Annotated in this window: 50 protein-coding genes, 1 tRNA gene and 2 rRNA genes (2 of these 53 only partly in view); 35 read left to right on the forward strand and 18 right to left on the reverse strand. The window is 63.1% G+C overall.

Annotated elements, in window-relative coordinates; translation table 11 throughout:
* The 3 genes from ACT5M9_RS12080 to ACT5M9_RS12090 form a co-directional block, all read left to right on the forward strand.
* Positions 1 to 2022, forward strand: a 23S ribosomal RNA gene (locus ACT5M9_RS12080) (it extends 867 nt beyond the left edge of the window).
* 122 nt (positions 2023 to 2144) lie between these two features.
* Positions 2145 to 2259 (forward strand): 5S ribosomal RNA (gene rrf, locus ACT5M9_RS12085).
* 47 nt (positions 2260 to 2306) lie between these two features.
* Positions 2307 to 2382, forward strand: a tRNA-Thr gene (locus ACT5M9_RS12090).
* A gap of 41 nt (positions 2383 to 2423) precedes the next feature.
* Here the strand turns inward: ACT5M9_RS12090 and ACT5M9_RS12095 are convergent.
* Positions 2424 to 2675: a hypothetical protein gene (locus ACT5M9_RS12095; protein ID WP_438548224.1), complete on the reverse strand. Its 252-nt coding sequence runs from the start codon at positions 2673 to 2675 to the stop codon at positions 2424 to 2426.
* Positions 2676 to 2768: 93 nt separating this feature from the next.
* Here ACT5M9_RS12095 and ACT5M9_RS12100 point away from each other — a divergent pair, with 93 nt between their 5' ends.
* From ACT5M9_RS12100 to hemB, 10 genes are all read left to right on the forward strand, one after another.
* Positions 2769 to 4034, forward strand: a complete 1266-nt coding sequence (locus ACT5M9_RS12100) for a cytosine deaminase (RefSeq protein WP_457983034.1) — start codon at positions 2769 to 2771, stop codon at positions 4032 to 4034.
* 93 nt (positions 4035 to 4127) lie between these two features.
* Positions 4128 to 4505 (forward strand): fluoride efflux transporter CrcB, encoded by a 378-nt coding sequence (gene crcB / locus ACT5M9_RS12105; protein ID WP_457983033.1) that lies wholly within the window; start codon positions 4128 to 4130, stop codon positions 4503 to 4505.
* A gap of 161 nt (positions 4506 to 4666) precedes the next feature.
* Positions 4667 to 5419 (forward strand): bifunctional demethylmenaquinone methyltransferase/2-methoxy-6-polyprenyl-1,4-benzoquinol methylase UbiE, encoded by a 753-nt coding sequence (ubiE, locus tag ACT5M9_RS12110; protein ID WP_438548221.1) that lies wholly within the window; start codon positions 4667 to 4669, stop codon positions 5417 to 5419.
* An 8-nt stretch (positions 5420 to 5427) separates the two neighbouring features.
* A complete protein-coding gene (locus ACT5M9_RS12115; RefSeq protein ID WP_457983031.1) occupies positions 5428 to 6039 on the forward strand; it encodes a ubiquinone biosynthesis accessory factor UbiJ in 612 nt (203 codons plus the stop codon).
* Complete coding sequence (gene ubiB / locus ACT5M9_RS12120) at positions 6036 to 7676, forward strand: ubiquinone biosynthesis regulatory protein kinase UbiB (RefSeq protein WP_457983029.1); 1641 nt, start codon at positions 6036 to 6038, stop codon at positions 7674 to 7676. The genes ACT5M9_RS12115 and ubiB overlap by 4 nt, the downstream gene beginning before the upstream one ends.
* Before the next feature lie 52 nt (positions 7677 to 7728).
* Positions 7729 to 7977, forward strand: coding sequence for a Sec-independent protein translocase subunit TatA (gene tatA, locus ACT5M9_RS12125; protein ID WP_349920502.1), 249 nt, complete (start codon positions 7729 to 7731; stop codon positions 7975 to 7977).
* A gap of 3 nt (positions 7978 to 7980) precedes the next feature.
* Complete coding sequence (gene tatB, locus ACT5M9_RS12130; protein ID WP_457983026.1) at positions 7981 to 8439, forward strand: Sec-independent protein translocase protein TatB; 459 nt, start codon at positions 7981 to 7983, stop codon at positions 8437 to 8439.
* Positions 8436 to 9191, forward strand: a complete 756-nt coding sequence (gene tatC / locus ACT5M9_RS12135) for a twin-arginine translocase subunit TatC (protein ID WP_438548217.1) — start codon at positions 8436 to 8438, stop codon at positions 9189 to 9191. The genes tatB and tatC overlap by 4 nt, the downstream gene beginning before the upstream one ends.
* Before the next feature lie 174 nt (positions 9192 to 9365).
* Positions 9366 to 10151, forward strand: a complete 786-nt coding sequence (locus ACT5M9_RS12140; RefSeq protein ID WP_457983024.1) for a TatD family hydrolase — start codon at positions 9366 to 9368, stop codon at positions 10149 to 10151.
* A 3-nt stretch (positions 10152 to 10154) separates the two neighbouring features.
* On the forward strand, positions 10155 to 11177 hold the full coding sequence (hemB, locus tag ACT5M9_RS12145; RefSeq protein ID WP_457983023.1) for a porphobilinogen synthase: 1023 nt from the start codon (positions 10155 to 10157) through the stop codon (positions 11175 to 11177).
* Between the two features lie 52 nt (positions 11178 to 11229).
* Here hemB and ACT5M9_RS12150 read toward each other — a convergent pair whose 3' ends face one another.
* Together ACT5M9_RS12150 and ACT5M9_RS12155 are read right to left on the reverse strand one after the other, a co-directional pair.
* Complete coding sequence (locus ACT5M9_RS12150; RefSeq protein ID WP_457983021.1) at positions 11230 to 13266, reverse strand: protein-disulfide reductase DsbD family protein; 2037 nt, start codon at positions 13264 to 13266, stop codon at positions 11230 to 11232.
* A 65-nt stretch (positions 13267 to 13331) separates the two neighbouring features.
* Positions 13332 to 14372 carry a TlpA family protein disulfide reductase gene (locus ACT5M9_RS12155; protein WP_457983020.1) on the reverse strand — a complete coding sequence of 347 codons (1041 nt, stop codon included), beginning with the start codon at positions 14370 to 14372 and terminating at the stop codon, positions 13332 to 13334.
* Between the two features lie 133 nt (positions 14373 to 14505).
* Between ACT5M9_RS12155 and pdxR the strand changes: the two genes are divergently transcribed.
* The 4 genes from pdxR to ACT5M9_RS12175 all read left to right on the forward strand — a co-directional run bounded on the left by pdxR (position 14506) and on the right by ACT5M9_RS12175 (position 21727).
* Positions 14506 to 15960 (forward strand): MocR-like pyridoxine biosynthesis transcription factor PdxR, encoded by a 1455-nt coding sequence (gene pdxR / locus ACT5M9_RS12160; RefSeq protein WP_457983019.1) that lies wholly within the window; start codon positions 14506 to 14508, stop codon positions 15958 to 15960.
* 143 nt (positions 15961 to 16103) lie between these two features.
* On the forward strand, positions 16104 to 18146 hold the full coding sequence (gene prlC, locus ACT5M9_RS12165) for an oligopeptidase A (RefSeq protein WP_457983018.1): 2043 nt from the start codon (positions 16104 to 16106) through the stop codon (positions 18144 to 18146).
* A 206-nt stretch (positions 18147 to 18352) separates the two neighbouring features.
* Positions 18353 to 20917 carry a putative bifunctional diguanylate cyclase/phosphodiesterase gene (locus ACT5M9_RS12170; protein WP_457983017.1) on the forward strand — a complete coding sequence of 855 codons (2565 nt, stop codon included), beginning with the start codon at positions 18353 to 18355 and terminating at the stop codon, positions 20915 to 20917.
* A 51-nt stretch (positions 20918 to 20968) separates the two neighbouring features.
* Positions 20969 to 21727 carry a class I SAM-dependent methyltransferase gene (locus ACT5M9_RS12175; protein WP_457983016.1) on the forward strand — a complete coding sequence of 253 codons (759 nt, stop codon included), beginning with the start codon at positions 20969 to 20971 and terminating at the stop codon, positions 21725 to 21727.
* A 72-nt stretch (positions 21728 to 21799) separates the two neighbouring features.
* Here the strand turns inward: ACT5M9_RS12175 and ACT5M9_RS12180 are convergent, their stop codons facing one another.
* The 4 genes from ACT5M9_RS12180 to rhlB form a co-directional block, all read right to left on the reverse strand.
* The gene (locus tag ACT5M9_RS12180) at positions 21800 to 22042 is read right to left on the reverse strand and encodes a Rho-binding antiterminator (protein WP_457983014.1); all 243 of its coding nucleotides are present in this window, start codon (positions 22040 to 22042) and stop codon (positions 21800 to 21802) included.
* Positions 22043 to 22072: 30 nt separating this feature from the next.
* Entirely contained in the window at positions 22073 to 23062 is a 990-nt protein-coding gene (locus tag ACT5M9_RS12185; protein WP_457983013.1) for a DUF4382 domain-containing protein, read from the reverse strand.
* Between the two features lie 201 nt (positions 23063 to 23263).
* On the reverse strand, positions 23264 to 24754 hold the full coding sequence (gene gppA / locus ACT5M9_RS12190; protein WP_457983012.1) for a guanosine-5'-triphosphate,3'-diphosphate diphosphatase: 1491 nt from the start codon (positions 24752 to 24754) through the stop codon (positions 23264 to 23266).
* A gap of 14 nt (positions 24755 to 24768) precedes the next feature.
* Positions 24769 to 26055, reverse strand: a complete 1287-nt coding sequence (rhlB, locus tag ACT5M9_RS12195; protein WP_438548206.1) for an ATP-dependent RNA helicase RhlB — start codon at positions 26053 to 26055, stop codon at positions 24769 to 24771.
* A 113-nt stretch (positions 26056 to 26168) separates the two neighbouring features.
* On the opposite strand from rhlB, the gene trxA reads away from it, so the two are divergent.
* The 5 genes from trxA (at position 26169) to fre (ending at position 31505) form a co-directional block, all read left to right on the forward strand.
* Positions 26169 to 26495 (forward strand): thioredoxin TrxA, encoded by a 327-nt coding sequence (gene trxA / locus ACT5M9_RS12200; RefSeq protein ID WP_025328829.1) that lies wholly within the window; start codon positions 26169 to 26171, stop codon positions 26493 to 26495.
* Positions 26496 to 26699: 204 nt separating this feature from the next.
* Positions 26700 to 27965 carry a transcription termination factor Rho gene (rho, locus tag ACT5M9_RS12205; RefSeq protein ID WP_042079206.1) on the forward strand — a complete coding sequence of 422 codons (1266 nt, stop codon included), beginning with the start codon at positions 26700 to 26702 and terminating at the stop codon, positions 27963 to 27965.
* A 122-nt stretch (positions 27966 to 28087) separates the two neighbouring features.
* On the forward strand, positions 28088 to 29089 hold the full coding sequence (locus ACT5M9_RS12210; RefSeq protein ID WP_457983010.1) for a hypothetical protein: 1002 nt from the start codon (positions 28088 to 28090) through the stop codon (positions 29087 to 29089).
* Between the two features lie 30 nt (positions 29090 to 29119).
* Positions 29120 to 30589, forward strand: coding sequence for a 4-hydroxy-3-polyprenylbenzoate decarboxylase (gene ubiD, locus ACT5M9_RS12215; RefSeq protein WP_457983009.1), 1470 nt, complete (start codon positions 29120 to 29122; stop codon positions 30587 to 30589).
* A 217-nt stretch (positions 30590 to 30806) separates the two neighbouring features.
* Positions 30807 to 31505, forward strand: a complete 699-nt coding sequence (gene fre, locus ACT5M9_RS12220; RefSeq protein WP_438548203.1) for an NAD(P)H-flavin reductase — start codon at positions 30807 to 30809, stop codon at positions 31503 to 31505.
* Positions 31506 to 31693: 188 nt separating this feature from the next.
* On the opposite strand, the gene ubiK is transcribed toward fre, so the two are convergent.
* Positions 31694 to 31951 carry a ubiquinone biosynthesis accessory factor UbiK gene (gene ubiK / locus ACT5M9_RS12225; RefSeq protein ID WP_368198397.1) on the reverse strand — a complete coding sequence of 86 codons (258 nt, stop codon included), beginning with the start codon at positions 31949 to 31951 and terminating at the stop codon, positions 31694 to 31696.
* A gap of 302 nt (positions 31952 to 32253) precedes the next feature.
* On the opposite strand from ubiK, the gene ACT5M9_RS12230 reads away from it, so the two are divergent.
* Positions 32254 to 34704, forward strand: a complete 2451-nt coding sequence (locus tag ACT5M9_RS12230; RefSeq protein ID WP_457983008.1) for a VolA/Pla-1 family phospholipase — start codon at positions 32254 to 32256, stop codon at positions 34702 to 34704.
* Between the two features lie 83 nt (positions 34705 to 34787).
* On the opposite strand, the gene glpG is transcribed toward ACT5M9_RS12230, so the two are convergent.
* The gene (gene glpG / locus ACT5M9_RS12235) at positions 34788 to 35621 is read right to left on the reverse strand and encodes a rhomboid family intramembrane serine protease GlpG (RefSeq protein ID WP_438548226.1); all 834 of its coding nucleotides are present in this window, start codon (positions 35619 to 35621) and stop codon (positions 34788 to 34790) included.
* A 29-nt stretch (positions 35622 to 35650) separates the two neighbouring features.
* Entirely contained in the window at positions 35651 to 35974 is a 324-nt protein-coding gene (glpE, locus tag ACT5M9_RS12240) for a thiosulfate sulfurtransferase GlpE (protein WP_005330007.1), read from the reverse strand.
* Positions 35975 to 36126: 152 nt separating this feature from the next.
* On the opposite strand from glpE, the gene ACT5M9_RS12245 reads away from it, so the two are divergent.
* Positions 36127 to 36723: a LysE family translocator gene (locus tag ACT5M9_RS12245; RefSeq protein WP_457983007.1), complete on the forward strand. Its 597-nt coding sequence runs from the start codon at positions 36127 to 36129 to the stop codon at positions 36721 to 36723.
* Here the strand turns inward: ACT5M9_RS12245 and ACT5M9_RS12250 are convergent.
* The 6 genes from ACT5M9_RS12250 to ACT5M9_RS12275 form a co-directional block, all read right to left on the reverse strand.
* A complete protein-coding gene (locus ACT5M9_RS12250; RefSeq protein WP_457983005.1) occupies positions 36689 to 37540 on the reverse strand; it encodes an AraC family transcriptional regulator in 852 nt (283 codons plus the stop codon). The genes ACT5M9_RS12245 and ACT5M9_RS12250 overlap by 35 nt on opposite strands.
* Positions 37541 to 37573: 33 nt before the next feature.
* On the reverse strand, positions 37574 to 38275 hold the full coding sequence (locus ACT5M9_RS12255) for an ABC transporter ATP-binding protein (RefSeq protein ID WP_457983003.1): 702 nt from the start codon (positions 38273 to 38275) through the stop codon (positions 37574 to 37576).
* A gap of 13 nt (positions 38276 to 38288) precedes the next feature.
* Entirely contained in the window at positions 38289 to 39062 is a 774-nt protein-coding gene (gene livG, locus ACT5M9_RS12260) for a high-affinity branched-chain amino acid ABC transporter ATP-binding protein LivG (protein WP_457983002.1), read from the reverse strand.
* The gene (locus ACT5M9_RS12265; RefSeq protein ID WP_438548225.1) at positions 39059 to 40327 is read right to left on the reverse strand and encodes a high-affinity branched-chain amino acid ABC transporter permease LivM; all 1269 of its coding nucleotides are present in this window, start codon (positions 40325 to 40327) and stop codon (positions 39059 to 39061) included. Before ACT5M9_RS12265 ends, livG begins: the two co-directional genes overlap by 4 nt.
* The gene (gene livH, locus ACT5M9_RS12270) at positions 40327 to 41253 is read right to left on the reverse strand and encodes a high-affinity branched-chain amino acid ABC transporter permease LivH (RefSeq protein ID WP_438548197.1); all 927 of its coding nucleotides are present in this window, start codon (positions 41251 to 41253) and stop codon (positions 40327 to 40329) included. Before livH ends, ACT5M9_RS12265 begins: the two co-directional genes overlap by 1 nt.
* Before the next feature lie 66 nt (positions 41254 to 41319).
* Positions 41320 to 42441 carry a branched-chain amino acid ABC transporter substrate-binding protein gene (locus ACT5M9_RS12275; RefSeq protein WP_457983000.1) on the reverse strand — a complete coding sequence of 374 codons (1122 nt, stop codon included), beginning with the start codon at positions 42439 to 42441 and terminating at the stop codon, positions 41320 to 41322.
* A 435-nt stretch (positions 42442 to 42876) separates the two neighbouring features.
* Here ACT5M9_RS12275 and ACT5M9_RS12280 point away from each other — a divergent pair, with 435 nt between their 5' ends.
* The gene (locus tag ACT5M9_RS12280) at positions 42877 to 43881 is read left to right on the forward strand and encodes a substrate-binding domain-containing protein (protein ID WP_457982999.1); all 1005 of its coding nucleotides are present in this window, start codon (positions 42877 to 42879) and stop codon (positions 43879 to 43881) included.
* Positions 43882 to 43971: 90 nt separating this feature from the next.
* Here the strand turns inward: ACT5M9_RS12280 and norR are convergent, their stop codons facing one another.
* Positions 43972 to 45501, reverse strand: a complete 1530-nt coding sequence (gene norR / locus ACT5M9_RS12285; RefSeq protein WP_457982997.1) for a nitric oxide reductase transcriptional regulator NorR — start codon at positions 45499 to 45501, stop codon at positions 43972 to 43974.
* A 170-nt stretch (positions 45502 to 45671) separates the two neighbouring features.
* Between norR and norV the strand changes: the two genes are divergently transcribed.
* The 6 genes from norV to tnaA all read left to right on the forward strand — a co-directional run bounded on the left by norV (position 45672) and on the right by tnaA (position 52015).
* Positions 45672 to 47165: an anaerobic nitric oxide reductase flavorubredoxin gene (norV, locus tag ACT5M9_RS12290; RefSeq protein ID WP_457982996.1), complete on the forward strand. Its 1494-nt coding sequence runs from the start codon at positions 45672 to 45674 to the stop codon at positions 47163 to 47165.
* On the forward strand, positions 47162 to 48325 hold the full coding sequence (norW, locus tag ACT5M9_RS12295) for an NADH:flavorubredoxin reductase NorW (protein WP_457982994.1): 1164 nt from the start codon (positions 47162 to 47164) through the stop codon (positions 48323 to 48325). The genes norV and norW overlap by 4 nt, the downstream gene beginning before the upstream one ends.
* A gap of 47 nt (positions 48326 to 48372) precedes the next feature.
* Complete coding sequence (locus ACT5M9_RS12300) at positions 48373 to 48714, forward strand: TehB family protein (RefSeq protein WP_457982992.1); 342 nt, start codon at positions 48373 to 48375, stop codon at positions 48712 to 48714.
* Between the two features lie 146 nt (positions 48715 to 48860).
* Positions 48861 to 50078 carry a 4Fe-4S binding protein gene (locus ACT5M9_RS12305; RefSeq protein WP_457982990.1) on the forward strand — a complete coding sequence of 406 codons (1218 nt, stop codon included), beginning with the start codon at positions 48861 to 48863 and terminating at the stop codon, positions 50076 to 50078.
* 195 nt (positions 50079 to 50273) lie between these two features.
* A complete protein-coding gene (tnaC, locus tag ACT5M9_RS12310) occupies positions 50274 to 50345 on the forward strand; it encodes a tryptophanase leader peptide (protein WP_520395676.1) in 72 nt (23 codons plus the stop codon).
* Positions 50346 to 50548: 203 nt separating this feature from the next.
* Entirely contained in the window at positions 50549 to 52015 is a 1467-nt protein-coding gene (gene tnaA / locus ACT5M9_RS12315) for a tryptophanase (protein WP_438548189.1), read from the forward strand.
* A 105-nt stretch (positions 52016 to 52120) separates the two neighbouring features.
* Here the strand turns inward: tnaA and ACT5M9_RS12320 are convergent, their stop codons facing one another.
* Complete coding sequence (locus ACT5M9_RS12320; RefSeq protein ID WP_457982987.1) at positions 52121 to 52501, reverse strand: TonB-dependent receptor; 381 nt, start codon at positions 52499 to 52501, stop codon at positions 52121 to 52123.
* Positions 52502 to 52904: 403 nt separating this feature from the next.
* Here ACT5M9_RS12320 and ACT5M9_RS12325 point away from each other — a divergent pair, with 403 nt between their 5' ends.
* The 4 genes from ACT5M9_RS12325 to ACT5M9_RS12340 all read left to right on the forward strand — a co-directional run.
* A complete protein-coding gene (locus tag ACT5M9_RS12325; protein ID WP_457982985.1) occupies positions 52905 to 54122 on the forward strand; it encodes an aromatic amino acid transporter in 1218 nt (405 codons plus the stop codon).
* 230 nt (positions 54123 to 54352) lie between these two features.
* Positions 54353 to 54919 (forward strand): hypothetical protein, encoded by a 567-nt coding sequence (locus ACT5M9_RS12330; RefSeq protein ID WP_457982984.1) that lies wholly within the window; start codon positions 54353 to 54355, stop codon positions 54917 to 54919.
* Positions 54920 to 55141: 222 nt separating this feature from the next.
* Positions 55142 to 55522 (forward strand): hypothetical protein, encoded by a 381-nt coding sequence (locus ACT5M9_RS12335; protein ID WP_457982983.1) that lies wholly within the window; start codon positions 55142 to 55144, stop codon positions 55520 to 55522.
* 29 nt (positions 55523 to 55551) lie between these two features.
* Positions 55552 to 56168: the 5' portion of an ArsR/SmtB family transcription factor gene (locus tag ACT5M9_RS12340; RefSeq protein WP_457982981.1), read on the forward strand. 64 nt of this gene lie beyond the right edge of the window; only the first 617 of its 681 coding nucleotides appear in the window; its start codon is at positions 55552 to 55554; its stop codon lies beyond the right edge, outside the window.

A 56168-nucleotide genomic window follows, 5' to 3' on the forward strand; every position in this document is an offset into this window, starting at 1 on the left:
GGGGGTCATCCCGACTTACCAACCCCATGCAAACTCCGAATACCAGTAAGTAATATCCGGGAGACACACGGCGGGTGCTAACGTCCGTCGTGAAGAGGGAAACAACCCAGACCGCCGGCTAAGGTCCCAAAGTTCTGGTTAAGTGGGAAACGATGTGGGAAGGCTCAGACAGCTAGGATGTTGGCTTAGAAGCAGCCATCATTTAAAGAAAGCGTAATAGCTCACTAGTCGAGTCGGCCTGCGCGGAAGATGTAACGGGGCTCAAACCAGGCACCGAAGCCGCGGATTCACGCTAAGCGTGAGTGGTAGGGGAGCGTTCTGTAAGTCTGCGAAGGTGTGTCGAGAGGCATGCTGGAGATATCAGAAGTGCGAATGCTGACGTAAGTAACGATAAAGGGGGTGAAAAGCCTCCTCGCCGGAAGACCAAGGGTTCCTGTCCAACGTTAATCGGGGCAGGGTGAGTCGACCCCTAAGGCGAGGCCGAAAGGCGTAGTCGATGGGAAGCAGGTTAATATTCCTGCACGACTTGTAATTGCGATGGGGGGACGGAGAAGGCTAGGTGGGCCAGGCGACGGTTGTCCTGGTGAAAGTGCGTAGGTGGTGTTTCTAGGCAAATCCGGAGACACAACACTGAGACACGAGACGAACGCACTACGGTGCGGAAGCCATTGATGCCCTGCTTCCAGGAAAAGCCTCTAAGCTTCAGATTACAAGTCATCGTACCCCAAACCGACACAGGTGGTCGGGTAGAGAATACCAAGGCGCTTGAGAGAACTCGGGTGAAGGAACTAGGCAAAATAGAACCGTAACTTCGGGAGAAGGTTCGCTCTTGATGGTGAAGTCCCTTGCGGATGGAGCTGTCGGGAGTCGCAGTGACCAGATGGCTGGGACTGTTTATCAAAAACACAGCACTCTGCAAACACGAAAGTGGACGTATAGGGTGTGACACCTGCCCGGTGCCGGAAGGTTAATTGATGGGGTTAGCGCAAGCGAAGCTCTTGATCGAAGCCCCGGTAAACGGCGGCCGTAACTATAACGGTCCTAAGGTAGCGAAATTCCTTGTCGGGTAAGTTCCGACCTGCACGAATGGTGTAACCATGGCCATGCTGTCTCCACCCGAGACTCAGTGAAATCGAATTCGCCGTGAAGATGCGGTGTACCCGCGGCTAGACGGAAAGACCCCGTGAACCTTTACTACAGCTTGGCACTGAACATTGAACCTACATGTGTAGGATAGGTGGGAGGCTTTGAAGCGATGACGCCAGTTGTCGTGGAGCCGTCCTTGAAATACCACCCTTGTATGTTTGATGTTCTAACGCAGGGCCCTGAATCGGGCTCGCGGACAGTGCCTGGTGGGTAGTTTGACTGGGGCGGTCTCCTCCCAAAGAGTAACGGAGGAGCACGAAGGTTGGCTAATCCTGGTCGGACATCAGGAGGTTAGTGCAATGGCATAAGCCAGCTTAACTGCGAGACGGACAGGTCGAGCAGGTACGAAAGTAGGTCATAGTGATCCGGTGGTTCTGAATGGAAGGGCCATCGCTCAACGGATAAAAGGTACTCCGGGGATAACAGGCTGATACCGCCCAAGAGTTCATATCGACGGCGGTGTTTGGCACCTCGATGTCGGCTCATCACATCCTGGGGCTGAAGTCGGTCCCAAGGGTATGGCTGTTCGCCATTTAAAGTGGTACGCGAGCTGGGTTCAGAACGTCGTGAGACAGTTCGGTCCCTATCTGCCGTGGGCGTTGGATGATTGAAGGGAGTTGCTCCTAGTACGAGAGGACCGGAGTGAACGAACCTCTGGTGTTCGGGTTGTCACGCCAGTGGCACTGCCCGGTAGCTAAGTTCGGAATCGATAACCGCTGAAAGCATCTAAGCGGGAAGCGAGCCCTGAGATGAGTCATCCCTGACCCCTTGAGGGTCCTAAAGGGCCGTTGGAGACCACAACGTTGATAGGTGGGGTGTGTAAGCGCGGCGACGTGTTGAGCTAACCCATACTAATTACCCGTGAGGCTTAACCATACAACACCCAAGAAGTGTTCTGAGACTTGTAACAAACCCCAAGAACTACTCAAAAATTCAGTGATAACGACAAGCCACGAGCAACATCGTTATTCACGTCAGCTTTCTGGATTAAGAATTTGCCTGGCGGCCATAGCGCCGTGGAACCACCTGATCCCATGCCGAACTCAGAAGTGAAACGCGGTAGCGCCGATGGTAGTGTGGCATTCGCCATGCGAGAGTAGGACACTGCCAGGCACCCATTTCAAGATTGCGCTATGAGCGTGGTCTTTACCGGTTAGTGTGCTGATATGGCTCAGTCGGTAGAGCGCATCCTTGGTAAGGATGAGGTCCCCAGTTCGATTCTGGGTATCAGCACCATTAAACAGAAAGCCTCCCAATCGGGAGGCTTTTTTGCATTCTCAATTCACCGATATCTTTCTGGCGTCGAGGTAGAAGCGGGCCTGCCCAGACTGCTCTATCTGGATGGCTGCTACCAGCTTCTCCTCGCGTTTGTATTCCCAGCTCCTTTCGATCGATGTCAGAGGAGGCTTGACGATGCCCAGCGTCTGCAAGTATTCGTGAAACAGGCTGGCACTCCCTATTTCGGTCAATCCTGCTTTCATCCCCATTACTCCTTTATTGTGGTCCTTTATCAATGGTAGCGTTTTCATATGTATTCAATGTGAACGCTTTTCTATTAAATTGATCCAAGCTAAGTTACGGGCTGAAAAAGGCGCAATTTTCCTAAAATAGGGAATAAAAACATGTTGATAAAGAATGTGAGTCTGGTCGGTCAGGCGGGTTTCTGGCAGATCCTCTGCCAGGACGGCTATATCCGGGCCATCGAACCCATGGGAACAGCTCTCTCCTCGGCCTCCGAGCTGGACGGAGAGGGGGGCCTCGCCATCGCGCCCTTTATCGAGCCTCACATTCACCTGGATACCACCCAGACGGCGGGGGAGCCGAGCTGGAACCTGTCCGGCACCCTGTTCGAGGGGATAGAGCGCTGGGCTGAGCGCAAGGCGCTGCTGACCCACGAGGATGTCAAACGCCGCGCCATCCAGACCCTGAAATGGCAGATGGCCAACGGCATCCAGTTCGTGCGCACCCATGTGGACGTCTCCGATCCCAAGTTGATCGCGTTGAGGGCCATGCTGGAGGTGCGGGAGGAGATGAAGGAGTGGGTGGAGCTGCAGATCGTCGCCTTCCCGCAGGAGGGGATCCTCTCCTACCCCAACGGCAAGGCACTGCTGGAAGAGGCGCTTAGGCTGGGGGCCGACGTGATCGGCGCCATCCCCCACTTCGAGTTCACCCGGGAATATGGGGTCGAAAGCTTGCACCATATCTTCGCGTTGGCAGAGCAATATGATGTGCTGGTCGATGTGCACTGCGACGAGATCGACGACGAGCAGTCCCGCTTCATCGAGACTCTGGCAACGCTGGCTTACGAGCGCGGCATGGGGTCCAGGGTCACCGCCAGCCACACCACCGCCATGCACTCCTACAACGGAGCCTATGCCTCCCGGCTGTTCCGTCTGCTGCGCATGGCCGACATCAACTTCGTGGCCAACCCCCTGGTGAATATCCACTTGCAGGGGCGTTTCGATACTTACCCCAAGCGCCGTGGCATCACCCGGGTGAAGGAGATGCTGGAGGCGGGCATCAACGTCTGCTTCGGCCATGACGATGTGTTCGATCCCTGGTATCCCATGGGCACGGGCAACATGTTGCAGGTGCTGCACATGGGGCTGCATGTGTGCCAGATCATGGGTTATGAGCAGATCAACGACAGCCTAAAGCTGATCGGCGAACACAGCGCCCGCACCCTGAATGTGCAGGAGAGGTACGGTATCGCCGTGGGCAAGCCAGCCAACCTGGTGATACTGCCGGCGGAGAACGGCTTCGATGCGGTACGCCGCCAGGTGCCGGTACGCTACTCCATCCGCCACGGCAAGGTTATTGCACAGACCCAGCCAGCCCGTGCCTCGCTGCATCTGGCTGCCACCGAGCCGGTGGACTTTCGCCGTTAATCCTTGACGGGTTGATCTGGGCGCTGTCATCCCGGGCGGTGCTTTTGCATAATCCCTGGATGCTTGCATGCCTGACTAACGGAGCCCCTTTATATGCAAACCTGGTTATTTGTGGCCGTCGGCGGTGCCATCGGTGCCTGCCTGCGCTTCGGCATGACGGAGCTGTTCACCCTACTGCTCGGCCGCAGCTTTCCCTACGGCACCCTGGCGGTGAACGTGATTGGCTCCTTCATCATGGGGCTGGCCTTCGCGCTCATCAGCCATGGCCATGTGCTGGAGCACCCGATGAAACCGCTGCTGATGGTGGGGATCCTGGGGGCTTTGACGACCTTCTCCTCCTTCGCCCTGGATACAGTGCTGCTGACCCAGCAGGGGGCCTATCTCAAGGCTCTGCTCAACACGGCACTCAACGTCTTCCTCTGCCTCGCCATGGTGGTGCTGGGGATGCAGCTGGTCGCTAGCCGGGTATGAGGGGCAGGCCCCCTGCCGGGGTCATGCCCTCAAGGCCAATGTGCCTCTCTGCACCCGACCGGCCGCTTCTCCGGACGGGCAGTAAAGAGGTTCTGAGGTGTCCGGACGCTGGCGGCTCTGGTAAACTGGCGGCCATTCTTTGCTCTATGGGTGTTTGAGGGATGTCGGAACAGACGAATACTACGCATTTTGGCTATAAAACCGTGGCGACGACCGAGAAAGAAACTCTGGTTGCCGGTGTCTTCCATTCGGTGGCGGCCAAGTATGATCTGATGAACGACCTGATGTCGTTCGGCATCCACCGCCTCTGGAAGCGCTTTACCATCGACTGTTCCGGTGTTCGCAAGGGACAGAAAGTGCTGGATCTGGCCGGCGGTACCGGGGATCTGACTGCCAAGTTCTCCCGCATCGTCGGCGAGACCGGTCAGGTGGTGCTGGCGGACATCAACGACTCCATGCTCAAGGTGGGTCGCGACAAGCTGCGCAACCTGGGGGTGGCGAACAACGTCTCCTACGTCCAGGCCAACGCCGAGGCGCTGCCCTTCCCGGACAACCACTTCGACGTCATCACCATCGGCTTCGGCCTGCGCAACGTCACCGACAAGGACAAGGCGCTGGCCTCCATGTACCGGGTGCTGAAACCGGGTGGACGCCTGCTGGTGCTGGAGTTCTCCAAGCCGGAGAGCGAGGTGATCGCCAAGCTGTATGACCTCTACTCCTTCAAGCTGTTGCCCAAGATGGGCGAGATAGTGGCGAACGACGGTGAGAGCTACAAGTACCTGGCCGAATCCATCCGTATGCATCCGGATCAGCAGACCCTGAAGGGGATGATGGAGAACGCCGGCTTCGATCAGGTGGACTTCTACAACCTGACTCAGGGCGTGGTCGCCCTGCACCGTGGATACAAGTTTTAAGGTTGCCTATGCCGATGGATGCCATGGTCACCGCGGTGATCGAAACCAGCCTCAACCAGTTGTTGGCCCTCGACAAGCAGAGCCCGGATCGGCTGCGCAAGCTGGCGGGCAAGGTGCTCAAGCTGGAGTTGCGTGAGCTCAAGCCGCTCTGGTTCGTCTTCTCCGAGCGCCGCCTCGACGTGCTGGCCCGGTTCGAGGGCGATGCCGATGCGGTGCTGAGCCTGTCGCTGACCGCCCTAGGTCTGCTCAAAGACCCCTCCTCCCTGACCCGCTACATCCGCGAAGAGAAGCTGGATCTGAGCGGCGACCCCCAGCTGGTGCAGGCGTTCAGCGCCCTCTTGGGCGAGCTGGACATCGACTGGGAGGAGGAACTGTCTCGCTATACCGGCGACGTGCTGGCCCACACCCTGTGTGGCGGTGCCCGTCAGGCGCGTCGTCTGGTGGGGCGCGAGCTGTGCCGCACCCAGCGCCAGCTGGCGGAGTATCTGACCGAGGAGGCTCGCCTCGCTCCCGGCCCCCTCGAGGTCGCCAGCTTCGGCGATGACGTCGAGCTGCTGGCTCAGCACATGAAGGCCGTCGAGCTGCGACTCGCCCGCCTCGAACAGCGGGTGAGCGGATGACCCCGAAGGAGTTCAAACGCCTCTATTGCATCGTCAGCATCTTGCTGGAGCAGGGTATCGATGAGCTGGTGCCCGCCCGCTATCAGCCCTGGCCCGGTCGTCTGCTACGTCGCAGCCTGTTTTGGCTCAAGAACAAGCAGTCTGATCTGAACCGCGGTGCCCGCATCCGCCTCGCCTTCGAGGCGCTCGGCCCCATCTTCATCAAGTTCGGTCAGATGCTGTCGACCCGGCGCGATCTGCTGCCACCGGACATCGCCGAGGAGCTGGCCCTGTTGCAGGACAGGGTGCCCCCCTTCTGCGGCCAGGCCGCCCGTCGCCAGATAGAGGCGAGCCTGGGTTGCCCCATCGAGACCCTGTTCGACGACTTCGACGAGACGCCGCTGGCGTCCGCCTCCATCGCCCAGGTGCACACCGCGAGACTGAAAGAGAACGGCCGCGAGATCGTCATCAAGGTGATCCGCCCGGACATAGAGCCCATCATCGAGGCGGATCTGCGCCTGATGCAGGCGGTGGCCAAACTGGCCGCGCGCTTCGTGCCCCAGAGTGCCCGACTGCGGCCGGTGGAGGTGGTGGAGGAGTATCGCAAGACCATACTGGACGAGCTGAACCTGATGCGGGAGGCGGCCAACGCCATCCAGCTGCGCCGCAATTTCACCGGCTCCGATGCCCTCTATGTGCCCGAGGTGTTCACCGAACACTGCCGCGAGCAGGTGCTGGTGATGGAGCGCATCTACGGCATCCCGGTCTCCGACATCGAAACCCTAGAAGCGAACGGCACCAATATGAAGCTGCTGGCGGAGCGCGGGGTGGAGGTGTTCTTCACTCAGGTGTTCCGTGACAGCTTCTTCCACGCCGACATGCACCCCGGCAACATCTTCGTCTCCCATGAACACCCCGAGAATCCGCTCTGGATCGGTATCGACTGCGGCATCGTCGGGACGCTGAACCGGGAAGACAAGCGCTATCTGGCGGAGAACTTCCTCGCCTTCTTCAACCGGGACTATCGCCGGGTGGCGGAGCTGCACGTGGAGTCCGGCTGGGTGCCCGCCGACACCAAGGTGGACGAGTTCGAGTTCGCCATCCGCACCGTGCTGGAGCCCATCTTCGAGAAGCCGCTGTCCGAGATCTCCTTCGGCCACGTGCTGCTCAACCTGTTCAACACAGCGCGCCGCTTCAACATGCAGGTGCAGCCCCAGCTGGTGTTGCTGCAGAAGACCCTGCTCTACGTGGAAGGGCTGGGGCGTCAGCTCTATCCCCAGCTGGATCTCTGGCAGACCGCCAAGCCCTACCTGGAGAGCTGGATGCACCAGCAGGTGGGCCCCAAGGCGGTGCTGAACGCCATCAAGGAGAAGGCGCCGTTCTGGGCCGAAAAGCTGCCCGAGCTGCCCGAGTTGGTCTACGAGACCCTGCGCCAGGCGCGCCATCAGCAGCATCATTTCGATCAGATGTTCGCGGATTTTCGCAAACACAGCCGCCGTCAGGGGCAGGCCCGCTACCTCTTAGGGGTTGGAGCCAGCCTGCTGCTCGCGGGTGTATTCTTGCTGACCCAGAGACAACACATTGAGTGGGGACAAATAACGTTGGCCGGTGCCGGTGTATGCTGGGTGCTCGGCTGGCTGAAGGCTCGCTCACACTAATCTTTCCGCTAAACGCTCAAGCGCCTGCTGGCGCCAATTTTGGAGAAATATCATGGGTGGTATCAGTATCTGGCAGTTGTTGATCATCGCAGTCATCGTCGTGCTGCTGTTTGGCACCAAGAAGCTGCGCGGGATCGGCGGTGATTTGGGAGCGGCGGTGAAGGGTTTCAAGAAGGCGCTGTCGGACGATCCGGCCGATGCCAAGCCCGAGCAGAAGGATGCGGAGTTTCCGCCAAAGCAACTGAACGAGACGGCCAACAGCGCCGACACCACCAAGCAGAAAGACAAAGATCAGGCCTAAGCCATGTTCGACATCGGTTTTTGGGAGCTGGTCGTCATCGCCGTGGTGGCCCTGGTGGTGCTGGGGCCGGAGCGGTTGCCCGGTGCCATCCGCACGGCGGCCCACTGGATCAAGCTCATTCGCAGCACGGCGAACTCGGTCAAGTCCGAGCTGGAGCAGGAGCTCAAGTTGCAAGAGCTGCACAATGATCTGAAGAAGGCCGAGACCCTGCAGATGAACAACCTGAGCCCCGAGCTGCAGGAGTCCATCGAGCAGTTGAAGGCGGCGGCCCAGTCGGTGAACCGGCCCTATCAGCCGCAGTCCGAACCGCAGAACGAGATCCGCCCACCGGTGACGCCGGCGCCTGAATCCCGGGCTGCTCCGGCCCCCGAGCCCCAGGCCCAGCCTGAGGGGGATGCCACCCCTGCAGTCGAGGCAGTGCCTGCCCCCCTGGTGAAAGAGAAAGGGGAGGTGAAGTCATGAGTCAGGCCGAGCAACCCCTGATCAGTCACCTGGTTGAGCTGAGAACCCGGCTGATGCGCTCCCTGCTGGCTATCCTGCTGGTGTTCATCGGGCTCATCTACTTCTCTAACAACATCTACGACTTCGTGGCCCAGCCGCTGCTCAGCCAGCTGCCGGAGGGCACCAGCATGATAGCGACGGATGTGGCGACCCCCTTCATCACGCCCATCAAGCTGACCCTGATGGTCTCCTTCTTCGTGGCCATCCCCTATCTGCTGTATCAGGCCTGGGCCTTCATCGCCCCCGGCTTGTATCAGCATGAGCGGCGCCTCGTCCTGCCCCTGGTGGCCTCCAGCGCCGTGCTCTTCTATGCCGGCATGGCGTTTGCCTACTATGTGGTGTTCCCGCTGGTGTTCGGCTTCTTCACCAGCACGGCCCCCGCCGGGGTGACGGTGGCGACCGACATCGCCAGCTATCTGGACTTCGTGCTGACCCTGTTCTTCGCGTTCGGGGTGGCGTTCGAGATCCCCATCGCCACCATTCTGCTGTGCTGGACAGGGGTGACCACCCCCAAGAGCCTGAGAGAGAAGCGCCCCTACGTCATCGTCGGGGTCTTCGTGGTGGGCATGTTGCTGACGCCGCCCGATGTCTTCTCCCAGACTCTGCTGGCTATCCCCATGTGGGGCCTGTGGGAGCTCGGCCTCTTCTTCGCCCGTTTCTACGTGAAGAAGGAAGACGAGACAACCCGGGAGCAGGCCGACGAAGAGAGCTGAGTCCATCTCGCCCCCTGTTCGGGGTGATGGAGTTCGCTGTCATGGCAAGAGGAGGGGAGCTTGGGCTCCCTTTCTCTTTTCAGCCGCTCCCCACAGGCGTATGGTAAGGCCCCATCCTGTAGATGGTTTTCAAATGCCTGATATGCAGCCACTTTGTCTGGAAGTGTTCACCTCATGATCGATATCGGAATCAACCTCACCAGTCCCCAGTTTGCCGACGAGCAGGCCGAGCTGGTGAGCCGAGCCCGCGCCGCCGGGGTCGAGGGGCTGATCCTCACCGGCACCTGCCTGGCGGGCAGCCGGGAGAGTGCCGAGCTTGCCGCCCGCTGGCCGGGCTACTGCTTCTCCACCGCCGGGGTGCATCCCCACGACGCCAAGAGCGTGGATGAGCAGACCCTGCCCGCCCTGCGCGAGCTGGCAGCCCTGTCCCAGGTGGTGGCCATCGGCGAGTGCGGCCTCGACTACAACCGCGACTTCTCCCCTCGTCCGGTGCAAGACCGGGTGTTCGACGCTCAGCTGGCCCTGGCCGCCGAGCTGAACATGCCGGTGTTTCTGCACTGCCGGGACGCCCACGAGCGCTTCATCGAGATCCTGCGCCCCTGGTTGCCGCGCCTGTCCGGCGCCGTGCTGCACTGCTTCACCGGCACCGATGCCGAGTTGGACGAGTGCCTCGCGCTGGGACTACATATCGGCGTCACCGGCTGGCTGTGTGACGAGCGCCGTGGCCAGCTGCTGCGCGAGCAGGTGGCGCGGATCCCGGCCGGTCGGCTGATGATAGAGACCGACGCCCCCTATCTGGTGCCACGGGATCTGAAGCCCAGACCCAAACGCAACGAACCCGCTTTTCTGCCGCACATCGCCAAGGTGGTGGCGGCCTGTCGTGGTGAGACGCCCGAGGCCTTGCTGGCCCACACCCGGGCCACCTCAGCCGCGTTCTTCCAACTTCCACTCCAGGAGTGACTCATGGCAACTACTCTTCCGGGCGCCTTCCCGGGCCGCCGCCTGCGCCGGGTGCGCAAGAATGACTTCAGCCGTCGTCTGGTACGTGAAAACACGCTGACCGTCGACGATCTCATCTACCCGGTGTTCGTGCTGGAGGGGGTGAACCAGCGTGAGGCCGTCGCCTCCATGCCTGGGGTGGATCGCCTCTCCATCGACCTGCTGCTGGAGGAGGCCGCGGAACTGGTGGCCCTCGGCGTGCCTGCCATCGCCCTGTTCCCGGTGACGCCACTGGAGAGCAAGAGCCTGCTGGCGGAAGAGGCCTACAGCCCGGACGGCCTGGCCCAGCGCGCGACCCGTGCCCTCAAGGCCCGCTTCCCGGAGCTCGGGGTTATCACCGACGTGGCGCTGGATCCCTTCACCACCCACGGCCAGGACGGCATCATCGATGACGAAGGCTATGTGCTGAACGACATCACCACCGAGATCCTGGTGAAGCAAGCGCTCTCCCATGCCGCAGCCGGGGCCGACATAGTGGCGCCGTCCGACATGATGGACGGCCGCATCGGCGCCATCCGCGCCGCGCTGGAGGAAAACGGCTTCATCAACGTGCAGATCATGGCCTACTCCGCCAAGTACGCCTCCTGCTACTACGGTCCTTTCCGCGATGCGGTCGGCTCCGCCGGCAACCTCGGCAAGAGCAACAAGGCCACCTATCAGATGGATCCGGCTAACGACAACGAGGCCCTGTACGAGGTGGCGCTGGACATCCAGGAAGGGGCCGACAGCGTCATGGTCAAGCCGGGCATGCCGTATCTGGACGTGATCCGCCGGGTCAAGGATCAGTTCGGGGTGCCGACCTTCGCCTATCAGGTGAGCGGCGAGTACGCCATGCACATGGCGGCCATCCAGAACGGCTGGCTGAAGGAGAAGGAGTGCATCCTGGAGTCCCTGGTCTGCTTCAAGCGGGCCGGTGCCGACGGCATACTCACCTATTTCGCCAAGCGGGTCGCCCAGTGGCTGCAGGAAGACGCTCGCCGGAGCTGAACGGTCTGAGCGAATGAAAAAATGCCAGTCGATACGACTGGCATTTTGCTTTTCAGGGGGTTGCACGGGCCTGCTCGATCAGGCTGTTCGGGCCGAGCACCTGGGGCAGCACCCTGGGCTCGCGCTGGCTAGGCGCATACCAGAGGTAGAGCGGCACTCCGGAGCGACCGTGCTGCGTCAGGAAGGCGGTGATCCCGGGATCGCCCTGGGTCCAGTCCCCCCGCATCACCTCTACACCCGCCTCGGCAAAGGCCTGTTCCGTGGCGTGGTGATCGATGGCGACCCGCTCGTTGACCTTGCAGGTCATGCACCAGTCGGCGGTGAAATAGAGGAAGACCGGTCTGTCCCCCGCTCTCAGGGTTTCCAGCTTGACTGGGTCGAAGGCGAGTCGATTGGCGGGCTGGGACTGGGTGGTGCGCTCGCCCATCTGGCTCAGGCCCAAGGGGATGGCGAGGGCGGCAGCCAACATCGCAGGCAGCCAGGCCTGCGGCTTCATCCCTCGCTGGCGCAGGCCGGTCAGCCAGAGGCCGAACGTCAGCAGCATGGCACAACCCAGGCTGGCGGTCAGCGCGTTGGCGGACACCTGTTGGCCGAGCACCCACGACAGCGCCAGCATGGTCAGGAACATGGGGACGGCGAGCAGGCGGCGAAGGCTCGCCATCCAGAGCCCTGGTTTCGGCATCCGGCGCTGCAAGGCCGGGACAAACCCCAGCAGCAGGAAGGGCAGTGCTATGCCAAACCCCAGCCCGGCGAACACCAGCATGCCCGCCAGAGGCGGCAGGATCAGGGCGGTGCCGAGCGCCGCCGCCATGAAGGGGCCGGTGCAGGGAGTGGCGACGAAGGCGGCGAGGGCGCCGGTCCAGAACGCCCCGGCGGTGCCGTCGCGCCGGGTCAGTCCGGCTCCGGCGTCGAGGGTGCTCAGCTCAAACAGGCCGGCCATGTTGAAGGCGATGACGCAGGTCAGCAGCAGCAACAGCAGTATCATGCGCGGATCCTGCAGCTGGAAGGCCCAGCCGAGCTGGGCACCGCCCGCCCGCATGACCAGCAGCACGCCACCGAGCAGCATGCAGGTCGCCATCACCCCGGTTGTGTAGGCCAGCGCCTCGCGCCGCGCGGCTCGGGCGCTGGTACCGGCCCGCGCCAGGCTCATCGCCTTGAGGCTGAGGATGGGGAAGACGCAGGGCATCAGGTTCAGCAGCAGGCCACCGGCGATCGCCCCGGCCAGCGCCAGCAGCAGGGCGGCAGCCCCGCTCTCAGCCCTGGCCGGTGCGGCGGCAAGCCTGGCATCCAGATCCAGCCCCAGGCCGTTGCCGAGCGCCAGGGTCGCCTCGAATGCCTCGGTCGGCCTGGCTCCCGCCCGGGTCTCGACGATGAGCAGATCGCCCCTGCGTTCGAACCGCTGGGGCGCTGCATCGACGATGGCCTGTCTGGTGGCGCTGAAGAGGTGCGGCTCGTCAACCGCAATGCTGGCGGGGAGCGGTACCTCGAGGCGCAGCCGTTGCTCATCGACGGTGAAGCCGACGGGGGAGCCGAGCGGTCTGGGCAGCGCGTGACGCCACTTGGCAAAGTCGGCGGCGAGGGCGGCATCGGGTTCGCCGTTGCCGACGTGCAGCGTGATCTGCAGGCTGGCACGCTCCGGGACGCAGGCGTCGTGACGGCAGGCCAGATACTGCATGTCGAGGCGGATCGGCAGTTGGGTGCCCAGGGCCATCCCCTCGGCGACGGAAAGCTCCGCCAGCAGCGCGTAGGGTTGGCCGTAGACATGGTTCATGATGCCGTCGATCGGCAGGGTCTGGGGGAGTGGATAGGCCAGCTCGCCGACGCTGACACCATCGGGCAGGTGCCAGGTCAGTTTGGGGGCCAGGCCGACATCTCCCGGCTGCTTCCAGTAGCCGTGCCATTCCCCTTGGGGGGTCATCTTGATTGCCAGGGTGGTGGTGCCGTTGGCGGCCGGGGTCGGGCTGGCGGCGTGCAGGGAGGAGGCGATCAGCACCTCGTCGGCGCCGGGCATATTCGCTGCGGCCAGCATGGGGGCGCTCAGGCTCAGGCCGAGCCAAAGCAGCAACCGCTTCAGGGAGTCGAGTTTCATGGGTCTCTTCGTGCGGGAGAAAAAAAGACACCCGCCCCGGGGCCGGTGTCCATGACGTCTGACGGTTACTTCAGCTGCTTGACGGCGTCGGCCAGGTCGCGATCCTGCGGGCTCAGGATGCGGGCGACGCGGCCCTGGCTATCCAGCAACACCACGCTGGGGATGTCGCGCACCCCGAAGGCACGGAACAGGGAATCATCTTCGTTCAGCGCCAGCGGCAGAGTGCTGCCCGAACTCTTCCGGTAATCCTGCAGGTCGGCCACCGAGACCCAGAGTCCGGAGGAGACCCCCAGCCACTCGACGCCCTTCTCGCTCGCCATCAGCTTCTCGGCCTCTTCGCGCACAAACTGGCAGTTCTTGGCGGTCTGCGGGCGGCTCTCGGCTAGGTAGGACTCACACCAGGGGGCGAAGAAGACGATGGCGCGCGGCTTCTGATCCGCGGCGGCGAAGTCTACTTTTCGGCCATCCAGCAGGCGGATCCCGAGAGCACTCACCTTGTCGCCCACGGCGAAGGTGGGGGAGGTGCTGGCGCTGGTGGCCCGGGCGACTGGCTGTGGCTCCTCGGCGATCGCCTGTTGCAGCGCTGTGTGCAACGCCTGGTCTTCCAGATGGCCCACGTGCATGATCTTGCCATCGCGCCCGATCACCACATGCTGGGGGGTGACCCTCAGGTTCAGCGCGGTCGCCAGGGTACCGTCATCGATGGCGATGGGCATGGTCAGGCCCAGCTCCTTGCGGTAGGCGCGGATGGCGTCGGCGTCGTCGGAGAAGCCGGTATTGACGGCGATCACCTGGATCTGGTCGCCAAACTTCTGCTCGATAGCCTCAAAGCCCGGCATCTGCTGGCGGCAAGGCACGCACCAGGTGGCCCAGAACTTCAGATAGACCGGCTTTTTCCCGTAGAGTCCGGCCAGATCGAGCGGTTTGCCGTCCAAAGTGGTCAGCCTGGCCGCCGGAGCCGGTTGGCCGATCAAGGGGCTGCCTGCGCTCTTGGCGCGTCGCTCGCCTTCGGCGTCGTAGCTGTTGTCGTCCGCCCAGGCTGGCTGGCTGATGCCGAGCAGGAGCAACAGGGCGGCGAGGGGTTTGAACAGTGAGGGCTGGGGCAAGACGGACTCCTTACGACTTTCGAACATGTATCGGGGATGGTTTAATGACACATTTTAGTCAGTTTGACAGTCCAGTAATAAGGACCATGAATGCCTGTTTTCACTGTACCATTCCGTGCATTGGCCGGTGCCCATGACTGAGCTGCACATAGCGCTGCGGCGCGAGGCCGGGCACTCGCTGGCGGACCAGATCGCCACGGCCATCGGCCAGTCGATCCGCCAGGGCTCGCTCTACGCGGGAGCCAGGCTGCCCTCATGGAACGATCTGAGTGTCCAGCTCGGCGTCGCGCGGGGCACAGTCCGAGCCGCCTATGAGCGGTTGATCGATGAGCAGCTGATCGTTTCGCAGGGGGCGGCGGGCACCTTCGTCGCTCAGTGCCTGCCGGTGGACTCGCCGCCCGATCTCGGGGCGCAACCCAATCCCTTGCCCGAGCTCTATGAGCACCCGTTCGGCGACCGCCCTCGGGTGTTTCAGGTCGGCGTGCCCGCGCAGGACGGTTTTCCCGGCAAGCTCTGGTCCCGGGTGGCGGCTCAGGCTGCCAGTCAGGCCGCCATGGCAACGGTCAGCTATCCGGATCCCCGCGGCGCACTGACGCTGCGCACCGAGATCGCCGCCTATCTGTCCGTGGCCCGCGGGATCAGCTGCTCGCCGGCCCAGATCCTCATCACCTCGGGTTACAGCGGTGCCCTCGGGCTGCTGGTCCACGGCCTCGGCTTGCAGGGGAAAGAGGGCTGGATTGAGGATCCGGGCTATCCGCTATCCCGGATGGCCCTCGCCATGGCGGGGGTGACGCCTGTTCCTGTCCCGGTCGATGCACAGGGGCTCGATGTTGACGCGGGGATAGCCAGTGCGGCGGACGCCGCGCTGGCCATAGTCACCGCCGGCCAGCAGGCGCCGCTGGGCATGACCCTCTCCCTCGCCCGCCGCCACCGCTTGCTGGAGTGGGCCGCCAGTCGCGGCGGCTGGATCATCGAGGATGATTACCTGAGCGAGCTGCAACTCACCGGTCGGGCGGCGCCAGCCCTGGCCTCCCTGGATCGCCATGGCCGGGTCATCTATGTGGGTACCTTCAGCAAGACCATCAGCCCGGGTCTGCGCCTCGGCTTCATGGTGGTGCCGCCGGCCCTGGCCGGCAAGATGGGGGACGTGGCCGCCGCACTCGCCCCCGCCGCCTCGGTGGCGAGCCAGTGGGCGCTCGCGGAGTTCATGCGCAAGGGACACTATCTGCGTCACTTGCGCAGGATGAAGCGGATCTACCGTGCGCGGGCGGCGGCGCTGCAACAGGCCCTGCCGGCGCCCGCCGAGACGGTCACCATGGCGGGGCTGGCGCTGCTGCTTCACCTGCCTCGGGGCTGCGATGATGTCGCCATAGTGCGCCGGGCCCAGGCTGTCGGACTGGCGCCAGCCCCCCTGTCCGTCTGGTTCTCAGACCCGGCGCGAGCGAGATCGGGTCTGCTGCTGGGGATCACCAATCTGCCGCAAGAGGGGCTGGAGGCGTGCTGCGTCCAGCTGATGCGACTGATCGAGCAAGGCACAGACCAGGAAGGCGTGCTCTCCCCGCCATCTATGCCAGATCGGACGATTTAATAGGCAAGGGGTCGCGAAAAGTGGGTACTTGGCCCTGTTACTGGCGGCAAAGGCTTGATAAATGAGGTTTCTGCCTACATCTTAGATGGTCCAAGCAAGCTTCTGGACGGCAGGGGCTGCAGAGCATTTTAGAGGTACCGCAGATGAACAACCCTTTGCTGACCATGGACTCGCTGCCTCCCTTCAGCCAGATCCGGCCTGAACAGGTGCAGCCTGCCGTGACGCAGGCCATCGCCGACTGCAAACAGAAGATCGAGGACGTGCTGGCCCGGCGTGAGCCCCACACCTGGGACAGCCTGATCGCCCCCCTGGAAGAGGTCAATGACCGCCTTGGACGCATCTGGTCGCCGGTGAGCCACCTCAACGCCGTACAGAACAGCGAGGCGCTGCGCGAGGCTCACGACGCCTGCCTGCCGCTGCTGTCCGAATTCCAGACCTATGTCGGTCAGCACGAAGGACTCTATCAGGCCTATCGCGAACTGGCCGAGAGCGATGACTTCCCCCTGCTCAGCGGCGCCCAGCGCAAGGAGATCCAGAATACCCTGCGCGACTTCCGCCTGTCCGGTATCGGCCTGTCTGCGGAGGCGCAGCAGCGCTATGGCGAGATCCAGGCCCGTCTCTCCGAGCTGGCCTCCCGTTTCAGCAACAACGTGCTGGATGCCACCCAGGGTTGGAGCAAGCTGGTGACCGACGAGGCCGAGCTGGCCGGCCTGCCCGCCAGCGCCCTGGCCGCCGCCCGCCAGATGGCTGAGCACAAGGGCCAGCAGGGCTGGCTGTTCACCCTGGACATCCCCTCCTACCTGCCGGTGATGATGTATGCCGACAGCCGCACCCTGCGTGCCGAGCTGTATGAGGCCTTCACCACCCGCGCCTCGGATCAGGGCCCGAATGCCGGCAAGTGGGACAACTCGGCCATCATGACCGAGCTGCTCAGCCTGCGCCGGGAGCTGGCCCAGTTGCTCGGCTTTGGCAACTACGCCGAGCTGTCCCTCGCCACCAAGATGGCGGACAGGACGGAGCAGGTGGTGGGCTTCCTCACGGATCTCGCCGCCAAGTCCCTGCCCCAGGGCAAGGCCGAGCTGGAGGAGATCCGTGCCTTCGCCACCGAGCACTTCGGCCAGAGCGAGCTGGCGGCCTGGGACATTCCCTACTACGCCGAGAAGCTCAAGCAGCACAAGTTCTCCATCTCCGACGAGCAGCTGCGCCCCTACTTCCCCGCCGGCAAGGTGGTGAAGGGGCTGTTCGAGGTGGTGCGCCGGGTGTTCGGGGTCAAGGTGCGCGAGCGCCTCGGCATCGACACTTGGTACCCGGACGTGCGTTTCTACGACATCTTCGATGGCGAGGACGAGCTGCGCGGCAGCTTCTACCTCGACCTCTATGCCCGCGAGAACAAGCGCGGCGGTGCCTGGATGGATGTCTGCCTGGGCCGTCGTTACCGTCAGGACGGTTCACTGCAAAAGCCGGTGGCCTATCTCACCTGCAACTTCAACGGTCCGGTGGATGGCAAACCCGCCCTGTTCACCCACGACGAGGTGGTGACCCTGTTCCACGAGTTCGGCCACGGCATTCACCACATGCTGACCCAGATCGACGTGGCCGGGGTGGCCGGTATCAACGGCGTGGCCTGGGATGCGGTGGAGCTGCCGAGCCAGTTCCTGGAGAACTGGTGCTGGGAGTCCGAGGCGCTGGCCTTTATCTCCGGTCATTACGAAACAGGGGAGCCGCTGCCCGCGGATCTGCTGGAGAAGATGCTGACCGCCCGCAACTTCCAGGCGGCCATGCAGATGCTGCGTCAGCTGGAATTCGCCCTGTTCGACTTCCGCCTGCACCAGGAGTTCGACCCGGCCAGGGCCGAGCTGATCCCGACCCTGCTGGCCGAGGTGCGCAGCCAGGTGGCGGTGATGACGCCACCGGCGTTCAACCGCTTCCAGCACAGCTTCTCCCACATCTTCGCCGGCGGCTATGCGGCGGGCTACTACAGCTACAAGTGGGCCGAGGTGCTCTCCGCCGATGCCTTCTCCCGCTTCGAGGAGGAGGGGATCTTCAACCCGGCCACCGGCCAATCCTTCCTGAAGAACATCCTGGAGAAGGGCGGTTCCAAGGAACCCATGGAGCTGTTCCGTGCCTTCCGTGGCAGAGAGCCCCAAGTGGATGCATTGCTGCGACACAGCGGTATTGCCGCCTGATGGTCCGGCCCCGCGCTGGCGTGAGCTTCAAGCAGGTACATGGCTGCGGCAGAGTGGGATCACGACGTGATTTTTAAGATAAAAAGGGACCGCTTGGTCCCTTTTTTCAAGGCTTTTTAATATCTTGCCGATAGCATGTTTGCACTGCCACCGCCTCTTCCAGTAGAGTCGGGATTCCAGCTTCCAAGGAGAGAAAGTCACTTGCCATGAGGCGAGCACTCGAGTCTGTCTATCAAATCATCTCCAGCTTGTCTCATCTGAGTGGCAAGGGATATTTCGATACCTTTGTGAGTGAAATCGCCAACGCGGTGGGGGCGGATCTCGTCCTGATTTCGGGACAGGACCAAACGGGCCTGTTCTTCACCGTTCATGCCGCCCATCCCGCCTCCCTCGACATCGGCTCCTACAGTTTTCCCCTCGCCAGCACCCCGGGTGAGATCGTCATGCAGCAGGGTGAAGCCTGGTTTAATGACCGCACCCGTCAGCTGTTTCCCCATGCCGCCGTGCTGGAGCATTGGCAGATCCGGGGCTATGCCGGCATCGCCCTGAAGAATGCCCAGGGGGAGACCATGGGGCTGTGCAGCGTCATGTTCAAGCGGGCCATGCCCAGCATGGACAAGATCATGCAGCTGCTGCGCCTGCTGGCCCCCATCGCCGGTCGTGAACTGGCCCTGATGTATCAGCAGCAGACCCCCTCTGCGCCCGTGGGATCGGGGGCCATGCAGGTGCTGGATACCATGATGTCCCACGCGCCGGTCGGCATCGGCAAGATGGATCTGAATGGACGCATCCTCTGGATCAACCCGGCCATCGAGAAGATGCTGGGTTACTGTCAGGATGAGTTGCTGGATCGTACCGCCGCCGATATCAATCATCCGGAAGACTGGCAGACCAGCCTCCCGCTCTACGAGGAGATCCGTCGCGGGGAGCGTCCCGCCTTCACCCAGGAGAAGCGCTACCTGCACCGGGATGGCAGCGTGCTCTGGGGACGGGTGACGGTGACGCTGATCCGCAACGAACAGCTGCACCCCGACTACCTGATGCTGGTGCTGGAGAACATCGACCCCATCAAGCGTCACAGCGAGCAGCTCAAGCTCTCCCACCGGGTCTATGACAACCTCTCGGAGGCCATACTGGTGTGCGATGCGGACAGTCGCATCATCTCGGTCAACCCGGCGTTCGAGACCATCACGGGCTACAGCGAGGAGGAGGCCTGCGGCCAGCGCCCCAGTCTGCTCAAGTCCGGCCTCCACGATCAGACCTTCTACGCCGACATGTATCACGCCCTGGAACGGGTGGGGATCTGGCGCGGCGAGGTGTGGAACAAGCGCAAGAACGGCAAACTCTATCCCCAGCAGCTGATGATCAGTGCCCTGCGTGAAGGAGGCAGGATCAGCCAGTACATCGCCATCTTCAGCGATCTCTCCCAGACCAAGCTGGCGGAGCAGAAGATCGCGGCCCAGGCGAACTACGACAACCTCACCGGCCTGCCGAACCGCTGGCTGTTCGGCCGCTGCCTCAGCCGCTTCTGCGAGCGGGGGGAGCGTTTCGCCCTCATGGTGCTGGATCTCAACAACTTCAAGGCCGTCAACAACAGCATGGATCACCACGTGGGCGACGCCCTGCTGCGGGAGGTGTCGGATCGGCTGGTGAGCCGGGTGCGCACCGAGGATCTGGTGGCCCGCATCGGCGGCGACGAGTTCGCCTTCCTGGTGCCCGGCATCGTCAACCGTCGCCAGGCCGAGGTATTCGCCAAGCAGGTGATAGGCGGCTTCGCCCGCCCCTTTATGCTGGCCAACCAGCACCTCTATGTGACCGCGACCCTCGGCATCACCCTCTGCCCCAACGACGGTGGGGACAGCGACGAGCTGCTGCGCAATGCGGAGCAGGCGCTGTTCGTCGCCAAGCGGCAGGGGCGACCACTCGGCACCTACAGCGCCTCCATGCGGGAAGAGGTGAGCCAGCGCCACCAGATGCAGCAGGATCTGGCGGAGGCCATCAAGCTGGCGCAGCTGACCATGGCCTATCAGCCCATCTGGGACAACCGCAGCGGCCGGGTCGCCAAGCTGGAGGCCCTGGTGCGCTGGTATCACCCCCACTGGGGTCAGGTGTCGCCGGCGGACTTCATCCCGCTGGCGGAGGAGGCGGGCCTCATCCAGGGGCTGGGTGCCCTGGTGCTGTGGCAGTCGTGCCGGGATCTGGCGAGGCTGCAGAAGTCAGGTTTCCCGGAACTGCAGATGTCCATCAACCGCTCCACCCTGGAATTCCAGACAATCGATCCCGAGGCGAACGAGTGGCTGAGGGTGATCCGTCACTTCGGCCTGGACCCCAAAGACATCATCATAGAGATCACCGAGTCCCTGCTGATGGAGAGCAGCGACCAGCACAGGGTGCGGATCGATGCCCTGCGGGAGGCGGGTTGCAAGCTGGCCATCGATGACTTCGGCACCGGCTACTCGGCGCTGAACTACCTGCGCACCTTCCCGGTGGATCTGGTGAAGATAGATCGCTCCTTCGTGCGCCACATCCCCTTCAACGAGCAGGACAGGCTGCTGCTGGACGGCATCATCAACATAGTGCACAACCTCGGCATGCAGGTGGTGATCGAGGGGGTGGAGACCCGGGAGCAGCTCAACTTCCTCTGCCAGAAGGGCTGCGCCTTCACCCAGGGCTATCTGCTCAGCCGCCCGCTGCCCTACGACGATCTGGTGGAATACCTGACCCTCAACCGGCAGGGAATGAACCTGGCCAATCTCACCATCGTGAGCTGATCCCCCGCTTCTGTTATCATGCTCGGCTCCATGCCGTCATGAGTCATCCATATGCCCCATATTCAGGTTTTCAGTGAAGTGCCCGCCCGGGAAGGGGAGCTCGATGCCTTGCGCCAGCGCCTGGCCGACGTGGAGTTTCCCGCCCCCTTCGCCCTGGTGCTGACCGAGGAGCGGCTGGAGCTGCGCAAGCTGGATGAACCCAAGCTGGGGGCCGTCTATGTGGACTTCGTGGAGGGGGCCGTGGCTCACAGGCGCAAGTTCGGCGGCGGTCGTGGCCAGTCCATCGCCAAGGCGGTGGGACTCAAGGCGGGGGCCATGCCGACCGTGGTGGATGCCACCGCCGGGCTCGGCCGGGATGCCTTCGTGCTGGCCTCCCTCGGCTGCAGGGTCACCCTGATCGAGCGCAGCCCAGTAGTGGCGGCTTTGTTGCAGGATGGTCTGATGCGGGCGGCGCAGGATCCCGAGATAGGCCCCTGGGTGCGCGAGCGGATGCATCTGCTGCAAGGGCCGGCGGTGGACAACCTGCTGGCATTGGAGGAGCGGCCGGACGTCATCTACCTGGATCCCATGTTCCCCCACAAGCAGAAGTCGGCCCTGGTGAAGAAGGAGATGCGGGTGTTCCAGTCCCTGGTGGGGCCGGATCTCGATGCGGATGCCCTGCTGCCGGCGGCCCTCAAGATGGCGGAGAAGCGGGTGGTGGTAAAGCGCCCAGGCTACGCGGGCTGGCTTGACGAGCACAAGCCCAGCATGGCCATCGAGACCAAGAGCAACCGCTTCGACGTCTATGTGATGGCGGCGTTGGCGGGCTGACTCGGGCAGCCCCAGACCCCAGACGAAGAGGGCCCGCAATGCGGGCCCTCTTTCATCACTCGTAGGCATCGGTCAGAAGTGGATAAGCTTCTCTTCCCCCTGCCAGACCAGGGCCAGGGTCGCCAGCTCCGCCAGGCTGAGCCGCTTCCCGCTCTCCAGCAGCAGGTATTCAACCCCTTCTTTCGCCACTATGGTCTGTACCCTGTCCCCCCATTGCCGACCACTCCGATCGGTGAGCGTCACCGGTAGCTGCCAGCTGGCGGCGATCTCGAGCCAGTCGTAGAGGTCACAGCTGATGGGTTGGTAATCCGTCATGGCGTTTCCTGTCCCCGAGTCTCTTGGTCGTTACTGGAAGTTGATGCTGGTGGTGGGGGCCACGACGGACTGTGCCTTCAGCACCCGCTCCTGTTGCAGCGGATCCCCAGCCAGTTCCGGATCATCCTCGATACCGTTGCACACCAGCGTCATGTCATAGTTGCCGAGATTAACAAATCCCAGCTCATAACCGTAGCCTCCTGCTGCCAGGGGCAGGACGGGGGCGCTGGCGTAGAAGCCATTGTCGAGATCCGCCATGTCGGGATAGGCGTCGTCGCCCACAGGCCGCAACGCGTCATAGAAGTAGACGAAGGCCTTGTCGGTCAGCTGACCGCCGCAGAGGTTGGCGGCGACCGTGCCCTTGACGGTAGCGACCTCGGTGTTGTTCACCAGGCGCACCCCCCTTGGTTTGAGCTTGTAGTACTGCTCGTGGCCGGGCAGCACCATGGAGTGGCGCAGATCGAACTCGGTAGTGAAGGCGCTGAGGCCGTTGGCGGCTATGGTGAAGGCATCCAGCTTGAGCTCGTTGCTGGGCACCTCCAGCGGCTTGATCACCCCATCATCCTGCCTGACGTAGGAGTAGGGGGTGCCATCCAGGAACTGATTGCCGACGTCCCGACCATCCAGGATCCGCAGCCGCATCTGGCTGTATTCACCGGGCACCACGCTCTGGCTGGCCAGCAGGGGACGGCTGCTGGAGCCCGGGTATTGCAGCAGATCGATATAGGTGAACAACGGGTGTCCCGCGCTGTCGACGGGGATGATCTGCCCTGCCGGCGTGCAACCATCGTCCTGGGTCGTGGTCAGGAAGCTGGCGGTGGTCCAGGACTGCTCGGTGCCGGAGACGGGGTGGATGCTGATGTTGGAGACGGCGATGCAGACCTTGTTGACCGCGTCGACGGGGGCGTCGGAGAAGGCCAGCGACATCTGGGCATTCTGCGGGTTGTCATTGTTGTCGTCGCCACCGCCACCACAGGCGGTCAGCAGGGCGGCCAGGCCGATCAGGGGCAAATGTTTCATGGTTTCCGTTCCTGTTGGAGAGATGATCCAACTCTAGCCGAGTTGTAGATACAGGCTAGATGGCAGGCAGGCCATAGGGTCCGGAGCTAGAGTGTAAATTACAATAAAATCAATGATAAAGGCTTGAATGGCACCAAGCATGGCTGCGAAAGGGATTGTCGGAACGGGTGAAAAGAGAGGCTGGGCGGGCAGAGTGCCCGCTCAGGCTTCCAGCAGGCGGGTGGCCCAGCCCATCTTCTGCTGGCGCTCCACTTCCAGGCGCAGCTCGCTGGCCCGCAGGTAGTGTTCGTCCAGCCAGCCCTTGGGCAGGGTCAGGGTCAGGGCATCCTCGTTGGCCTCGAGGGTGAATCGCGGTACGGTTCCCTGGGTGCGGCGCATGCAGAGGATGAGGGAGATGCGCAGGATGCGGGCCAGCCGGATCGCCTGGCGGCCGGTGACGGCCCCCTGCTTCTCCAGCTGTTCCAGCTTGAAGTCGTCCCGCTGGTTGAGCAGCAGGGCCGACAACAACTTCTTCTGGGCCGGGGTGAAGCCCGGCATGTCGATGTTGTCTATGATGTAGGCCGCGTGTTGCGGGGCCTTCTTGTACTCGATGCAGAGGCCGATCTCGTGCAGCAGGGCGGCGTAGCGCAGGATGGGGCGACCGTAGCGCTTGGAGAGGCGCCAGGCGGGCTGCAACTGGCTGAACGCCTCGATGGCGGTGTCGCGTACCCGCTCGGCATGCTCCTTGTCGAGCTGGTAACGGCTGATCAGGCTGTCGGCGGTTCTGTCTCTGGCGTCACAGTCGTGGTTGTTGCCGAGCAGGCCGTAGATCAGCCCCTCCCGCAATGCGCCACCGGCGAGCGTCATGCTCTCGATGCCGAGGGTCTCGAAGATGGCGATCAGGATGGCTAGGCCGGAGGGGAACACGGTCAGCCGTTCGGCCGCCAGCCCTTCCAGCTGCAGCTGATCCAGCTTGCCGCAGGCGATGGCCTGGCCCATCAGCTCCTGCAGCTTCGGCAGGGTGACCCGCTCGCTCTTGCCCTGGGCCAGCATGATCTCCTGCAGCGCCTGGACGGTACCGGAGGCGCCGACGCAGGTGCGCCAGCCGAGGGTCTTGTAATCGTCGGCCACGTTTTCCAGCACCGATTTGGCGCTGGCGATGGCCTGGTTGAAGCGGGTCTCGGAGAGCTCGCCGTCACCGAAGTGGTTGTTGAGCCAGGTGACACAGCCCATGTGCAGGCTGTTGAGCAGCTTGGCCTCGCTGTGTTCGCCGATCACCAGCTCTGTGCTGGCGCCGCCGATGTCGATCACCAGCCGGTTGCCTTCCCCGGCGGAGGTCCAGGAGACCCCCTCGTAGATGGTCTTGGCCTCTTCCTCGCCCGAGATGATCTCGATGCTGTGGTTGAGTACCCGCTCCGCTTCCCTCAGGAACTCGTCGACGTTGGTGGCGAGGCGCAGGGTCGCGGTCCCCACCACCCGGATGTTGTCGGACGGGATGTCCTGCAACTGCTCGGAGAACAGGCGCAGACAGTCCCAGCCCCGCTCCATGGCGGCGCGGCTGAGGCGAAATTCCGAGTCGAGACCGGCGGCGAGGCGAACCTTGCGCTTGACCTTGGTGACGGTGCGCAGGGCACCGGCGACCTCGCGCACCACCAGCATGTGAAAGCTGTTGGAGCCGAGGTCGATGGCGGCATAGAGCGGCGAGTTGTGCAACTGGGCCTGTCCTGTTAACTCTTGCGGGGCGGACGGCGGCGGTTGTTGCTGTTGCCACCCTGGCGATCCCGCATGTTGCGGTTCACCGGCTGACGGTTGCGGAACACCCGTTTCGGGGCGGTCACGTCATCCAGCAGCGCCTCGCGGTCGTACTTGCTGACCGGGATGGGGTGGTGGATGTACTCTTCGATGGCCGGCAGGTTGAAGGCATAGTCTTCACAGGCCAGGCTGATGGAGTGACCGCTCTTGCCGGCGCGACCGGTACGACCGATACGGTGTACATAGTCCTCGGCGTCGTCGGGCAGGTCGTAGTTGAAGACGTGGGTCACGTCAGGGATGTGCAGACCACGGGCTGCCACGTCGGTGGCGACCAGGATGTCCAGCTGACCCTTGGTGAACTCTTCCAGGATCTTCATCCGCTTCTTCTGGGGCACGTCGCCGGTCAGCAGGCCGACGCGGTGGCCGTCATTCTCCAGCCAGGCGTGGACGTCTTCACACACATGCTTGGTGTTCGCGAAGACGATGGCCTTCTCCGGCCACTCTTCTTCCATCAGGGAGAGCAACAGCAGCATCTTGTCTTCGTTGGAGGGGTAGAACAGCTCCTCCTTGATGCGCACGCCCGTCATCTGCTCCGGCTCGACCTGCACGTGTTCCGGGTGGTTCATGTGCTCGTAGGCCAGCTCCTGCACCCGCAGGGAGAGGGTGGCGGAGAACAGCATGCTCAGACGCTCGGTAGCGGGGGGCATGCGGCGGAACAGGAAGCGGATGTCCTTGATGAAGCCGAGATCGAACATGCGATCCGCTTCGTCCAAGACGACGACCTGGATGTTGCCGAGATCGATGACCTTGGACTTGAAGTAGTCGATGATGCGGCCCGTGGTGCCGATCAGGATGTCGACACCCTGCTCCAGCACGGCCAGCTGCTTGTCATAGCCTTCACCACCGTAGGCGAGGCCGAGCTTCAGGCCGGTCGAGGCCGCCATGCTCTCGGCATCGTTGTGGATCTGCACCGCCAGCTCACGGGTCGGGGCCATGATGATGGCGCGTGGCTGGTTGATGAGGCGCGGCTTGGTCAGCGGATGGGTCAACAGATAGTTGAAGGTCGCAGCCAGGAAGGCGAGGGTTTTGCCGGTTCCCGTCTGGGCCTGGCCGGCGAGGTCATGGCCTTCTACCAGCAGCGGTAGAGACAGTGCCTGGATGGGGGTGCAATAGTGAAATCCCTTTGATTCCAGACCAGCCAGAACTTCGGGTTCGAGGCCCATTTGGGCGAATTTTTCGGTCGTTAGATGTGTTTTGCTCATGGCGGTAGGTTATCAGGTTAGGCTTGCAATAATAAACAGGATCATTTCAAATAGGGCAACTATTGCCTTTGTTGATCCGTCAATAAAGCCTTAATTACTGACTGGAGTTGGAGATGAGTGACAAGATTGTTCAGCTGAGCGATGCCAGCTTCGAGGCCGATGTAATCAAAGCCGACAGCCCCGTTCTGGTAGATTTCTGGGCTGAATGGTGCGGTCCGTGCAAGATGATTGCCCCCATCCTGAACGAAGTCGCCCAAGAATATGCCGGTCGCGTGACCGTGGCGAAATTGAATATCGATCATAACGCCGACACGCCGCCCAAGTATGGCATTCGCGGTATCCCGACCCTGCTGCTGTTCAAGAATGGCGAAGTGGCAGCGACCAAGGTCGGCGCCCTGTCCAAGACTCAGCTGAAAGAGTTCCTGGACGGCAACCTGTAATAATCAAGAAGGAGCGCATTGCAATAATGCGCTCCTTGTGTTTTATCACCTAGACGCTCATCCCGATTGGTGCTAGTTTATCGCTCGTTTGCTAACCTTTTTGCCTGACTCTTTGCTTCACAAGCCTGGCAAGTCAAATCCGATCAGCATCAATCCAGCAGACTGTCTCCTCATTTCAATCCTTGCTTACAGACTTTCACCACTATGAATCTGACTGAACTTAAGAACACTCCTGTGTCCGAGCTGGTACAGCTTGGCGAATCCATGGGGTTGGAAAATCTGGCTCGGGCGCACAAGAAAGACATCATCTTTGCCATCCTCAAGGCGCACGCCAAGGGCGGTGAGGACATCTTCGGCGACGGTGTGCTGGAAATCCTGACCGATGGCTTCGGCTTCCTGCGTAGCGCAGACGGCTCCTACCTGGCCGGCCCGGACGATATCTACGTCTCCCCGAGCCAGATCCGCCGCTTCAACCTGCGCACCGGTGACACCATCTCCGGTAAGATCCGGCCGCCGAAAGAGGGCGAACGCTACTTCGCCCTGCTCAAGGTCAACGACGTCAACTACGATCGTCCGGAAAACTCCCGCAACAAGATCCTGTTTGAAAACCTGACTCCGCTGCACGCCAACGAGCGCCTGCGCATGGAGCGGGGCAACGGTTCCACCGAAGACATCACCGCCCGTGTGCTGGATCTGGCATCCCCCATCGGCAAGGGCCAGCGCGGCCTCATCGTCGCACCGCCCAAGGCCGGTAAGACCATGCTGCTGCAGAACATCGCCCAGAGCATCGCCTACAACCACCCGGATTGTGAGCTGATCGTGCTGCTGATCGATGAGCGTCCGGAAGAAGTGACCGAGATGCAGCGGATGGTCAAGGGTGAAGTCATCGCCTCCACCTTCGACGAGCCGGCCTCCCGTCACGTCCAGGTCGCCGAGATGGTGATCGAGAAGGCCAAGCGCCTGGTCGAGCACAAGAAGGATGTGGTCATCCTGCTGGACTCCATCACCCGTCTGGCCCGCGCCTACAACACCGTCATCCCCTCATCCGGCAAGGTACTGACCGGTGGTGTGGATGCGAACGCCCTGCACAGACCCAAGCGCTTCTTCGGCGCGGCCCGCAACGTCGAGGAAGGCGGCAGCCTGACCATCATCGCCACCGCGCTGATCGACACCGGCTCCAAGATGGATGAAGTCATCTACGAAGAGTTCAAGGGTACCGGCAACATGGAGCTGCACCTCTCCCGCAAGATCGCCGAGAAGCGCACCTACCCGGCCATCGACATCACCCGTTCCGGCACCCGCAAGGAAGAGCTGCTGACCGCGCCGGACGAGCTGCAGAAGATGTGGATCCTGCGCAAGATCATCCACCCCATGGGTGAGATCGACAGCATCGAGTTCCTCATCGACAAGTTGTCTGCCACCAAGACCAACGACGAGTTCTTCGACTCCATGAAGCGTCAGCAGAAGTGATGGTGTAGCAGAATGACGAAACCGCGGCCCAGGTCGCGGTTTTTGTTTATCTATTTGCCGGTGCCCTTAGTACTATGGGGCCAGGATGCCACAGGGCCGGATGTCACAAGGATAGAGACGTCATGAAGCTGATTTTCTTGCTATGGATTGGGTGGCTGATGGCCGCTCCCGTGCAGGCCGACGTGCCGCCGCGGCAGGCACCCCTGGTGGCGGACGAGGGGCTGCAGGGGCACCTCGACTATCTGAACGGCCGGCTGGCGCTGGGGCAGTTTGCCGCCATCGACACCCTGCTGGAGACCCTGGCGGTGGGTCAGCGTGAATACCTGCAATTTCAACTGCTGAGCGGCCTCAAACGGCAGGTCGCGCCGAGTCCGGCGCTGCATGCCTGGGTGCGGGAGCAGGCCGCCAAGGCGCCCCAATGGCTGGTTGAAGGGGAGGTGGACGGCTTCCTGGTGCAGGTGCCGGCCTATGACTTCCCGGCCGAGGCCCGGCTGGTGCTGAGCCGCTGGCAGCAGCTCGCCTGGCAGGACAACTACCGCCAGCTGCTGGCGCAGGACAGCTTCGACTTCAAACAGCTCTACTACAGCCGCAACCCCGAGCTGGCCCAGCAGCAACAGGCGCTGCTGACGGTGCTCGACAACCAGCCTGCCGTCGTCCAGCGGCGGGAGGCCAGGAGGCTGGCCGCCCTGACCCTTTTCCTGCCGGACAACCAGCTGCTGCTGCATCTCATCGAACACACCGGCAACCCGGATCTGTACCAGAAACTGTGGCGTCAGCCAGTGGATCACGACAGCCTGGCGGCCTTGCACAGCATCCCCCGCTTCTATCGTGGTCAGGAGGCGAGCAATATGCTGATCGCCGCCAGCCGCAACCAGCGGCTGATGATCCCCGCCCTGCATCAGCTCAGCCGGCTCTCGCCCCTGCCGGACGAGGCCCGCCAATATCTGCTGGCGGAGCTCGGCAAGCAGCAATACAGCGGGCTGGTGGCCGGCCTGCTGCTGCAACTGGACGAACCCAGGCTGCTGGCCCAGCTGGCGGACAGGCTCACCCACCAGGAGCGGCGTCACACCACGTCCGTCCTGCGACCCGATACGGGTGCACCGGATGCCCGGCCGGGGTTATAATGCCCCCTCACCTGCATCATGGGTACCCGCATGAAATACAAGGACTTGCGTGATTTCATCGCGCAGCTGGAACAAAACGGACAGCTCAAGCGAATCAGCCGCGAGATAGACCCCTATCTGGAGATGACCGAGATCAGCGACCGCACCCTGCGTGCCGGTGGCCCGGCCCTGCTGTTCGAAAATCCCAAGGGTTACGGTATGCCGGTGCTGACCAACCTGTTCGGCACCCCGGATCGCGTCGCCATGGGCATGGGGCAGCCCAACGTCGGCGCCCTGCGCCAGGTGGGCACCTGGCTCTCCTACCTGAAGGAGCCCGAGCCCCCCCGTGGCCTCAAGGAGCTGATGGAGAAGCTGCCGATCTTCAAGCAGGTGCTGAACATGCCCACCAAGCGGCTCTCGTCTGCCCCCTGCCAACAGGTGGTGCTGGAGGGGGATGCGGTGGATCTCGACCAGATCCCGATCCAGCACTGCTGGCCCGGCGACGTGGCGCCCCTGGTGACCTGGGGTCTGACCATCACCCGCGGCCCCTACAAGAAGCGCCAGAACCTCGGCATCTACCGTCAGCAGAAGATCGGCAAGAACAAGCTGATCATGCGCTGGCTGGATCACCGTGGCGGCGCCATCGATTTTCGCGAGTGGCAGGAGGCGCACCCCGGTGAGCGCTTCCCGGTGGTGGTGGCGCTCGGCGCCGATCCTGCGACCATACTCGGCGCCGTGACGCCGGTGCCGGACACTCTCTCCGAGTACGCCTTCGCCGGCCTGCTGCGGGGCAGCCGCACCGAGGTGGTGAAGGCCCTGAGCTGTGAACTGGAGGTGCCCGCCAGCGCCGAGATCGTGCTGGAAGGCTATCTGGAACCCGGCGAGATGGCGCCGGAAGGCCCTTATGGGGATCACACAGGTTACTATAACGAGGTGGACGAGTTCCCGGTGTTCACCATCACCCACATGACCATGCGCCGCGATGCCATCTACCACAGCACCTATACCGGCCGTCCGCCCGATGAACCGGCGGTGCTCGGGGTGGCGCTGAACGAGGTGTTCGTGCCCCTGCTGCAGAAGCAGTTCCCCGAGATCGTGGACTTCTACCTGCCGCCGGAGGGCTGCTCCTACCGGATGGCGGTGGTGACCATCAAGAAGCGCTACCCAGGCCACGCCAAGCGGGTGATGCTGGGGGTCTGGTCTTTCCTGCGCCAGTTCATGTACACCAAGTTCGTGATCGTCTGCGACGACGACATCGACGCCCGGGACTGGAAGGACGTGATCTGGGCCATCACCACCCGGATGGATCCGGCGCGGGACACCACCCTGATCGAGCACACGCCCATCGACTACCTGGACTTCGCCTCGCCGGTCTCCGGGCTCGGCTCCAAGATGGGGCTGGATGCCACCAATAAGTGGCCGGGGGAGACGAACCGAGAGTGGGGCCAACCCATAGTCCAGGATGAGGCGGTGAAGCAGAAGATCGACGCCATCTGGGATGAGCTGAAGATCCTGGACTAGCCGTTGAGCCAGACGGCGCGACCGTTCGAGGTATAAAGCCCGACTTGGGGTCGGGTTGAGTGATGTAATGGGGCCAGTTTCCGGTCAGTCGGTGCACAAAGAGCGGTATTGCCGGCCCGAATTGGGTATGCTCGACTGACCTGACCACCCGCTGGTCGCCAGAACACAGTGAATTAATGAGTGAAACGGGCCGGGCTGGCCCGTCAAAAGGACAAGAATGCAACGTATCAAGTGCCGCGTAGAGGAACTGCGCGAATATGTCGACACCATCTGGCATGTGGCCCTGGCGCCGCAGCAGGCCATCAGCTTCAAGCCCGGCCAGTATCTGCTGGTGGTGATGAGCGATTCGGACAAGCGTCCCTTCTCCATCGCCAACTCGCCGACCCGATCCGGCGTGCTGGAGCTGCAGATCGGTGCCACCCCTGAAAACGCCTACGCCGGCCAGGTGCTGGCCCGCATGCGCGAGCAGGGTGAGATCGAGATCGAACTGGCGGCGGGCAAGGCCTTCCTGAGGGACGAATCCCCGCGCCCCCTGATCCTGATGGCAGGCGGTACCGGCTTCTCCTATGCCCGCTCCATCCTGGAGTATCTGATGGCGACCGACAGCAAGCGTCCGGTCTTCCTCTACTGGGGCGTGCGTCAGGCCCACTGGCTGTACGAGCAGGCGCAGATGCAGCAGTGGGCGCTGGACTATGCCCCGCTCACCTTCGTGCCCGTGGTGCAGGAGCCCGAGGCGGACTGGACCGGTCGGACCGGGCTGGTGCACAAGGCCATCATGGATGACTTCGTCAGCCTGCACGACTACGACATCTATGTGGCGGGTCGCTTCGAGATGGCGGGTGCCGCCCGGGAGGAGTTCAAGGTGCTGGGTGCCGAGCCCGAGCGCATCTTTGGCGACGCCTACGAATTTATCTGATCACCGTCTACCCGGGGAACGCCGATCTGCTCCCTTCTCCCCTGGCGGGAGAAGGGTTGGGGATGAGGGAGTGAGCAACCTGGTTTGCCTGCTCGTATCGGCCCACCCCATGCCGGGCATCAGAAACAACAAACCCCAGCCTGGCTGGGGTTTGTTTTATCCGCCGGTGGGCAAGCTGCCCTGACCGGTTATTCGCCCTTGGCGGCGAGCTGCTGCTCCAGCTGGGCCAGCTTGGCCTCGAGGGCAGTCAGCTTCTCCCGGGTGCGCAGCAGCACCTTGGTCTGCACGTCGAACTCCTCGCGGCTCACCAGATCCAGCTTGTTCAGCTGGGCCTGCAGCACCTGACGAGTCTTCTTCTCCACCTCTTCACCCATGCTGCGAATGCCGGGGGGCAGGGCGTTGTGTACCTGTTTGGCGATCTCTTCCAGTTTCTTCGGGTCGATCATGGGGTTCTCCTTAAGCGATGGGCCATTCTACCGACAAATCCCCCCCTTTGCCGAGATCGGAGCGGCTTTTTGCACCTCCGGGCAAACCTGGCTCTGGTCGGGTCTGGTGTCGAGCCGGATGCTGTTACCCTCCGCCACCGGGGTGACAATTCCAATTCCTTGATGTTGTACACAAAAAAATCAGATCAGATGACCGACCAGAGGCTTATCAATTGTTGCCATGCTGTTAATATGGTTCGGTCGGGTTTGAACCCTACCCCGTCAGGCTCATCATGGATAACAACATAAAAAGAGATAAGGATATGAAGAAAAAGCTAATTTACGCAGCTGTCCTCAGTGCGCTGCTGAGCGGTTGTGGTGGCAGTGACGATAACAAAGGCGATACCTCCAGCTATCTTGACTACCTGCTGAGCGGCTCCAATGCAGTCCGACCCAGTGCCCTGGCCGCCCGTGCCTCCGACGGCACCCTGAAGTTCTCCACCGAGACGGCGGATCTCTCCAACCCTGTCTCCGCCCTCTCCACCCTGGATGGCTGGTCCACGACCCAGGCCATCCAGATAGTGCCGGTCACCGCCTCGGGCATCACAGTCAAGGCACCGACGGCGGCCGAGTTCGCGGCCTCCGTGGCCCCGCTCTATCTGCTGGAGCTGGAATTTGACAGCACGACCCTGCGCCCGAGCGGCGTGAAGAAGCAGCTGACCTACGGGGTGGATTTCGTGGTGGCCGAGTCGACCGGCAAGCTGAACCTGGTGCCCCTCAAGCCGCTCAATCCCTCTTCCTACTACATGATAGTGGCGACCGATTCCCTCAAGGACAGCAACGGCAATGCCGTCCGGGTCGGTACCGATTACAGCAACTACAGGAGCAACCCGGGCAGCAATGCCCAGGAGCAGACCATCAACGGTCTGATCACCCTGCAGGAAGGGCTGTTCAAGGCCGCGACCGGCATCACCAGCGACCACGTCATCTTCTCCGACTGGTTCGGCACCCAGTCCGGCGCCGATGTACTGGTGGCGGTGAAGGGGGCGGCAGCCTCAGTGCTGAAGGCCAGTCCGACCCTGGATGCCGCCGTCCTGTGGAAACAGGATGCCCTCGGCCATACCAGCCTGCCGGGTACCTACACCCTGGGGGTGACGGCCAATGCCGCCTTCCTGACCCAGCTGGCCGCCGAGCCCTTCTTGCCCCAGGAGCAGAAAGATGCGATTTCCACCGCCTTTGGCACAGGCACGCCTCTCCATAATCTGGCCTTGGGCACGACTGTCTATACCGGTGCGGTCAAGCTGCCCTACTTCCTCTCCTCGCCGGCCACTGTCGGCGCCAGGGCCGGTACCTGGGACCAGGCCAAGACCCAATCCTGGCACGGTGCCATCCCTAGCCTGTACGCCATCGCCAACGCTCTAAAGGCTGGCGATAGTGAGGTGATCGGTGGTCTGGTGGGGGCTGGGGTGGATCCGGCCCTGCTGGGAGCCCTGATCGCCGACCCGACTCGTCAGGCCGAGCTGCTGGCTGAGGCGAGCAAGCTGATCGGGGTGACCCTCACCTCCGGTGGCAAGGCGCTGGATCCCGAGATGAACATCGGCCGCTTCAACCCGTTGCCGGCGCTGGAGGAGGTGCAGCCCGTGCCGATGCGCATCTTCGCCGCGGCCCCGCTGACCGCCATCACCGATGTGATCATCTATCAGCACGGCGTCACCTCGGTGAAGGAGAACGCCTACGCCCTGGCCCTGGGCCAAATCGGTGCCGGTGCCAAGGCAGGCAAGAACGTCGCCGTGGTGGTGATCGATCACCCGCTGCACGGGGAGCGTGGCTTCGCCCTGAGCGGCAGCATGGCGACCGTGACCACCTCAGAGAATCCGACCCCCTACCTGAACCTGAGCTACCTGACGGTGGCGCGGGACAACCTGAGACAGAGCGTGGCGGATCTGCTGGGCCTGCGTCTGGCGGTGGGGGTGGCCAATGCCAAGGGGTTCGTGGCCAATGGTCAGGCTACCCGTTTGGGTGGTGCCGGTCTCAAGGTGCACTTCCTGGGCCACTCCCTGGGGGCCATCTCCGGTGCCAACCTGCTGGCGGTAGCAAACCAGCCTTTGAATCCTGCTATCGATCCCTTGTTCCAGTTCACCTCCGGCGGCCTGGCCATGCCGGGTGGCGGCATAGCGCCTCTGTTGCTGAACTCGCCCACCTTCGGCCCGACCACCAAGATGGGCGTGCTGACCGGTGGCAGTGCCGAGCTGAAGGCGGCCTTCACCGCCTATGCGCCGAACTGCAAGACGGCGGTGGCAAACTGCTTCGTCAACGAGTTCCTGCCCAGCCTGGATAGCGCCACCCAGGCGAGCACCGCCAGCACCCTGCAGAGCTATGTGTTCGCGGCCCAGTCGGTGCTGGATGCGGCTGATCCGATCAACCTGGCTCGTGGCATCAAGGCGGACTTCCCGCTGTTTGCCACCGAGATCGTGGGGGATGGTGCCCTGAGCCTGCCGGATCAGGTGATCCCGAACAGCGTCCCGTCCGCGCCGCTGGCGGGCACCGAGCCGCTGTTCAGAGTGATGGGGCTGCAGCCCCTGACCGCCACCGGGGCGGCCAACCACAATGCGGCCCGCTTCGTGGCCGGTGGTCACAGCTCGCTGCTGGCACCGGATGAGAACTTCGACCCGGCCGGCGATGTGACCACCGAGATGCAGACCCAGTTCGGCAGCTTCTTCGCGAGCGGCGGTGCGGCTGTCGTGGTGACAGACGGGACCCTGCTCAAGCAGTAAGTGATGCCATCAAAAAACGCCGCCCTCGGGGGCGGCGTTTTTATTTGGGGCTTTTTACTCTGGCGCAGCGTGATGTCAGAGCGTCAGGCAGGCCTGTGGTGCCTGTCGAGCCAGCCCTGCAACAGGCCCACCAGCAGGCCGGTGAGGTGGGCCATGTTGGCGGTGGGGGTACCGAGCAGGTCGAAGAAGCCGAGCGCCATCCAGAACAACATGAAGCCCATCAGTGCCGGTGGCAGGCTGAGGCCGCAGCCGGGTTGCAGCTTGGCACGCAGCCAGCAGTAGCCGAGCAGGGCATAGACGACCCCGGAGAGGCCGCCAAACAGCGGGCCGCTCGCGAAGAACTCCGCCACGTTGGGCAATGCGGCCCCGACGATCAGCAGGATGAACAGCTTGCCGCTACCGAGCCGCTGCTCGATCTGTCCCCCCAGATACCACCACCACAGCAGGTTGAACACCAGGTGCAGCACAGAGAAGTGGATGAAGGCGGGAGTGACGTAGCGCCAGGCCTGCCAGTCGGTGAACTGGGCCAGGGTGGGGTGGAACGCCAGCTCATCGAAGATGGGCAGACCGATGGCGTTGAGGGCATAGACGGCCAGGCAGGCGATGATGACCACCAGGGTCAGGGGGCCCGCCTGATGCAGGAAATCGGTGACCGGATCCGTCATCCCCTTGCTGTAGTCGATGCGGGCATCGGCCCGGCCGGACTGCCAGGAGGCCTCCATGTAGCGGGGGTGGTTCGGCTCGCTCAGGAAGCGCTTCACCTCCAGCTGGGCCTGGGCGAAGCGCTGCTCGTCCGCCAGCCAGACCGAGACGCCGAGCTCGGACTGGGTCAGCTCGCACGAGATGCCGAGGGTGGCCAGATAGTCCACCAGCGCCTGGGCCATGCGAGCGTTGTCCAGCACCAGCAGCTGGATCATGCCGGCCGGGGAGGAGTTGCCGGCTTCTGTCATGCGTCACCCGCCTGGATCGGGAACTCCCTGCGCCAGGCCTCAAAACCGCCATCCAGGCTGTAGACGGCGTCATAGCCCTGTTGCAGCAGATACTGGGCCGCCCCCTGGCTGCTGTTGCCGTGATAGCACATCACGATCACCGGGGTATCGAAGTCCACTTCATTCATGAAGCGGACCAGGGTGCCATTGGTGAGGTGGAAGGCGCCGACCGCATGGGCCGTCTCGAATGACTGGGGATCGCGAATGTCCACGAGACGGGCCTCACCGGCCTCCAGCTTCTGGTGGGCATCCTGGGCGCTGATATGGGCAAACTGGTCCATTGAGATGTCCTGCAAATAGATGATTGAGGGTCAGTTTACCCCAAGCCGTGGCCGGCGCTAAGCCGTCTCCCCGAGGGGATCGCAATTTCCTTCAATATCGCACTACTGCGGGTGGTTAGGCTGAGACTCCATCCCTTGTATGAGTGATATCCATGGAAGCGAGTCTGTTACTGTCGATGTGTGGCTTTGCCCTGGCCATGTCCATCTCCCCCGGTCCGGTCAATCTGGTCGCCCTCGGCGCCGGGGCCCGGCATGGCTTTCGTGCCAGCCTGCGCCACGTGGTGGGGGCCACCCTGGGCTTCATCCTGCTGCTGCTGTTGATGGGACTAGGGCTTGGCGCTCTCTTGTCCCAGTGGCCCATGATGGCCGGTGCCCTGCGCTGGGGCGGCATCCTCTTCCTGGGGTACATGGCCTGGCAGCTGCTGAGGGACGGGGGAGAGCTGGAAGGTGGGCCCGGCAAGCGGCCGGCCTTCTGGTGCGGCGCCCTGATGCAGTGGCTCAACCCCAAGGCCTGGCTGGCGGCCAGCATGGGGATGGGGGCCTATGGCAGTGCGGGGGGAGTGGGTCAGGTGATGGTGTTCACGGCGCTGTATCTGTTGATCTGCCTGGGCTCCATCGCCTGCTGGGCCTATGCGGGCAGCTGCCTGCAGCAGGCGTTGCTGAGACCCAGTCGGCTGCGTTGGTTCAACCGCATCATGGCCCTGTTGCTGCTGCTCAGTGCCGGCTATCTGCTGTCGGCGGATGGTTGAACTGCAACCTGTATTGACCCGGGGTGGCGGCGACCCGCCGTTTGAACTGGCGCTGGAAGTGGGCCTGATCGGCGAAGCCGCTCGCCAGCGCCACCTCGGCCAGGGGCTGTCCCTGCCTGAGCAGGAGGCGGGCGTGGCGCACGCGTCTGTCCAGCAGGTAGGCGTGGGGCGTCATGCCGTAATGGTGGTTGAAGGCGCGCACGAAGTGGGAGGGGCTGAGGCCGGCGACCACGCTCAGCTGCTGCAGGCTGAGGGGGCTGGCGCTCTCGTCCTGCATCAGCTCGGCGGCCCGTTGCAGGTGCAGCGGCGGCCTGTCATCCCAGCGGGCCGGAGTCAGCCTGGCCAGCAGCCGGTGGCCAAACATCTGGCAGGCCACCTCCTTGGCCAGCGGGTCCAATCCCTCCACCAGGTGGCGATGCAGCTGTCGCAACCCCAGGTACAGCAGGGGATCCCGGCTGGCGGTCATGTCGAATGGGCGAAACTCGGCTCCCAACCCGGCCTCCTGTTGCAGGCCGTGCAGCCAGCGGGTGTCGAGGTAGAACATCAGATAGGACCAGGGGTGATCCGCGATGGGATTGCAGGCGTGGACCTCCTCCGGGTTCATCAGCACCAGGTGGCCGGTGCCGACTTCCTGCCTGCTGCGCTGGTTGAGGTAGTGGCTGTGGCCGCCGGTGATGGCGCCGATGGAGAAGTGGGGATGGCTGTGCTTGTCGTAGCAGACCTGACGGCCATCCTGCACCGCCCGGGTCTCGATGAATGGCAGGGCCGGATCGCACCAGAAGTGGTGGCGATCCGGCCCTGAAGGGGAGCGGCTCATCCGGGGTCGGCGACCCTGAGCCGCCGCGGGTTGTCAGCCACCGAGGTAGGCCTGACGCACGGCCGGGTTCGCCAGGAGGGCGGCCCCCGTGTCTTGCAACACCACGCGGCCGTTCTCCAGCACATAACCGCGATCGGCGAGCCGCAGGGCCTGGTTCGCATTCTGCTCCACCAGGAAGATGGTCATCCCCTGATCCCGCAGCTTCAGAATGATGTCGAAGATCTGCTGGATGATGATGGGGGCCAGCCCCAGTGATGGCTCGTCCAGCAGCAGCAGACGCGGCTTGCTCATCAGGGCGCGGCCGATGGCCAGCATCTGCTGCTCGCCTCCCGACATGGTGCCGGCCCGCTGTTCCAGTCGCTCATGCAGCCGCGGAAACATGGTAAAGACCTGATCCAGCAGCCCATTCTGTTCCTGCTTGTCGACGAAGAAGGCCCCCATCAGCAGGTTCTCCTCCACCGTCAGGCGGGCGAAGATGCGGCGCCCCTCCGGCACCACGGCGATATCCTTGCGCATGATGCTGGCGGTGGTGAGGGAGTCTATCTGTTCCCCCTCGAACCAGATGCTGCCACTGCTGGGCTTGGGTTCGCCGCAGAGTGTCATCAGCAAGGTGGTCTTGCCGGCGCCGTTGGCGCCGATCAGGGTGACTATCTCGCCCTCTTTGACTTCGACGCTGACGTCGTGCAGCGCCTGGATCTTGCCGTAATGGGTCGATACGTTGCGAAGTTCTAACATCCTGACTCCTGTCCTAGGATTCGCCCAGATAGGCCTTGATCACGTCCGGGTTGCTGCGGATCTCGTCCGGTTTGCCATGGGCCAGGGGCGTGCCCTGGTTGACCACGAAGATGCGGTTGGAGATCTCCATCACCAGCTTCATATCGTGCTCGATGAGCAGCACAGATACCCCGAATTCATCCCGCAGGTTGGAGATGAGCTCGTTGAGCTCGTCGGTCTCCTTGGGGTTGAGGCCGGCGGCCGGTTCGTCCAGCATCAGCAGCTCGGGCCGGGTGGCCATGCAGCGGGCGATCTCGAGTCGGCGCTGCTGACCATAGGCCAGGTTGCCGGCGGAGCGGTTAGCGAGCTCCTTGAGACCCACCTTCTCTAGCCAGAAGGCGGACTGCTCCAGCCCCTCTTTCTCGGCGCGGCGGAAGGAGGGGGTCTTGAACAGGCCGGCGATGAAGCTGGTATTGAGGTGGCGATGCTGGGCCACCAGCAGGTTCTCCACCGCCGTCATCTCCTTGAACAGCCGAACGTGCTGGAAGGTGCGCACTATGCCCTTGCGGGCGATGAGATGGCCGGGCAGGCCCTGGATCTCCTCACCCCGGTAGCGGATGACGCCGCCACTCGGCCGGTAGAAACCGGTCAGGCAGTTGAAGATGGTGGTCTTGCCCGCGCCGTTGGGACCTATGATGGAGATCACCTCCCCCTTGTCCACGTCCAGCTTGACGCCGTTGACCGCCAGCAGGCCACCGAAACGCATGGAGAGATCAGAGACTTCCAACAACTTCTGATGATCGTTCATTTGCGGATCTCCAGATGGGGGCGGCTCATGGGCAGCAGACCCTGGGGTCGCCAGATCATCATGAACACCATCAGCAGGCCGAACATCAGCATGCGGTACTCGTTGAACTCACGGGCCAGCTCCGGCAGCACAGTCATCACGATGGCCGCCAGCACCACGCCGATCTGGGAGCCCATGCCGCCCAGCACGACGATGGCAAGCACGATGGCCGACTCGATGAAGACGAAGGACTCCGGGCTGATGAAGCCCTGGCGCGAGGCGAAGAAGCTGCCGGCAAACCCCGCGAAGCAGGCGCCTATGGTGAAGGCGGTCAGCTTGATGATGGTGGGGTTGAGGCCGAGGGACTTGCAGGCGATCTCGTCTTCCCGCAGCGCCTCCCAGGCGCGGCCGAGCGGCATGCGCAGCAGGCGGTTGATGACGAACAGGGTGGCGATCACCAGTACCAGCGCCATCAGGTAGAGGAAGATCACCTTGTGGTTGGCGTTGTAGGCGATGCCGAAGAACTCGTGGAAGGTCTCAAAGCCCCCGTCCTTGACGGTGCGGTTGAATTCAAGACCACCGAGCGTCGGCTTGGGGATGCCGGAGATGCCGTTCGGGCCGCCGGTCAGGCTGGTCATGTTGTTGAGCAGGATGCGGATGATCTCCCCAAAACCCAGGGTGACGATGGCGAGATAATCCCCTCGCAGCCTGAGTACCGGGAAGCCCAGCAGGAAGCCGAAGGTAGCCGCCATCAGGCCGGCGATGGGCAGACACTCCCAGAAGCTCAGGCCGAAGTAGGTATTGAGCAGGGCGTAGCTGTAGGCACCGACCGCGTAGAAACCGACGTAGCCGAGGTCCAGCAGGCCGGCGAGACCCACCACCACGTTCAGGCCGAGGCCCAGCATGATGTAGATCAGCGCCAGGGTGGCCAGATCGATGGCACCGCGCGACGCCATGAAGGGCCAGCTCACCGCGAACAGCAGCACCAGCACGGCGGTGAGGTTATAGAGCTTGGGTGCCTCTTCGGGGCTCGGCAGCACCAGCTTGGTGAAGCCGACGGAGAAGCCGCTGATGGAGGCCTGGAACAGCCTGGATATCTGGCCGCGCAGCATCTGGAACCAGAAGACGATGGTGGCGCCCCCCAGCAGCCAGGCCAGGGAGACATCGAGGCGGCTCACCACCAGCAGGCGGGAGCCATCGCTCTCGAGCTTGAAGCCGAGCAGCCAGAAGGAGAGCACCAGCAGCATCAGGCTGGCGATGCAGGCGTGGATAAATTGGCGTTTCATCATACCTTCTCCACTTCCGGGCGACCCAGGATGCCTGTCGGCAGGAAGAGCAGCACGAAGATGAGCAGGGCGAAGGCCATCACATCCTTGTATTCGGTGCTGAGGTAGCCGGCGGTGAGCGCTTCTACCACCCCGAGCAGCAGGCCACCGATGACGGCGCCCGGGATGCTGCCGATGCCGCCCAGCACGGCCGCGGTAAAGGCCTTCAGTCCGGCCATAAAGCCGAGGTAGGGGTTGATCACGCCGTAATACATGCCGAGCAGCACCCCGGCCACGGCGGCCAGGGTGGCCCCCAGCACGAAGGTGATGGAGATGACCACGTGGGTGTCTATCCCCAGCAGGTTGGCCATCTTGATGTCTTCCGAGCAGGCGCGGCAGGCGCGGCCCATGCGGGAGCGGCTGATGAACTGGGTCAACGCCAGCATGGTGACGAAGGTCACCACGAAGATGATGAGCTGCATGTAGGAGAGGCTGGCCTGGAAGCCATCCTCGGCGCCGAGGGACCAGCCCCCGGAGATCAGGTTGGGCATGGCGATGTCACGCGAGCCCTGGGCCATCCGCATCATGTTCTGCAGGAATATCGACATGCCGATGGCGGAGATGAGGGGGATGAGGCGGTTGCCGCCCCGCAACGGGCGATAGGCGACCCGCTCTATGGTCCAGCCATAGCTGCCGGTGATGATGATACTGACCAGGAAGGCGCCTCCCAGCAGCAAGAAGGTGCTGTCGATGCCCATCATCATGAGCCCGGCCATCACCATGAAGGCAACATAGGAGCCGATCATGTAAACCTCGCCGTGGGCGAAGTTGATCATGCCGATGATGCCATAGACCATGGTGTAGCCGATGGCGATCAACGCATAGGTGCTGCCTATGGTCAATCCGTTCAGCAACTGCTGAACCAGATAAAGAAGGTGTTCGGACATACTGCGTTCCCTGTACTTGCCCGCAAAGAAAGGAGGGGGTGACGCTTGTCACCCCCGACCGGCAGATTATTTGAGTTGGGTGGAGGTGCCGTCGGCGTGCCACTGGAAGACGCCGAACTCGAAGCCTTTCAGATCACCGTTCGGTGCCCAGCTCAGGGGGCCCATGACGGTGTCGATCGGTGCGGCCTTGATGGCGGCAGCCACGGCAGCGGGATCGTCTTCACCCGCCTTGGCGATACCGGCAGCCAGGGTCTGTATCGCGGCATAGGTGGTCCAGACGAACGGGCCGGAAGAGTCCTGACCCTTGGCCTTGAACGCTGCGACGACGGGGGCGTTGGCAGGCACCAGGTCGTACTTGTTCGGCAGGGTCACCAGCAGGCCTTCGGAAGCCGGGCCGCCGATGGCGGAGATGTCCTTGTTACCCACGCCTTCCGGACCCATGAACTTGGCCTTCAGACCCTTCTCGCCAGCCTGGCGCAGGATCAGACCCAGCTCCGGGTGGTAGCCGCCGTAGTAGACGAAGTCCACGTTCTCTTTCTGCAGCTTGGCGATCAGGGCGGAGAAGTCCTTGTCACCCGCTGTGATGCCCTCATAGGCAACGACCTTGACGCCGGCCTTGTCCAGGGCGGCCTTCACGCTGGAGGCGATGCCTTCACCGTACTGCTTCTTGTCGTGGATGACGGCCACGCGCTGGGGTTTGACCTGCTCGATGATGTACTTGGCGGCGGTCGGGCCCTGGTCGCTGTCCAGACCTATGGTACGCATGGTCAGCTGGTAGCCGCGCTCGGTGATCTTGGGGTTGGTGGAGGCCGGGGTGATCATCAGCACGCCTTCATCTTCATAGATGTCGGAGGCGGGCAGGGTGTTGTCGGAGCAGAGATGGCCGACCACAAACTTGACGCCGTCGTTGATCACCTTGTTGGCGATGGCCACGGCCTGCTTGGGATCGCAGGCGTCGTCATAGATGACGGCTTCGATCTGCTTGCCCTTGATGCCGCCCGCCTTGTTGATCTGCTCGACCGCCATCTTGCCGCCGGTGAACTGCATGTCACCGTACTGGGCGACCGGGCCGGTCAGGGGGCCGGCGATGCCGATCTTGATGGTATCGGCGGCGTTTGCCATGGAAACCGATCCAAACAGAGCCAAAGAAACCGCTGCTCTGACTGCCATTTTGCTGAAGTTATGCATTGATTCGTCCCTTAATCAGTGAATTGTTTCGTTTTATGGGCATCATCCCGAGCCTGTATCCCGCCGGCCCGGTAATAGATAAGGTTCTATCATTCCTCGCCAGGCAATAACAAGATGTTAAAGATACTAACCGGAGCAGGCGGAAGAGGGGTTTTGTGAAACAAATACGCAGTTGGTTATCTGTTTTTGGAGTTTAATATCGCCATGGTGGCGTAACATACAGATAACAAATTGTCATGGTGACAATTTTCAGAGTAAAAAACTGACGATATTTCGTCCTGCGCCTGCTCTCATTTTGACCAAAATTCGTTTGCGCAAATAGAAACGACCGCCTAGATTAGCCAAGATTGACAATTCACTGGCAGTGCCCGTTAAAACCAAGCCTTTATTCGGGAAATCTGCTACTGTTCCGCCTTTGTTATTCAGGAGACAGAGATGGCAACTATCAAGGATGTCGCCTCGCGCGCAGGCGTATCCATCTCCACCGTCTCACATGTACTCAATCACACCCGTCGGGTCAGCGAAGATGCGACCCAGAAAGTGCTTGAGGCGGTGGCAGAGCTGAACTACGCGCCCAACTCGGTGGCGCGCAGTCTCAAGATCAATTCGACCAAGACCATAGGCATGCTGGTGACCACCAGTGCCAACCCCTTCTTCGCGGAAGTGGTACAGGGGGTGGAAGCCTACTGCTTCGAGCAGGGTTACAGCCTGATCCTGTGCAACACAGAGAACCAGCCCCCCCGTCAGCAGCACTATCTGCGCATGCTGATGGAGAAGCGGGTGGATGGCCTGCTGGTGCTGGGGACCGACATCGACACCCAGTTCAGGGACATGCTGCGCATCCACAAGAAGGTGCCGCAGGTGGTACTGGATTGGGGCAACGAGTGCGACTTCGCCAACGTGATCAACGACAACGCCCGCATAGGCGCGCGCCTGGCGGTGAGCCACCTGTTGGAGCTGGGTCACAAAGAGATCGTCTGCATCACCGGCCATCTCGCCAAGCCCACCACCCAGCAGCGGTTGGACGGGGTGCGCGACGCCCTGGGCGAGCAGGGTCTGACCCTGAAAGAGGAGCAGATCTTCGAGGGGGACTACGAGAGCCAGAGCGGCTTCGATGCCATGCAGCGCATCCTGGCCCTGAACCCGCGCCCGACCGCGGTGTTTGCCTTCGACGATCCCATGGCAATCGGTGCCATCTGCGCCGCCTGGGAAGCCGGGGTCAAGGTGCCGGACGACATCTCCATGATCGGCTATGACGACATCGAGATGGCGCGCTTCTCCAGCCCGCCGCTCACTACCATTCGCCACCCCAAGGCCGAGCTCGGTCTGCTGGCGGTGCAGCAGCTGGTGAGCCGGATCCGCAACAAGGAGCTGGAGGTGGAATCCATGACGGTTCAGCCAGAGCTCATCGTGCGCCGCTCGGTCAAATCCCTGCGCTGACCTCAGCGTATCGCAAGCGAAAGTCCAACGAAAGACCCCCTCCGATGTGAGGGGGTCTTTGTTTTTGGGCTGCTCGTATCTGGGGAGTTATCAGGTCTTGAGGCCGAGCCGCCGGGCGAGCCGGTGCAGGTTGCCGCCGTCCAGTTCCAGCGCCCGCGCGGTGGCGGCCCAGTTGCCCGCATGAGCCGCCAGAGTCTGCTCGATCAGGGCGAGCTGGAAGGCGTCGGTGGCGGCCCTCAGCCCCAGGCCGGTGGGCAAGAGCGGCTCAGCAAGCGCCACGCCTGGGCTGGTGGACATGGGCAGGGTGCCAGTGCCCAGATTGAAGTGGTGGCTGGCGAGGCTGGGACTCTGGCTGCCCTGCTCGGCCCGCGCCAGCACGGCGGCGCGGTGGATGGCATGCTCCAGCTCCCGTACGTTGCCCGGCCAGTCGTGGGATGCCAGCAGTTGCAGCGCCTGGGGCTGGATGCGCAGCCGCTCCAGTCCCAGGCTGACCCGGCAGCGCTCGCAAAAATAGCCGGCCAGCAATGGGATGTCGTCGGTGCGTTCGCGCAGGGCCGGGGCCTGGATCGGGAAAACGCTCAGCCTGTGATAGAGGTCGGCCCGGAAGGCGCCATCCACCACCGCCTGCTTCAGATCCCGGTTGGTGGCCGCCAGGATGCGCACGTTCACCTTGAGCGGGGTGTCGTCACCGATGCGCTGCAGGTCGCCGTATTGCAGCACCCGCAGCAGCTTGGCCTGCAGGGGCAGGGAGAGCTCGCCTATCTCGTCGAGGAACAGGGTGCCCTTGTCCGCCAGCTCGAACTTGCCCGCCCGGTTGTGGATGGCACCGGTGAAGGCCCCCTTCACGTGGCCGAACAGCTCGCTCTCTGCCACCGACTCCGGCAGGGCGGCGCAGTTGAGGTAGACCAGGAGCGCGCCGGCGCGCGGTGAGCCCTTATGCACCGCCTTGGCGATCAACTCCTTGCCGACCCCGGTCTCCCCCAGGATCAGTACGTTCAGCTCCGAGCTCGCCACCACGTCTATCTCGTGGCGCAGCCGGGCCATGGCCGGGGAGTTGCCTATCATCTCCGGCTGGCCAGCACCTGCCTGCGGGCCTGACTCTATGAGTTCGCTGCTCTGGCGGGCGAGCCGCTCCAGCAAGAGGGCATTGCTGAGGGCGGCCGCCGCCAGAGCTCCCACCAGCCGCAACTCCTCGTCGCTGATGTCATCGAACTGGGCCGGGTTCATGCCGTCTATGGTCAGGGCGCCGATCAGCGCCTGATCCGCGAACAGGGGCAGGCCGACGCAGGCGTGCACCTTGAAGTCGTCGTGATCCGGGATCAGGCCGTCATAGGGGTCGGGCAGCTGGCTGTCGGCGGGGAAGCGCACCACGTCGCCAGCCCGGGCGATGGCCTCCATGCGCGGGTGATCCTTGAGGGCGAAGCGGCGACCCAGAACGTCCTGCATCAGGCCGTCGATGGCGAGCGGGATGAACTGGCCCCCCTCGTAGCGCAGCAGGGCTGAAGCATCCGAGTGCAGCAGGCTGCGTACGCTCTGGATCAGGCGATGGAATCTGTCCTGGTGGGAGATGCCGAGTTGCAGGTCGAGGGCGATGCGCGCCAGGCGGTCGGTGGAGATCACAGGGATTGTCCAAATGACAGTGTGTTTGTGATTTTGACTATAAAGGCGTGGTGTCTTAATGACAATGACTGATATGAGTATCCAGTAAAAACAATAGGTTATAAGTTGGCACGTCCGCTGCAATAGCTGGTTCAGTCGAACATACACTATTTCAGCTGAGGAACTGCCGGATGAGCATTCACGTCAAGAACAACATTCACTGGGTCGGCCAACGGGACTGGGAGGTGCGCGACTTCCACGGCACCGAGTATAAGACCCACAAGGGCACCAGCTACAATAGCTACCTTATCCGCGAAGGGAAGAACGTGCTGATCGACACCGTCGATCACAAGTTCAGCCGGGAGTTCGTGCAGAACCTGGCGGCCGAGATCGATCTCGCCTCCATCGACTACGTGGTGATCAACCACGCCGAGGAGGATCACGCCGGCGCCCTGACCGAGCTGATGGCCCGCATCCCCGGCACCCCCATCTACTGCACCCACAACGCCATCGACTCCATCACCGGCCATCACCACCACCCAGAGTGGAATTTCCAGCCGGTCAAGACCGGTGACAGCCTGGACATCGGCAACGGCAAGCAGCTGGTGTTTATCGAGACCCCCATGCTGCACTGGCCCGACAGCATGATGACCTATATGACCGAGGATGCGGTGCTCTTCTCCAACGACGCCTTCGGCCAGCACTATTGCGACGAGCACCTGTTCAACGACGAGGTGGATCAGACCGAGCTGATGGAGCAGTGCCAGCGCTACTACGCCAACATCCTCACCCCCTTCAGCCCCCTGGTGACCGCCAAGATCAAGGAGGTGCTGGGCTTCAACCTGCCGGTGAGCATGGTGGCCACCTCCCACGGCATCGTCTGGCGCGAGGATCCCACCCAGATCATCCTCAAATACCTGGAGTGGGCGGATCAGTATCAGGAAGACCGGATCACCCTGTTCTACGACTCCATGTCCAACAACACCCGCATGATGGCCGATGCCATCGCCCAGGGCATCCACGAGGTGGACCCCGGCGTGGCGGTGAAGATCTTCAACGTGGCCCGCCACGACAAGAACGAGATCCTGACCCAGGTGTTCCGCTCCAAGGGCATTCTGGTGGGCTCCTCCACCATGAACAACGTCATGATGCCCAAAGTGGCAGGCATGCTCGAGGAGATCACCGGCCTGCGGTTCCGCAACAAGCGTGCCTCGGCCTTCGGCAGCTACGGCTGGACCGGCGGCGCGGTGGACCGGATCCAGACCCGGCTGATGGACGCGGGCTTTGACATAAGCCTCTCCCTCAAGGCCAAGTGGCGGCCGGATGGCTCGGCGCTGGCGGAATGTCGCGAGCATGGTCGCCGTCTCGCCCGTCAGTGGGCACTGCATACGCTGGAGGCGCCCCGCCCGATCACCACAACGCAGGCGGAGGTGACACCAGCCCCCATGATGGCTGCTGCCGTGCCCCCGGCGCCGCAAGCCGCGCCGGCCGTGGCTGAATGGGATGACGATCAGAGCATGCTCTGCACCGTCTGCCAGTGGGTCTATGACCCGGCGCTGGGGGAACCGGATCAGCTGGTGGCGCCGGGCACCCCATGGGCCCAGGTACCGGACAGCTTCCTCTGTCCCGGCTGCGGCATCGGCAAGGAGGTGTTCGAGCCCTGCGCCGTGGAGGCCTGTGTATGAGCGCCATCCCCATGAGCGAAGAGATAGTGGTGATCGGCAGCGGCTTCGCCGCCCAGCAACTGATCAAGAGCCTGCGCAAGCTGGATGGCGCACGGCCCATTCGCCTTATCACGGCGGACAGTGGCGACGAGTACAACAAGCCGGACTTGAGCCACGTGGTGAGCCGGGATTGCAGCGCCGCCGCCATGACCCGGCTGAGCGGCAGCGCGTTTGCCGAGCAGCAGCGCATAGCTCTGCTGCTCCATTGCCCGGTGCTGGCTATCGATCCCGTGCGGCGGCTGGTGCTGACCGAACAAGGGGAATTCCCCTACGGCCAGCTGGTGCTGGCGACCGGCGCCAGCGCGGTGCGCCCCGAGATACCGGGCAGCGAATACCTGGTCACTCTCAATAGCCAGCAGGAGTATGCCGCCGCCGAGGCCAGGATCCGCGCCGCCAGCCGCATTCTGGTGCTGGGGGCTGGCCTGATCGGCTGCGAGCTGGCGATGGATATGGCGAGCGCGGGGAAAGAGGTGACGCTGGTGGATCTGGCTCACAGCCCGCTCAGCACCCTGCTGCCGGCGGCCCTGAGTCAGCCGTTGCAGCAGGCCCTGCGCGAGCAGGGGGTAACCTTGCTGCTGGGACAGGGTATTGCCGACATAGCCCCGCAGGATCCGGCTCGCCCAAACGATGGCTGGCGCGTCACCCTGAGTGACGGGCGCATCAGCTCGCAGGATCTGGTGATCGCCGCCATCGGCCTGAAGCCCAATCTCACCCTGGCCCAGAGCGCCGGGCTCGAGGTCGGGCGTGGCATCCGGGTCGATGACTGCCTGCGAACCAGCGATCCCCATATCTTCGCCCTGGGCGATGGCATCGAGTGGCGAGGCCAGCTGCTGCCCTTCCTACAACCAATCGTGCTTGGGGCCAACGCCCTGGCCAGGACTCTGCTCGGCACGCCGACCCCGCTGACCCTGCCACCCATGCTGGTGAAGGTGAAGACACCGTGCTACCCGCTGCAGCTGGCGGGCCGCACCCGGGGGGAGGATCTAGCCTGGCAATGCCGCTGGAACCGCGCCGGCATGGTGGCCGAGGCCCGCGGCGAAGATGGCGAGCTGTGCGGCTTCGTGGTGGGAGGCGATCAGATGAGCGCCGCCTTCCCCCTGCTGCGCCAGCTGCCCCGTTGATTCATCGATTGAGGCCGGGGCATTCCGGCCCTCTGAGGAGAAAACTTATGTCCATGAAACTTATTCCCGCCCACTGGGTGGTGCGTCGTTCTACCCCCTTCTTCACCCGCCAGAATGTGCCCCAGGCCCTGCTCACCCACCACAACACGGCGGCCGGGGTGTTCGGTCAGCTCTGCGTGATGAAGGGAACCGTTACCTATCATGGCTTCGCCGATGAGCAGGCCGAGCAGCCGGAGATAAGCCTGGTGATCCGGGCCGGGGAGTTTGCCACCAGCCCGCCCCAGTATTGGCACAGGGTAGAGTTGTCGGAAGATGCCCGCTTCAACATCCACTTCTGGGCTGAGCAGGCAGAGTCGGACCAGCCGCTGTTCAACAGCCGCAAGGCATAAGGTTCAACAGCCGCAAATAACAGGGGCCAACAGGAGGGCTGACGGGGGAGCGGGCAAATGCTCCCTCTGCCCATGCAGATCAAAATCATTAACTCAGATGTTGGTTATCCTGCCCCCTCGATTCGGATGAGCACTGTGAGGGACACATGAGCCTGTTGGAAGCCCTGACCATGACCTCGGGTCTGGTCTATCTGGTCCTGTTGTTGTGGCAGGGGCGATCCGGTTGGTCATGGGCTCTCTCTCTGCTGTTGGCCGCCGCACTCTGGTTGCTGGTGGCGGACTCGGTGCTCTGGCTTGCACTGGGGCTGGTGGTCGGCGGCCTCGGCCTGCTGCACCGCATCCGGCCCTTACCGGCGCTGGCCGAGATCAACAGCCAGCCGCTGCGGGAATGGACTCGCCACATGTTGCTGCTCTGCTGGGGCCTGGTGACGGCGCAATATGTCGTCCACATTTGGCAGCTTGGGCAGGGGATGACCCCCTGGCTGATGCGTCCTGACGTGGTGGACGGCTTCCTGCCCATCGCCGGCGGGCTCGGGCTGCGGGCCTGGCTCGGGCAGGGGCTGGTGGATCCGCACCATCCGGCGGCGACCATCACTGTACTGGTGCTCAGCCTGTCGGCCCTGCTGCTGGGGCGGGCCTTCTGCGCCTGGTTCTGCCCCCTCGGGCTGGTGGGGGAGTGGCTGCACGGCCTGCGCTCGCGCCTGTTGCCGGGGGAGTGGACACCGCCGCGCTGGCTGGATCTCGTCCTGCGTGCCCAGAAGTTTCTGGTGCTCTGCTTCCTGCTGTTTATCGTGCTGATCGCGGTGCCAAGCATTGCCCTGCCCGGCTACTTCACCAGCCCCTATCATCAGGCGGCGGACATGAAGATGGGGGCCTTCTTCTTCAACCTGACCCTGATCTCGGGCCTGTGCCTCGGTTGGGTGCTGCTGCTCACGGCGGCCTTCCGGCAGGGCTTCTGCCGCTACCTCTGCCCCTATGGCGCCTGGCTGGCCCTGCTCGGCCTGTTCACCCCCTTGCGCATTCGCCGGGATCCGGCCCGCTGCCTGCGAAGCCAGGGTCACGACTGCGACAAGTGCAGCCGGGCCTGCCCGTCCCGCATCCGGGTGCATCAGCTGATTTCGGTACGCAGCCTGGAGTGCACCAGCTGCCTGAGCTGCGTCGCCGCCTGTCCCAAGCGGGCCGATGCGCTGCACCTCGGCAGTCGTCAGCATCGGCTCAGCCCGGCCTGGTTGCTGGCCCTGCTCTGCCTGTTGCTGCTGGTGCTGCCGCTGCTCTCATACGGCCTGCTGGATACCTGGGTCAGCCAGACGCCTCTGGCCGATCGCCACTGGTTGCTGCAGCGCCTGCCCTGGCTGAACCATTGAGATTTTATCGGCCGGGAAATATCGGGTGTTTACGGGTTAAATGGCGCTGATGATGGGAGGGGCCATATATCGCTCCCCCCGAGAAAACTGTTAGCACCATCGCAATTCCCTCATCCGGTAATTGCGAATGAATAAAGGCCAACCATAATGACTCCTGTTAATTCGGCGTTATTCAATCACCAGATGAGCAATAACATGGCTACCCAAATCGCTTCCCCCAAGTGGTTTACCCTGGATCACAAGATCGCCTTCTTCTTCCCGCTGTAATGCCTCTGCGGCCGCTTGGCTATTGCCGACAATAATCCAAGCCTGCCCACATTCCTGAATCGAAATAGTCTGCACCCCCGCTCGCCATATTGATTGGCGAGGCGCTGGCGTGCACTCGATCTCATGCCGTTATTTCCGCTTCACCATTAATTGAGGCGGAGGCTGAGACTCATCCCGAATATTTACAGTTGGGTGTCTATATCATGGAAAACTTCAAGCATCTTCCCGAGCCGTTTCGTATTCGTGTCATCGAGCCGGTCAAGCGCACCACCCGCGCCTACCGGGAGGAGGCCATCGTGCGGGCGGGCATGAACCCCTTCCTGCTGGACAGCGAGGATGTGTTTATCGATCTGCTGACCGACAGCGGCACCGGCGCCATCACCCAGAACATGCAGGCCGCCATGCTGCGCGGCGACGAGGCCTACAGCGGCAGCCGCAGCTACTACGCATTGCAGCAGGCGGTGCAGGAGATCTTCGGCTATGCGCTCACCATCCCCACCCACCAGGGGCGCGGCGCCGAGCAGATCTACATTCCCGTGCTCATCAAGAAGCGGGAGCAGGAGAAGGGGCTGGATCGCAACAAGATGGTGGCCCTCTCCAACTACTTCTTCGACACCACCCAGGGTCACACCCAGATCAACTGCTGCGTGGCGAAGAACGTCTACACCAAGGAGGCGTTCGATACCTCGGTCACCGCCGACTTCAAGGGCAACTTCGATCTGCTGAAACTGGAGGAGGCGATCCTGGAGGCGGGTCCGGCCAACGTGCCCTATATCGTCAGCACCATCACCTGCAACTCCGCCGGTGGCCAGCCGGTCTCCATCGCCAACCTGAAGGCGGTGTATGAGATTGCCCAGAAATACGACATCCCCGTCATCATGGACTCGGCCCGCTTCGCCGAGAACGCCTACTTCATCCAGCAGCGCGAGCCCGGCTACGCGAGCTGGTCCATAGAGGCGATCACCATGGAGTCTTACAAGTACGCGGACGGTCTCGCCATGTCCGCCAAGAAGGACGCCATGGTGCAGATGGGCGGCCTGCTCTGCTTTAAGGACGACAGCATGCTGGACGTCTACACCGAGTGCCGCACCCTGTGCGTGGTGCAGGAGGGCTTCCCGACCTACGGCGGTCTGGAAGGGGGGGCCATGGAGCGGCTCGCGGTCGGCCTGCGTGACGGCATGCGTCAGGACTGGCTGGCCTATCGCATCGGCCAGGTGCAGTACCTGGTGGATGGCCTCGAGGCCATCGGCGTGGTGTGCCAGCAGGCCGGCGGCCACGCGGCCTTCGTCGATGCGGGCAAGCTGCTGCCGCACATCCCGGCGGATCAGTTCCCGGCCCACGCCCTGGCGTGCGAGCTCTACAAGGTGGCCGGCATCCGGGCGGTGGAGATAGGCTCATTGCTGTTGGGGCGCGATCCCGCCACCGGCAAGCAGCACCCCTGCCCGGCCGAGCTGCTGCGCCTCACCATACCGCGCGCCACTTACACCCAAACCCACATGGACTTCGTCATCGAGGCGTTCGGCGAGGTGAAGAAGAACGCCAAGAACGTGAAGGGGCTCGATTTCATCTATGAGCCGGCGGTGCTGCGCCACTTCACCGCCAGATTGAAAGAGGTTGAACCCGGTGCGCCGACTGTCAGCAAACAGAAAGGCAAGCTGATCGAGGCATGACGGCTGTGGGGGGCGGACTATGCTGCCCAATCCCGGCCCTGAGCAGGGGGTCGGATAACCGCTTCAACCTCATCATCAAACACGGCGCCCTCGGGCGCCGTGTTGTTATGGCTGCACGGATGGACGCCGCACAAATTGGGCCAGCATGATCCCCATGGCGAGCAGCACCGCCAGGGAGGAGGCGGCGAGGAAGGGATCGACCCGCTCCGGGGGCAGCAGCTGGCCGTAGAGCAGATAGAGCCCCGCCGTCATCACGGCCGCCCCCAGCTGATGCAGGTAGAACTGGACCTGCGCCAGTCGCCCGCTCGGGTTACCGAGCCACAGCCGGTGGCAGAGGGCATAGCTGAACGACACCACGAACCCCACCAGCATGATGTGGGCGTGAGTCACAAACTGGCCGTGATCCTTGGAGGCGGCCATATAGATGCCGAGCACCATGCCGAGCAGGGCATAGCAGAGGGCGATGATGACGAACTTCCTGTCCATGGGGTGGCTCCTTGCCGTGAAAACCGGCTTGAGTATAGTGCGCCGGGTGGGCAGCCCTTCGCCATGCCGCTGCCATCCACTGAGGCGCCGCCAGACAGATTTCAGCAGCAGCGGATCGTCTGAAAGTAGCCAGATGTCGCCAAAATCGGCCCTGGATCCCCCTATTGGGCCTGCGGATTTGATACCCGAGGGCATGCAGGGTAAAGTCACACCCCCAAAATGGCGGCCCTGCTGCCATGTTGGGATCGGTAGCCAGCCTCAGCCACGTCTTGCCTCGCTGACGCAGCAGCAAGCGGCTGGGCACCGATAGTACAGATGAGCGCGATCTTACGATGACAACCGGCGTAGCAGATGCAACGGTCCGCGGTCGCGACCAGATCAACAATCGTCTTTGGGGAAGTAAATGGAACATAAACCATCGTTGGTGGGCGGGGCATGCATCATTGCCGGCGTCTGTGTAGGAGCCGGTATGCTGGGGCTGCCCAGTGCGGGCGCGGGTGCCTGGACGCTCTGGTCCATGCTCGCGGTGGCGCTGACCATGGTGGTGATGACAGTCTCCGGCTGGATGCTGCTGGAGTCCTACAAGGGTTACCCGCTGCGCGTCTCCTTCGATACCGTGACCCGGGATCTGCTGGGGAACAAGGTCAACGCACTCAACAACTTAAGCGTCTACTTCGTCGGCGGCATATTGCTTTATGCCTACATCACTTCGGCCGGCCTCATCATAGAGGGCATGACCGGGCTTGGCAGCCACTGGGGATCCGTGCTGTTTACCCTGGCCTTCTCCGGCTTGGTGTGGCACTCCACCCGGGCGGTGGATCGCATCTCGGTGCTGCTGGTGATCCTGATGGGGCTGAGCTTCGCCTTCGGCATCTCCGGCATGTCCATGAACATCCGCCTTGATCTGCTGCTCGACAAGGTCGGCAGTGAACACAGCTACGCCCCCTATGCCCTGGTGATGCTGCCGGTGGCGCTCACCTCGTTTGGCTATCACCACTCGGTGTCGTCCATGCGCGCCTACTATGGCGAGGAGCGCCGCGCCAGCCGCGCCATCCTGGGCGGCACCGTCATCGCGCTCACCTTCTACCTCATCTGGCTGGTCAGCGTGTTCGGCAACCTGCCGCGCAGCGCGTTCGGCCCCGTGATAGCGCAAGACGGCAACGTGGATGCCCTGCTCACGGCGCTGGGATCCGTCATCGAATCCAAGGCGGTGGCGAGCGCCCTCAACGCCTTCTCCATGGCGGCCATCCTCTCCTCCTTCATCGGGGTCGGGCTCGGGGTATTCGACTATCTGGCGGACCTGTTCAAGTTCGACAACAGTCATCGCGGCCGCAGCAAGTCCTGGGCCGTGACCTTCCTGCCGCCCCTGGTGCTTTCGTTGCTGTTCCCGTTCGGTTTCCTGGCCGCCATCGGCTACGCCGGTGCCGTGGCCACCCTCTGGACCTGCATCATTCCGCCCCTGCTGGCCTGGAAGGTGCGCGCCGCCAAGGGTGGCAAGGGTGAGGGCTTCCACGCCCCAGGCGGGGTGCTGATGATCGCCCTGGTGATCCTGTTCGGGGTGCTGACAGCCGCCTTCCACCTGCTCAACATGGCGGGTCTGCTGCCGGCCTATCTGGGCTAGTCTTTCGACCCCCTATCGACAAGGCGCCCGAGTGGCGCCTTGTTTTTTGAGCCGTTCCGGAGGGGCTATAGTCAGACAGATGACGCCTGCGGCCCACCGCATGCCTCAGGACTGCGAACCCTGGCGCCACCTTCCGATCACCCGTCCCCCACCAGACAGCTGCTGCCCGGCAGCACGGCCGCCATGGTAGTCAGGCCGTGCGTGATCCAACCAACCGGGAGACAGACGTTATGTGCAAGCACATGTCCACCCTTGGCGCATTTGCGGCCATCAGCCTGGCCGCTCTGGTGCAGGCCGAAGAGATGGCCAACGCACCGGCGATGACGGATGAGGCGATGATCACCAGCGCCATGGCGGCGGCCCCCGCCAGGGTCGGTGCCGGTGCCACCATCGTCGCCATGAGCGCCGATGGCAAGATGCGAACCCTGCGGGAAGGCAAGAACGGCTTTACCTGCATGCCCGACAACCCGGCCACGCCGGGGCCGGATCCCATGTGCATGGATGCGGCGGCGATGGTCTGGGCGCACGCCTGGATCGGCCACCAGACCCCGCCCAAGGGCAAGATCGGCTTCATGTACATGCTCAAGGGCGGCACCGATGCCAACAACACCGACCCCTATGCCACTCAGCCCGCCACAGGCAATCAGTGGTTGCAGACCGGGCCCCACGTGATGATCGTCGGGGCGGATGATGCGTTCTACGACATGTATCCAAAGAGTGCGGCCCCGGACACCTCGGTCCCCTATATCATGTGGCCGGGGACCCCCTACCAGCACCTGATGGCGCCGGTGGAGTAGGGTTCTCGTGCGATAAGAGCGGTGCGGCTCGCAGCTGCCGATCATCAAAAGGCGCCCGTCGGCGCCTTTTGTGTTGGCGGTTCCCTCGTCTGAGGCCGAGCTTGCTGCCGGCGACGCTCGCCGTGGGCAGGAGGCATAGACTAAGACGCTTCGCTCGCCATCGAAGCGTCCCTTCCTGCCTTCCCCTATGCTGCAGGCTGTTATCGCAAAGGAGAGTCAGGGATGTACGATATTCATCTGATATTGCAGGACACCCCGGGTGCGCTTGGGCAGTTCGGGATCTTGATGGGCCGAGCGGACGTCAGCCTGGAAGGGGGTGGCATGTTCCTCGCCGGGGGCGCCGGCCATGCCCACTTCCTGGTGGAGGATGGGGAGCGCGCAGCCCAGGCCGCCAGAGAGGCCGGGCTGGAGGTGGTGGCGGTGCGAGAGGTACTGGTGCGCCGTTTGAAGCAGGAGGTGCCCGGCCAGCTGGGGGCCATCTGCACCGCGCTGGGGGCCGCCTCAGTCAACATCATCACCCTGTACAGCGATCATGCCAATCAGCTGATCCTGGTGACGGACGACATGGACAAGGCCAGGGCGGTCACCGCCGATTGGCAATAAGAGGGACAACCCCGATGGGAAGTGGCGAGATGAACCCGCAAGAGAGCCTGGAACTGGGCCTGGCACAGGTGGCCGCCGCCATCGCGGATGGCAGCCGTGCCCGCATGTTGTCCGCCTTGATGGATGGGCGGGCCTGGACCGCGACCGAGCTGAGCACTGTGGCGGAAGTCGCCGCCTCCACCGCCAGCAGCCACCTCGCCAGGTTGCAGCAGCAGGGGCTGACGGCCTGCGTCCAGCAGGGCAAGCATCGCTACTACCGCATTGCGAGCCCGGAGGTGGCCTTGGTCGTGGAGCAGCTGATGGGGCTGGCGGCGCAGGGCCCTGGCCCCTTGCAGAGCAAGACCCCGGCGCGGCTGCGCTTCGCCCGCACCTGTTATGACCATCTGGCGGGGGAGCTGGGGGTACGGCTGTACGACGGCCTGCTGGCCCGGGGCTGGCTGGACGCCGGCGGTCACGGCCTGACTCCTGAGGGGGGACGGCACTTCGGCCGGCTCGGCATCGATTGCGTGCCGAGGGGCAGGTGCCACTTCGCCTGTCCGTGCCTGGACTGGAGCGAGCGGCGCATGCACCTGGGGGGCCAGCTGGGCGCCCGCCTGCTCACCCATCTGCTGGACAAGGGGGGCCTGGTGCGCGCACTCGACGGCCG

It is taken from the genome of Aeromonas sp. AE23HZ002T15 (genome assembly GCF_054165525.2).

What these genes read in the sequence shown, in the direction of transcription:
- ACT5M9_RS12095 (WP_438548224.1), bottom strand. Translation starts at nt 2,675, where the DNA reads ATGAAAACGCTACCATTGATAAAGGACCACAATAAAGGAGTAATGGGG.
- ACT5M9_RS12100 (WP_457983034.1), top strand. Translation starts at nt 2,769, where the DNA reads ATGTTGATAAAGAATGTGAGTCTGGTCGGTCAGGCGGGTTTCTGGCAG.
- crcB (WP_457983033.1), top strand. Translation starts at nt 4,128, where the DNA reads ATGCAAACCTGGTTATTTGTGGCCGTCGGCGGTGCCATCGGTGCCTGC.
- ubiE (WP_438548221.1), top strand. Translation starts at nt 4,667, where the DNA reads ATGTCGGAACAGACGAATACTACGCATTTTGGCTATAAAACCGTGGCG.
- ACT5M9_RS12115 (WP_457983031.1), top strand. Translation starts at nt 5,428, where the DNA reads ATGCCGATGGATGCCATGGTCACCGCGGTGATCGAAACCAGCCTCAAC.
- ubiB (WP_457983029.1), top strand. Translation starts at nt 6,036, where the DNA reads ATGACCCCGAAGGAGTTCAAACGCCTCTATTGCATCGTCAGCATCTTG.
- tatA (WP_349920502.1), top strand. Translation starts at nt 7,729, where the DNA reads ATGGGTGGTATCAGTATCTGGCAGTTGTTGATCATCGCAGTCATCGTC.
- tatB (WP_457983026.1), top strand. Translation starts at nt 7,981, where the DNA reads ATGTTCGACATCGGTTTTTGGGAGCTGGTCGTCATCGCCGTGGTGGCC.
- tatC (WP_438548217.1), top strand. Translation starts at nt 8,436, where the DNA reads ATGAGTCAGGCCGAGCAACCCCTGATCAGTCACCTGGTTGAGCTGAGA.
- ACT5M9_RS12140 (WP_457983024.1), top strand. Translation starts at nt 9,366, where the DNA reads ATGATCGATATCGGAATCAACCTCACCAGTCCCCAGTTTGCCGACGAG.
- hemB (WP_457983023.1), top strand. Translation starts at nt 10,155, where the DNA reads ATGGCAACTACTCTTCCGGGCGCCTTCCCGGGCCGCCGCCTGCGCCGG.
- ACT5M9_RS12150 (WP_457983021.1), bottom strand. Translation starts at nt 13,266, where the DNA reads ATGAAACTCGACTCCCTGAAGCGGTTGCTGCTTTGGCTCGGCCTGAGC.
- pdxR (WP_457983019.1), top strand. Translation starts at nt 14,506, where the DNA reads ATGACTGAGCTGCACATAGCGCTGCGGCGCGAGGCCGGGCACTCGCTG.
- prlC (WP_457983018.1), top strand. Translation starts at nt 16,104, where the DNA reads ATGAACAACCCTTTGCTGACCATGGACTCGCTGCCTCCCTTCAGCCAG.
- ACT5M9_RS12170 (WP_457983017.1), top strand. Translation starts at nt 18,353, where the DNA reads ATGAGGCGAGCACTCGAGTCTGTCTATCAAATCATCTCCAGCTTGTCT.
- ACT5M9_RS12175 (WP_457983016.1), top strand. Translation starts at nt 20,969, where the DNA reads ATGCCCCATATTCAGGTTTTCAGTGAAGTGCCCGCCCGGGAAGGGGAG.
- ACT5M9_RS12180 (WP_457983014.1), bottom strand. Translation starts at nt 22,042, where the DNA reads ATGACGGATTACCAACCCATCAGCTGTGACCTCTACGACTGGCTCGAG.
- ACT5M9_RS12185 (WP_457983013.1), bottom strand. Translation starts at nt 23,062, where the DNA reads ATGAAACATTTGCCCCTGATCGGCCTGGCCGCCCTGCTGACCGCCTGT.
- rhlB (WP_438548206.1), bottom strand. Translation starts at nt 26,055, where the DNA reads ATGAGCAAAACACATCTAACGACCGAAAAATTCGCCCAAATGGGCCTC.
- trxA (WP_025328829.1), top strand. Translation starts at nt 26,169, where the DNA reads ATGAGTGACAAGATTGTTCAGCTGAGCGATGCCAGCTTCGAGGCCGAT.
- rho (WP_042079206.1), top strand. Translation starts at nt 26,700, where the DNA reads ATGAATCTGACTGAACTTAAGAACACTCCTGTGTCCGAGCTGGTACAG.
- ACT5M9_RS12210 (WP_457983010.1), top strand. Translation starts at nt 28,088, where the DNA reads ATGAAGCTGATTTTCTTGCTATGGATTGGGTGGCTGATGGCCGCTCCC.
- ubiD (WP_457983009.1), top strand. Translation starts at nt 29,120, where the DNA reads ATGAAATACAAGGACTTGCGTGATTTCATCGCGCAGCTGGAACAAAAC.
- fre (WP_438548203.1), top strand. Translation starts at nt 30,807, where the DNA reads ATGCAACGTATCAAGTGCCGCGTAGAGGAACTGCGCGAATATGTCGAC.
- ubiK (WP_368198397.1), bottom strand. Translation starts at nt 31,951, where the DNA reads ATGATCGACCCGAAGAAACTGGAAGAGATCGCCAAACAGGTACACAAC.
- ACT5M9_RS12230 (WP_457983008.1), top strand. Translation starts at nt 32,254, where the DNA reads ATGAAGAAAAAGCTAATTTACGCAGCTGTCCTCAGTGCGCTGCTGAGC.
- glpG (WP_438548226.1), bottom strand. Translation starts at nt 35,621, where the DNA reads ATGATCCAGCTGCTGGTGCTGGACAACGCTCGCATGGCCCAGGCGCTG.
- glpE (WP_005330007.1), bottom strand. Translation starts at nt 35,974, where the DNA reads ATGGACCAGTTTGCCCATATCAGCGCCCAGGATGCCCACCAGAAGCTG.
- ACT5M9_RS12245 (WP_457983007.1), top strand. Translation starts at nt 36,127, where the DNA reads ATGGAAGCGAGTCTGTTACTGTCGATGTGTGGCTTTGCCCTGGCCATG.
- ACT5M9_RS12250 (WP_457983005.1), bottom strand. Translation starts at nt 37,540, where the DNA reads ATGAGCCGCTCCCCTTCAGGGCCGGATCGCCACCACTTCTGGTGCGAT.
- ACT5M9_RS12255 (WP_457983003.1), bottom strand. Translation starts at nt 38,275, where the DNA reads ATGTTAGAACTTCGCAACGTATCGACCCATTACGGCAAGATCCAGGCG.
- livG (WP_457983002.1), bottom strand. Translation starts at nt 39,062, where the DNA reads ATGAACGATCATCAGAAGTTGTTGGAAGTCTCTGATCTCTCCATGCGT.
- ACT5M9_RS12265 (WP_438548225.1), bottom strand. Translation starts at nt 40,327, where the DNA reads ATGAAACGCCAATTTATCCACGCCTGCATCGCCAGCCTGATGCTGCTG.
- livH (WP_438548197.1), bottom strand. Translation starts at nt 41,253, where the DNA reads ATGTCCGAACACCTTCTTTATCTGGTTCAGCAGTTGCTGAACGGATTG.
- ACT5M9_RS12275 (WP_457983000.1), bottom strand. Translation starts at nt 42,441, where the DNA reads ATGCATAACTTCAGCAAAATGGCAGTCAGAGCAGCGGTTTCTTTGGCT.
- ACT5M9_RS12280 (WP_457982999.1), top strand. Translation starts at nt 42,877, where the DNA reads ATGGCAACTATCAAGGATGTCGCCTCGCGCGCAGGCGTATCCATCTCC.
- norV (WP_457982996.1), top strand. Translation starts at nt 45,672, where the DNA reads ATGAGCATTCACGTCAAGAACAACATTCACTGGGTCGGCCAACGGGAC.
- norW (WP_457982994.1), top strand. Translation starts at nt 47,162, where the DNA reads ATGAGCGCCATCCCCATGAGCGAAGAGATAGTGGTGATCGGCAGCGGC.
- ACT5M9_RS12300 (WP_457982992.1), top strand. Translation starts at nt 48,373, where the DNA reads ATGTCCATGAAACTTATTCCCGCCCACTGGGTGGTGCGTCGTTCTACC.
- ACT5M9_RS12305 (WP_457982990.1), top strand. Translation starts at nt 48,861, where the DNA reads ATGAGCCTGTTGGAAGCCCTGACCATGACCTCGGGTCTGGTCTATCTG.
- tnaA (WP_438548189.1), top strand. Translation starts at nt 50,549, where the DNA reads ATGGAAAACTTCAAGCATCTTCCCGAGCCGTTTCGTATTCGTGTCATC.
- ACT5M9_RS12320 (WP_457982987.1), bottom strand. Translation starts at nt 52,501, where the DNA reads ATGGACAGGAAGTTCGTCATCATCGCCCTCTGCTATGCCCTGCTCGGC.
- ACT5M9_RS12325 (WP_457982985.1), top strand. Translation starts at nt 52,905, where the DNA reads ATGGAACATAAACCATCGTTGGTGGGCGGGGCATGCATCATTGCCGGC.
- ACT5M9_RS12330 (WP_457982984.1), top strand. Translation starts at nt 54,353, where the DNA reads ATGTGCAAGCACATGTCCACCCTTGGCGCATTTGCGGCCATCAGCCTG.
- ACT5M9_RS12335 (WP_457982983.1), top strand. Translation starts at nt 55,142, where the DNA reads ATGTACGATATTCATCTGATATTGCAGGACACCCCGGGTGCGCTTGGG.